51 protein-coding genes, 3 tRNA genes and 3 rRNA genes (2 of these 57 cut by a window edge) are annotated in these 57,671 nt (G+C 48.2%); 28 read left to right on the top strand and 29 right to left on the bottom strand.

From position 1 onward, the window contains the following. Nucleotides 1-1,878, bottom strand: partial view of an LPS assembly protein LptD gene (gene lptD / locus K0H59_RS16230; RefSeq protein ID WP_220053703.1) — the 5' portion only. 420 nt of this gene lie to the left of the window's left edge; the window shows 1,878 of its 2,298 coding nt (coding positions 1-1,878); its start codon is at nucleotides 1,876-1,878; its stop codon lies off the left edge, out of view. A gap of 115 nt (nucleotides 1,879-1,993) precedes the next feature. Between lptD and K0H59_RS16225 the strand changes: the two genes are divergently transcribed. From K0H59_RS16225 to K0H59_RS21300, 6 genes are all read left to right on the top strand, one after another. After that, complete coding sequence (locus tag K0H59_RS16225; protein ID WP_220053702.1) at nucleotides 1,994-3,085, top strand: aminoglycoside phosphotransferase family protein; 1,092 nt, start codon at nucleotides 1,994-1,996, stop codon at nucleotides 3,083-3,085. Beyond that, the gene (gene murU, locus K0H59_RS16220) at nucleotides 3,082-3,747 is read left to right on the top strand and encodes an N-acetylmuramate alpha-1-phosphate uridylyltransferase MurU (protein WP_220053701.1); all 666 of its coding nucleotides are present in this window, start codon (nucleotides 3,082-3,084) and stop codon (nucleotides 3,745-3,747) included. The genes K0H59_RS16225 and murU overlap by 4 nt, the downstream gene beginning before the upstream one ends. Nucleotides 3,748-3,845: 98 nt before the next feature. After that, nucleotides 3,846-4,634: a co-chaperone DjlA gene (gene djlA, locus K0H59_RS16215; protein ID WP_088210361.1), complete on the top strand. Its 789-nt coding sequence runs from the start codon at nucleotides 3,846-3,848 to the stop codon at nucleotides 4,632-4,634. A 55-nt stretch (nucleotides 4,635-4,689) separates the two neighbouring features. After that, nucleotides 4,690-5,334 carry an outer membrane beta-barrel protein gene (locus K0H59_RS16210; RefSeq protein ID WP_088210362.1) on the top strand — a complete coding sequence of 215 codons (645 nt, stop codon included), beginning with the start codon at nucleotides 4,690-4,692 and terminating at the stop codon, nucleotides 5,332-5,334. A 46-nt stretch (nucleotides 5,335-5,380) separates the two neighbouring features. Next, nucleotides 5,381-6,334: a D-2-hydroxyacid dehydrogenase gene (locus K0H59_RS16205; protein ID WP_088210363.1), complete on the top strand. Its 954-nt coding sequence runs from the start codon at nucleotides 5,381-5,383 to the stop codon at nucleotides 6,332-6,334. Nucleotides 6,335-7,427: 1,093 nt separating this feature from the next. After that, nucleotides 7,428-7,556, top strand: coding sequence for a hypothetical protein (locus tag K0H59_RS21300; RefSeq protein ID WP_254915675.1), 129 nt, complete (start codon nucleotides 7,428-7,430; stop codon nucleotides 7,554-7,556). Between the two features lie 244 nt (nucleotides 7,557-7,800). Here K0H59_RS21300 and K0H59_RS16200 read toward each other — a convergent pair whose 3' ends face one another. From K0H59_RS16200 to purT, 5 genes are all read right to left on the bottom strand, one after another. Next, nucleotides 7,801-8,778, bottom strand: a complete 978-nt coding sequence (locus K0H59_RS16200) for a transposase (RefSeq protein ID WP_088210364.1) — start codon at nucleotides 8,776-8,778, stop codon at nucleotides 7,801-7,803. Between the two features lie 114 nt (nucleotides 8,779-8,892). Continuing rightward, nucleotides 8,893-9,303, bottom strand: coding sequence for a hypothetical protein (locus K0H59_RS16195; RefSeq protein ID WP_088210365.1), 411 nt, complete (start codon nucleotides 9,301-9,303; stop codon nucleotides 8,893-8,895). A gap of 144 nt (nucleotides 9,304-9,447) precedes the next feature. Further along, entirely contained in the window at nucleotides 9,448-11,745 is a 2,298-nt protein-coding gene (locus K0H59_RS16190) for a hypothetical protein (protein ID WP_220053700.1), read from the bottom strand. Further along, a complete protein-coding gene (locus K0H59_RS16185) occupies nucleotides 11,735-13,213 on the bottom strand; it encodes a DUF3142 domain-containing protein (protein ID WP_220053699.1) in 1,479 nt (492 codons plus the stop codon). The genes K0H59_RS16190 and K0H59_RS16185 overlap by 11 nt, the downstream gene beginning before the upstream one ends. Nucleotides 13,214-13,448: 235 nt before the next feature. Continuing rightward, nucleotides 13,449-14,624 carry a formate-dependent phosphoribosylglycinamide formyltransferase gene (gene purT, locus K0H59_RS16180; protein ID WP_220053698.1) on the bottom strand — a complete coding sequence of 392 codons (1,176 nt, stop codon included), beginning with the start codon at nucleotides 14,622-14,624 and terminating at the stop codon, nucleotides 13,449-13,451. Nucleotides 14,625-14,841: 217 nt separating this feature from the next. Here purT and K0H59_RS16175 point away from each other — a divergent pair, with 217 nt between their 5' ends. The 5 genes from K0H59_RS16175 (at nucleotide 14,842) to K0H59_RS16155 (ending at nucleotide 19,095) form a co-directional block, all read left to right on the top strand. Beyond that, nucleotides 14,842-16,329 carry an AAA family ATPase gene (locus K0H59_RS16175; protein ID WP_220053697.1) on the top strand — a complete coding sequence of 496 codons (1,488 nt, stop codon included), beginning with the start codon at nucleotides 14,842-14,844 and terminating at the stop codon, nucleotides 16,327-16,329. After that, nucleotides 16,316-16,513 (top strand): hypothetical protein, encoded by a 198-nt coding sequence (locus K0H59_RS16170; protein ID WP_220053696.1) that lies wholly within the window; start codon nucleotides 16,316-16,318, stop codon nucleotides 16,511-16,513. The genes K0H59_RS16175 and K0H59_RS16170 overlap by 14 nt, the downstream gene beginning before the upstream one ends. A 46-nt stretch (nucleotides 16,514-16,559) precedes the next feature. Beyond that, nucleotides 16,560-17,015, top strand: coding sequence for a hypothetical protein (locus tag K0H59_RS16165; RefSeq protein WP_220053695.1), 456 nt, complete (start codon nucleotides 16,560-16,562; stop codon nucleotides 17,013-17,015). A 516-nt stretch (nucleotides 17,016-17,531) separates the two neighbouring features. Continuing rightward, entirely contained in the window at nucleotides 17,532-17,948 is a 417-nt protein-coding gene (locus K0H59_RS16160; protein ID WP_220053694.1) for a DUF3302 domain-containing protein, read from the top strand. 1 nt (nucleotide 17,949) lies between these two features. Next, complete coding sequence (locus K0H59_RS16155) at nucleotides 17,950-19,095, top strand: HlyD family secretion protein (RefSeq protein WP_220053693.1); 1,146 nt, start codon at nucleotides 17,950-17,952, stop codon at nucleotides 19,093-19,095. Nucleotides 19,096-19,218: 123 nt separating this feature from the next. Here K0H59_RS16155 and K0H59_RS16150 read toward each other — a convergent pair whose 3' ends face one another. From K0H59_RS16150 to cysP, 4 genes are all read right to left on the bottom strand, one after another. Beyond that, nucleotides 19,219-20,349: a sulfate/molybdate ABC transporter ATP-binding protein gene (locus tag K0H59_RS16150; protein ID WP_220053692.1), complete on the bottom strand. Its 1,131-nt coding sequence runs from the start codon at nucleotides 20,347-20,349 to the stop codon at nucleotides 19,219-19,221. Continuing rightward, the gene (gene cysW, locus K0H59_RS16145) at nucleotides 20,346-21,215 is read right to left on the bottom strand and encodes a sulfate ABC transporter permease subunit CysW (RefSeq protein WP_220053691.1); all 870 of its coding nucleotides are present in this window, start codon (nucleotides 21,213-21,215) and stop codon (nucleotides 20,346-20,348) included. Before cysW ends, K0H59_RS16150 begins: the two co-directional genes overlap by 4 nt. 9 nt (nucleotides 21,216-21,224) lie before the next feature. Next, the gene (cysT, locus tag K0H59_RS16140; protein WP_088210373.1) at nucleotides 21,225-22,070 is read right to left on the bottom strand and encodes a sulfate/thiosulfate ABC transporter permease CysT; all 846 of its coding nucleotides are present in this window, start codon (nucleotides 22,068-22,070) and stop codon (nucleotides 21,225-21,227) included. A 183-nt stretch (nucleotides 22,071-22,253) separates the two neighbouring features. Next, nucleotides 22,254-23,261, bottom strand: coding sequence for a thiosulfate ABC transporter substrate-binding protein CysP (gene cysP, locus K0H59_RS16135; RefSeq protein WP_011718011.1), 1,008 nt, complete (start codon nucleotides 23,259-23,261; stop codon nucleotides 22,254-22,256). 208 nt (nucleotides 23,262-23,469) lie between these two features. On the opposite strand from cysP, the gene cysM reads away from it, so the two are divergent. Further along, a complete protein-coding gene (gene cysM, locus K0H59_RS16130) occupies nucleotides 23,470-24,348 on the top strand; it encodes a cysteine synthase CysM (RefSeq protein WP_220053690.1) in 879 nt (292 codons plus the stop codon). Nucleotides 24,349-24,510: 162 nt separating this feature from the next. Here the strand turns inward: cysM and K0H59_RS16125 are convergent, their stop codons facing one another. Beyond that, nucleotides 24,511-25,047, bottom strand: coding sequence for a DUF4136 domain-containing protein (locus tag K0H59_RS16125; RefSeq protein ID WP_220053689.1), 537 nt, complete (start codon nucleotides 25,045-25,047; stop codon nucleotides 24,511-24,513). Nucleotides 25,048-25,204: 157 nt separating this feature from the next. Between K0H59_RS16125 and K0H59_RS16120 the strand changes: the two genes are divergently transcribed. Then, the gene (locus tag K0H59_RS16120; protein ID WP_220053688.1) at nucleotides 25,205-25,513 is read left to right on the top strand and encodes a DUF1289 domain-containing protein; all 309 of its coding nucleotides are present in this window, start codon (nucleotides 25,205-25,207) and stop codon (nucleotides 25,511-25,513) included. A 28-nt stretch (nucleotides 25,514-25,541) separates the two neighbouring features. Here K0H59_RS16120 and K0H59_RS16115 read toward each other — a convergent pair whose 3' ends face one another. The 6 genes from K0H59_RS16115 to K0H59_RS16090 all read right to left on the bottom strand — a co-directional run bounded on the left by K0H59_RS16115 (nucleotide 25,542) and on the right by K0H59_RS16090 (nucleotide 29,624). Continuing rightward, nucleotides 25,542-26,810: an ATP-binding protein gene (locus K0H59_RS16115; RefSeq protein WP_220053687.1), complete on the bottom strand. Its 1,269-nt coding sequence runs from the start codon at nucleotides 26,808-26,810 to the stop codon at nucleotides 25,542-25,544. Between the two features lie 8 nt (nucleotides 26,811-26,818). Next, on the bottom strand, nucleotides 26,819-27,532 hold the full coding sequence (locus K0H59_RS16110; protein ID WP_011718006.1) for a winged helix-turn-helix domain-containing protein: 714 nt from the start codon (nucleotides 27,530-27,532) through the stop codon (nucleotides 26,819-26,821). Then, nucleotides 27,532-27,924 carry a DUF3019 domain-containing protein gene (locus K0H59_RS16105; protein ID WP_176370355.1) on the bottom strand — a complete coding sequence of 131 codons (393 nt, stop codon included), beginning with the start codon at nucleotides 27,922-27,924 and terminating at the stop codon, nucleotides 27,532-27,534. The genes K0H59_RS16110 and K0H59_RS16105 overlap by 1 nt, the downstream gene beginning before the upstream one ends. 26 nt (nucleotides 27,925-27,950) lie before the next feature. Next, nucleotides 27,951-28,814 (bottom strand): MipA/OmpV family protein, encoded by an 864-nt coding sequence (locus tag K0H59_RS16100; RefSeq protein WP_220053686.1) that lies wholly within the window; start codon nucleotides 28,812-28,814, stop codon nucleotides 27,951-27,953. A 349-nt stretch (nucleotides 28,815-29,163) separates the two neighbouring features. Continuing rightward, entirely contained in the window at nucleotides 29,164-29,400 is a 237-nt protein-coding gene (locus K0H59_RS16095; protein WP_011718003.1) for a hypothetical protein, read from the bottom strand. A 50-nt stretch (nucleotides 29,401-29,450) separates the two neighbouring features. Beyond that, on the bottom strand, nucleotides 29,451-29,624 hold the full coding sequence (locus K0H59_RS16090; RefSeq protein ID WP_220053685.1) for a hypothetical protein: 174 nt from the start codon (nucleotides 29,622-29,624) through the stop codon (nucleotides 29,451-29,453). Nucleotides 29,625-30,126: 502 nt separating this feature from the next. Between K0H59_RS16090 and K0H59_RS16085 the strand changes: the two genes are divergently transcribed. After that, on the top strand, nucleotides 30,127-30,696 hold the full coding sequence (locus K0H59_RS16085) for an acetate uptake transporter (protein ID WP_011718002.1): 570 nt from the start codon (nucleotides 30,127-30,129) through the stop codon (nucleotides 30,694-30,696). 81 nt (nucleotides 30,697-30,777) lie between these two features. On the opposite strand, the gene K0H59_RS16080 is transcribed toward K0H59_RS16085, so the two are convergent. The 3 genes from K0H59_RS16080 to K0H59_RS16070 form a co-directional block, all read right to left on the bottom strand. Next, nucleotides 30,778-31,248, bottom strand: a complete 471-nt coding sequence (locus K0H59_RS16080; protein ID WP_011718001.1) for a YcxB family protein — start codon at nucleotides 31,246-31,248, stop codon at nucleotides 30,778-30,780. Nucleotides 31,249-31,391: 143 nt separating this feature from the next. After that, nucleotides 31,392-31,808 (bottom strand): VOC family protein, encoded by a 417-nt coding sequence (locus K0H59_RS16075; protein WP_220053684.1) that lies wholly within the window; start codon nucleotides 31,806-31,808, stop codon nucleotides 31,392-31,394. A 50-nt stretch (nucleotides 31,809-31,858) separates the two neighbouring features. Further along, nucleotides 31,859-32,473: an NADPH-dependent FMN reductase gene (locus tag K0H59_RS16070; protein WP_220053683.1), complete on the bottom strand. Its 615-nt coding sequence runs from the start codon at nucleotides 32,471-32,473 to the stop codon at nucleotides 31,859-31,861. A 146-nt stretch (nucleotides 32,474-32,619) separates the two neighbouring features. On the opposite strand from K0H59_RS16070, the gene K0H59_RS16065 reads away from it, so the two are divergent. Then, nucleotides 32,620-33,240, top strand: coding sequence for a metalloregulator ArsR/SmtB family transcription factor (locus K0H59_RS16065; protein WP_088210380.1), 621 nt, complete (start codon nucleotides 32,620-32,622; stop codon nucleotides 33,238-33,240). 14 nt (nucleotides 33,241-33,254) lie between these two features. Continuing rightward, nucleotides 33,255-33,980, top strand: a complete 726-nt coding sequence (locus tag K0H59_RS16060) for a pseudouridine synthase (RefSeq protein WP_220053682.1) — start codon at nucleotides 33,255-33,257, stop codon at nucleotides 33,978-33,980. A gap of 97 nt (nucleotides 33,981-34,077) precedes the next feature. On the opposite strand, the gene hmpA is transcribed toward K0H59_RS16060, so the two are convergent. From hmpA to K0H59_RS16030, 6 genes are all read right to left on the bottom strand, one after another. Then, nucleotides 34,078-35,271 carry an NO-inducible flavohemoprotein gene (gene hmpA / locus K0H59_RS16055; RefSeq protein WP_220053681.1) on the bottom strand — a complete coding sequence of 398 codons (1,194 nt, stop codon included), beginning with the start codon at nucleotides 35,269-35,271 and terminating at the stop codon, nucleotides 34,078-34,080. Between the two features lie 166 nt (nucleotides 35,272-35,437). Then, nucleotides 35,438-37,063, bottom strand: a complete 1,626-nt coding sequence (locus K0H59_RS16050; RefSeq protein WP_220053680.1) for a methyl-accepting chemotaxis protein — start codon at nucleotides 37,061-37,063, stop codon at nucleotides 35,438-35,440. Between the two features lie 163 nt (nucleotides 37,064-37,226). Further along, nucleotides 37,227-37,313, bottom strand: a tRNA-Leu gene (locus K0H59_RS16045). 44 nt (nucleotides 37,314-37,357) lie between these two features. After that, nucleotides 37,358-37,444, bottom strand: a tRNA-Leu gene (locus K0H59_RS16040). Between the two features lie 55 nt (nucleotides 37,445-37,499). Beyond that, nucleotides 37,500-37,575: transfer RNA gene (locus K0H59_RS16035), tRNA-Phe, on the bottom strand. Between the two features lie 219 nt (nucleotides 37,576-37,794). Next, the gene (locus K0H59_RS16030; protein WP_088210383.1) at nucleotides 37,795-38,556 is read right to left on the bottom strand and encodes an outer membrane protein assembly factor BamD; all 762 of its coding nucleotides are present in this window, start codon (nucleotides 38,554-38,556) and stop codon (nucleotides 37,795-37,797) included. A gap of 122 nt (nucleotides 38,557-38,678) precedes the next feature. On the opposite strand from K0H59_RS16030, the gene rluD reads away from it, so the two are divergent. The 3 genes from rluD (at nucleotide 38,679) to clpB (ending at nucleotide 43,133) form a co-directional block, all read left to right on the top strand. Then, the gene (gene rluD / locus K0H59_RS16025; RefSeq protein WP_011623739.1) at nucleotides 38,679-39,650 is read left to right on the top strand and encodes a 23S rRNA pseudouridine(1911/1915/1917) synthase RluD; all 972 of its coding nucleotides are present in this window, start codon (nucleotides 38,679-38,681) and stop codon (nucleotides 39,648-39,650) included. A 3-nt stretch (nucleotides 39,651-39,653) separates the two neighbouring features. Beyond that, a complete protein-coding gene (gene pgeF, locus K0H59_RS16020; protein ID WP_220053679.1) occupies nucleotides 39,654-40,442 on the top strand; it encodes a peptidoglycan editing factor PgeF in 789 nt (262 codons plus the stop codon). Nucleotides 40,443-40,559: 117 nt separating this feature from the next. Further along, entirely contained in the window at nucleotides 40,560-43,133 is a 2,574-nt protein-coding gene (gene clpB, locus K0H59_RS16015; RefSeq protein WP_088210385.1) for an ATP-dependent chaperone ClpB, read from the top strand. A 183-nt stretch (nucleotides 43,134-43,316) separates the two neighbouring features. Here the strand turns inward: clpB and K0H59_RS16010 are convergent, their stop codons facing one another. Continuing rightward, nucleotides 43,317-43,781 carry a DUF4124 domain-containing protein gene (locus tag K0H59_RS16010; RefSeq protein ID WP_088210386.1) on the bottom strand — a complete coding sequence of 155 codons (465 nt, stop codon included), beginning with the start codon at nucleotides 43,779-43,781 and terminating at the stop codon, nucleotides 43,317-43,319. 91 nt (nucleotides 43,782-43,872) lie between these two features. Between K0H59_RS16010 and pssA the strand changes: the two genes are divergently transcribed. From pssA to K0H59_RS15975, 7 genes are all read left to right on the top strand, one after another. Beyond that, nucleotides 43,873-44,691: a CDP-diacylglycerol--serine O-phosphatidyltransferase gene (pssA, locus tag K0H59_RS16005; RefSeq protein WP_088210387.1), complete on the top strand. Its 819-nt coding sequence runs from the start codon at nucleotides 43,873-43,875 to the stop codon at nucleotides 44,689-44,691. A gap of 703 nt (nucleotides 44,692-45,394) precedes the next feature. Further along, nucleotides 45,395-46,937 (top strand): 16S ribosomal RNA (locus K0H59_RS16000). Nucleotides 46,938-47,246: 309 nt separating this feature from the next. Then, a 23S ribosomal RNA gene (locus K0H59_RS15995) occupies nucleotides 47,247-50,139 on the top strand. A 130-nt stretch (nucleotides 50,140-50,269) separates the two neighbouring features. Beyond that, nucleotides 50,270-50,385: ribosomal RNA gene (rrf, locus tag K0H59_RS15990) — 5S ribosomal RNA — on the top strand. Together the 16S, 23S and 5S rRNA genes form the textbook arrangement of a ribosomal RNA operon. Nucleotides 50,386-51,022: 637 nt before the next feature. Then, complete coding sequence (locus K0H59_RS15985) at nucleotides 51,023-51,235, top strand: OadG family protein (RefSeq protein WP_374897028.1); 213 nt, start codon at nucleotides 51,023-51,025, stop codon at nucleotides 51,233-51,235. An 11-nt stretch (nucleotides 51,236-51,246) separates the two neighbouring features. Further along, nucleotides 51,247-53,082 (top strand): sodium-extruding oxaloacetate decarboxylase subunit alpha, encoded by a 1,836-nt coding sequence (gene oadA / locus K0H59_RS15980; protein WP_220053677.1) that lies wholly within the window; start codon nucleotides 51,247-51,249, stop codon nucleotides 53,080-53,082. A gap of 8 nt (nucleotides 53,083-53,090) precedes the next feature. Continuing rightward, nucleotides 53,091-54,221 carry a sodium ion-translocating decarboxylase subunit beta gene (locus K0H59_RS15975; protein ID WP_220053676.1) on the top strand — a complete coding sequence of 377 codons (1,131 nt, stop codon included), beginning with the start codon at nucleotides 53,091-53,093 and terminating at the stop codon, nucleotides 54,219-54,221. A gap of 49 nt (nucleotides 54,222-54,270) precedes the next feature. On the opposite strand, the gene K0H59_RS15970 is transcribed toward K0H59_RS15975, so the two are convergent. Both K0H59_RS15970 and K0H59_RS15965 read right to left on the bottom strand, forming a co-directional pair. Further along, complete coding sequence (locus K0H59_RS15970) at nucleotides 54,271-54,438, bottom strand: hypothetical protein (RefSeq protein ID WP_011623730.1); 168 nt, start codon at nucleotides 54,436-54,438, stop codon at nucleotides 54,271-54,273. A gap of 161 nt (nucleotides 54,439-54,599) precedes the next feature. After that, nucleotides 54,600-55,853: a dicarboxylate/amino acid:cation symporter gene (locus tag K0H59_RS15965; RefSeq protein ID WP_220053675.1), complete on the bottom strand. Its 1,254-nt coding sequence runs from the start codon at nucleotides 55,851-55,853 to the stop codon at nucleotides 54,600-54,602. A 286-nt stretch (nucleotides 55,854-56,139) separates the two neighbouring features. On the opposite strand from K0H59_RS15965, the gene K0H59_RS15960 reads away from it, so the two are divergent. Together K0H59_RS15960 and K0H59_RS15955 are read left to right on the top strand one after the other, a co-directional pair. Beyond that, nucleotides 56,140-56,565, top strand: a complete 426-nt coding sequence (locus K0H59_RS15960; RefSeq protein WP_220053674.1) for a YqaA family protein — start codon at nucleotides 56,140-56,142, stop codon at nucleotides 56,563-56,565. A 141-nt stretch (nucleotides 56,566-56,706) separates the two neighbouring features. Further along, nucleotides 56,707-57,671 carry the 5' end (the start) of a pitrilysin family protein gene (locus K0H59_RS15955; RefSeq protein ID WP_220053673.1) on the top strand. It continues 1,885 nt past the right edge of the window, so only the first 965 of its 2,850 coding nucleotides appear in the window; the start codon lies at nucleotides 56,707-56,709; its stop codon lies off the right edge, out of view.

Genomic DNA, 57,671 nt, shown 5'->3' with positions numbered 1-57,671 from the left:
TTCGGGACGGAAGTCTAAGGTGACTTCGGTCTTCTTGTTATCGCTCGAGTTGGTGTCGTATTGAATCGCGGCACCTAAATACCAGTCATGGCTTAAGCGGGTATCTAACTCGGCGGCCAAGACTGAAGTTGATTGATTTTGCTCGAAGAGGTTATCTTCGTAACCCAGCTTACTGTCCTGCAGATAGAGGATCTGACCTAGGCTGAACTTAGTCGCCTCTTGGTTGTGATCGTCGAAGAAACGCGTGGTTACACCGAGCGTGACTTGGTTAGCATCGGCGATGCGGTCAAGGCCTGAGAAGCGGCGGTCACGGAACAGACCGAAGTAGTCGTCCTGCAACTGGGCGGTATCGTAAATGCCGATGCCACGCTGATCTTCATAACCTACGTACAGATACTGGAACTGAGGTTCGAGCGTCTGGCGGTAGTTTTGATCGAACAGTTCGGTAAAACGCTCGAAGTTGATCTGACCATTGATCCGCACCTGTGGAATGGTGCGACTCACAGTATCGTCTAAACCATCGAATCCACTGTTGTTTTTTTCTTGCCAATAGTTGGTTTGCATCAGTTTGACTTGGCTGGTCAACGAACCCGAAGGGCCGTGAATCGGCAGCGTCAGGCTAGGTGCCATATGCAAACGGGTGGCGGTATTCATGTCGCTATCTTGATGGGCGAAATTGGTCAGCTCTGAATTGAAGCCAAAGTCCAAGTTGTTCCAAAAGTCGGCGGCGCGGTAATTAAAGTTCACCTGTGGCATCACTTGATAAGGCTTTTCGTCCTCACCCAGCACTTTAATATCTTGCACACGGGTGCTGATATCCCAATCTCGTTCGAAGTAGCTGACTTCACCAATCCGCGATAATTGGTTATCGGTGGCGCGGTTAACATCAGACTTTAAGTCGTTGAAATAGTTGTTATCAGACACTTCGGTAAAGTTGGCGAGTACCCGCCAGTTTTTATCGATGGCGCCTTGGTGTTGCCAGTTATAGAGGTAACGATTTGGGCTGCCGCTGATCATCTGGTCGTTGCCCAAATACTCTAAATTCAAGCGGCCATTTTGGGCCTCACCCGCGAGATAACGAAACTCTGTCTTGGTGAATAGACCACGGCTAGACATATAGTTAGGTGTAAAGGTGAGGTCATATTCCGGCGCGATATTCCAATAATAGGGCGCGGAAACTTCAAAACCGTTGGTGGTGCTGGTGCTAAAGCTTGGGTAGAGGAAACCGGTTTTACGTTTATCGGAAACTGGCACCGTCATATAAGGAATATAGAACACCGGAATATCGGCGACTCTCAGCTTAGCATTCCAAATCTCGCCCCATTCTTCTTCGCTGTTAATCTTGATTTTTTCTGCTTCGAGCAGCCAAGAAACATTGTCTGGCGGACAAGTGGTGAAGTTAGTGTTGGTTAAGATCAGGTTGTTGTTCATGGTGATTTGCAGCTTTTCGGCATCGCCGTGAACCTGCTGACCATGTAGCCAATACTGGGCACCCTTTAGGGTCGCGCGGTTGCTGCGCATTTGTGCCTGCAGCGAATCGGCGGTAACGGTAAAAATACTGTCTTGGAAAACGAGGTTGCCATTGGCATCGAATTGCTCGGTCGCTTGGTCGAGAATCGCTTCATCGGCGGCAATGTGTCTGTCGCCCTGACTGAAGACCACATCACCGGTAAAAATGGCTTGTTTGCCCATTTCGGCGTTGGAGCGGTCCGACACGATACGAATTTTCTCTTGATCGGCGGCGCTCAGGCCGGGTTGAGATACGATACGAGGTACTGGCGGTTCAATGACGCATTGTGACGCTGAGGCTGTGGGAGATTCGTCTGCCAGGACAACTTGCGGTAACAGGCTCAAGGCCAGAAAGTAACGGATCTGCATCTTAGGTCAATAATAATGATTTCTTTGTCTGGACAAGTATCGACGGGGAAAGTTGCAAACTACAAGTGCAACGCAGCAAATAAATCTCTCAATTTCTTAGCTGTTTCCAAATTATATGCCAGCTATAATAAAGCAATTTTTCTATAAGAGCCATGAAATGACCTTATCCGACTCGAGATTTATTTCCCTTAATCAGTGGCTGAACCGTTATTTTTCCTATGATGTGACCCCGATTCTGATTTCCGGTGACGCCAGTTTTAGGCGCTATTTTCGGGTCACGGACCGCGATGCGAGCTACATTGTTGCCGATTCGCCACCCGCCTTAGTGCCTATCGCGCCTTTTATCGCCCTCGCCAATGCCTATGCGGCGGCGGGACTGACAGTTCCAAAAGTCATCGTCTCCGATGCCGAGCAAGGCTTTATGCTACTGAGCGATCTTGGGGATACTCAGTTGTTGTCTGTGCTGACCGAGGCAAATGTCGCGGACTACTATCGCCGCGCCTTGGCATTGTTACCTCAGGTAGCCTCAGTGGTTGAAAGCCTTGACCCTGTTACTGGCAGCACGCAGCCATTGCCTTTATATGATGAGGCATTTGTGCGCCGCGAGTTGGGGATCTTTACCGAGTGGCTATTAGAGAGACATTTACAGCTCGAACTAAGCCATGAGGAACGCTCTCTGGTTGAAAAGAGCTTTGACCTCTTGGTAGACAATGCCCTCGCGCAACCTAAGGTGGGAATGCACCGCGATTACCACAGCCGTAACTTGATGCTCAAAGAGGGCGAGTTGTGCGTGATTGATTTCCAAGATGCGGTGCTCGGGCCTGTGACCTACGATGCCGTGTCATTACTGCGGGATTGCTATGTGCGTTGGCCGCAAACCATGGTGCAGGAATTAATGCGGCAGCATTATCAGCAAGTGCTTGAGTTAGGGCAAATCCCCACACAAACATCCTTTACCCAGTATCAAACTTGGTTTGATTTAATGGGGCTGCAGCGCCATATCAAGGCCGCAGGGATTTTTGCGCGTTTGCACTATCGGGATAACAAGCCCGCCTATATGGCCGATATCCCGTTAACCTTGTCGTACATTGTCGATATCGCCAGCCTTTATCCTGCGCTCACACCATTTTCCGCTTGGGTGCAATCGCGCGTTGTACCAGCGTTTGCGGCTAAGGGAAAAGAGACTCAGCAGGGAGACAAGCAATGAAGGCCATGATCCTAGCGGCAGGCAGGGGAGAGCGTTTACGCCCCTTGACCGACACGCTGCCCAAACCCTTAGTGCCCGTCTTAGGTAAACCGCTGATTGTGTACCATATCGAGAAGTTGGCCGCGGCAGGGATTGTCGATATCGTGATAAATCATGCTTGGCTTGGGCATAAGCTGGTCGAAACCTTAGGGGATGGTCACGCCTTTGGGGTCAAGATCCAATATAGCGCCGAAGCATCGGCCCTCGAAACCGGTGGCGGAATTAAACAAGCCTTGCCTTTGCTAACTGACGACTCGGATGCGCCGTTTTTAGTGCTCAATGGCGATGTGTTTATCGATGCCTTGCCGACGATTGCTCCCTTAGCGGATACTGCTCTGGCGCATTTATGGTTGGTGCCGAATCCCGAGCAACATCCTAACGGTGACTTTGCCTTGGAGCAGGGCCTTGTACGTGAGCAGGGCGAGCAAAAATACACTTTCTCTGGCATGGGTTTATATCGCCCATCATTATTTGACGGCACGCCGGATGGTGCCTTTGCCCTTGGGCCATTGCTGCGGGCTAAAATGGCCGATGGCCTGATCACTGGAGCACGCTTTAATGGACTCTGGTGCGATGTCGGGACGATTGCGCGTCTGCAAGCATTAGAGTCTGCGCTGGCGTAATGGTAAGGCATATCGCCTAACGTTTAGCGCCTTGAGTGAAAAGTTTCACTCACTATGTCGATTGAGTGACTGAATAAATTATCAAATTGGGAATTAAGATGCGCCTTTGGGGTAAGTTTTTTGGATTTGTTATCGGGTTTATGTTTGGCCGTATTTTCGGTGCGTTACTGGGTTTATGGCTTGGGCATCTCTACGACAAACGCGTCGGTGGTGGCGCCAGTTTTAGCCAGATTTTAGGTCAGGCTAAAAACCGACAGGGGATATTCTTTAACACTACCTTCGCCGTAATGGGCCATGTGGCCAAGGCATCGGGTCGTGTGACTGAGACCGATATTCGTATCGCGACTATGTTGATGGATCAGATGCGCTTAACGGGTGAAGCCCGTAAAGAGGCGCAGCAGGCGTTCCGTGAGGGTAAAGAGCCGGGTTTTGACCTGCGCAGCAGTCTGCAAGCCTTTCGCGCCGTGACCCAAGGTCGCCAAGAACTGGTGCAAATGTTTATCGAGATCCAAATTCAAACCGCTTTATCGGACGGTGAGCTCGATCCCGCTGAGCATGCAATTCTGATGACGGTGGCCCAAGAGTTAGGGTATGGTCGTGGGCAACTCGATGAATTACTTAAACGTTGGCAAGCGGAATACCGTTTCCACCAGACTTCTAATGGTAATAAAACCTCGATTACCGACGCCTATAATTTGCTTGGCATTAATGCTGAGGCGACGGATCAAGAGGTGAAGCGGGCTTATCGCAAGTTGATGAATGAACATCATCCCGATAAGTTAATCGCTAAGGGGTTACCACCCGAGATGATGGAAATTGCCAATCGTAAAGCGCAGGACATCCAAGCTGCGTACGACAGGGTGAAATCGGAGCGCGGCATGCGCTAACGCTTCGGTTAACGTTGTCGACGCAAGGAATAATAACGACAGATAAGGGATTAAGATGAAATACGTTAACCGATTAACTGTGATAGCAGGTTTGTTACCTCTAACCCTCGCATTACCAACCTATGCCGAACCCGAGCTGTTTGTCGCCCCCTACGGTGGTTACAGCTTTGGTGGTAGCTCGTTCGATATCAATGAACTCGATGCGAACAAGGCTGAAACCGATCATAAGCAAAGTGTGGGTATCGAAGAGGCGAGCCATTACGGCATCATGTTAGGGATTGGCACTAACGATCCCGGCAATATTTACCTGCTCTACAGTCGCCAATCCTCCGAGCTGAAAAGCGGCGGTCTGTTTACCCCTGACTTAGTCGCCTCCTTAGATGTTGACTATATCCACCTTGGCGGCACCTTATTCTTCCCCAGTGGTGATTTTCAGCCCTACATTACCGCCAGTGCCGGGGTGACTCGGATGATGCCCGATGATTGGTCAACGGAAACCCGTTTCTCCATGGGCATTGGTGGCGGTGCTGAATACCGCATGACGCAAAACTTCGCGCTGTTTGCGGACTTGCGTGGCTACGCCACTTTTATCGACAGTGACAGCTCACTTTTTTGTAATGAAGACCAATGTCTATGGCATGTGACATCGGATGTGATGTGGCAAGTGCAAGCCAATCTTGGAGTCAAACTCAGTTTTTAATTCCCCTGCTTTATGGGCAAGGCGCAAACGCAGTTAAGAGGTAAAGATGAAAATAGTCGTACTCGATGGTGAAACCTTAAATCCTGGGGATTTAACCTGGCAAGCGGTCAGCGAGTTAGGGGAGTTTAGCTGTTTTGCCCGCACGCCCTCGGCCGAGATTATCCCCCGCGCTCAGGATGCCGAAATTGTGTTCACCAACAAGACCCCCCTCGATACCAATACCTTAGCCCAACTGCCAAAGCTTAAATATATCGGTGTGCTCGCCACCGGCACTAACGTGGTGGATCTCGCCGCCGCAAAAGAGTTAGGCATAGTGGTCACCAACGTACCCGCATATGGCCCCGATGCCGTTGCGCAAATGGTGTTTGCCCATATTTTGCATCACACGCAAGCCGTTGCGGCGCACCATCAAGCCGTTGCCGCAGGGCAGTGGAGCAATTGTAGTGACTTTTGTTTTACCTTAATGCCGCTGCAATCCCTTAAAGATAAAACCTTAGGCTTGATTGGTTACGGGGATATTGGCCAGCAGGTCGCTAAACTCGCCTTAGCCTTCGGCATGAAGGTATTAGTGAATACCCGCACCGAACCCCGTGATTTACCCCAAGGCGTGAGTTGGACATCCCGCGATACGGTATTCAAGGAGTCCGATATTCTCTCGCTCCATTGTCCTCTCACTCCTGAAACGACCAAGCTAATTAACACTCAAACCCTCGAATTGATGAAGCCGCAGGCGCTACTGATCAACACCGCGCGCGGCGGCTTAATTGATGAGGCAGCTCTAGCGGCGGCATTAGCGCAGGGCAAAGTCTTTGCTGGCGTTGATGTTCTCTCAACCGAACCACCGAGTGCGGATAATCCGCTACTCACTGCGCCCAATATCAGTATCAGCCCACACAATGCTTGGGCAACCAAAGAAGCACGACAGAACCTGCTAAATATCGCGACGGCAAATCTCAGCGCCTATTTAGCTGGTGACAAAGTTAATTGGGTAAATCCCTAAGGTTTGTGGGTTAGAACGTTTCTTTTGATAAGAGATAATGCGTTTATTCCAAAGTCACACCGTTGTGTGCTGAAGAGTGTAATACATGGGGTGGATAGTGCCGTTAACGGCATAAAATTGGGGGGAGACGATATTTAAGTGCTAAGTTATAGGTGAGCCATGGTATTCGCTCTCCGACGCGCAGCGAGTCCATCCTTGGATGCTCGACCGCCCCGTCCGTGGGGCGGACGGTCGTCTCGCTAATCACCATGGCTCACCTATTTGGCATCAGCGTAGCCTGTAAGTTTTAAAGAAACACACAGCATGTTTGGGGACATTTTCGAGTTAAAACCTTAACTCTAACGAGTCTGTTTTAGATAAAAATATCTATGGAGATAACGCCCGCCACAAACGCAAGCAATTTGTTGCGAGTCGAGCCGCAAAGCGGCGTTTTGATGGCGTTTGTTATGCATTTTTCAATAGCCTTTCTGCCAGCGCTTTGGGTAAACACCTTTAAAAGAGATATTTATAAACTCGTCTTTACTAATGAGTCCATTTTGGTACTTAATTCCGTAGTAAATGAAAGCCGATAAAACACAAAATATGTACAAACAGAGAATAAGCGTTAAGAGGCAGCTTGCGAACATAAAAACAACTATCGTTTGATCATATTGCCGGATAGGGACATCAGTGGCTATACCAAAGAACGATGAAATATATTGGAAAAGGTAAAACGCTAGTACTCCACCAAGTATGCAACCGAAACCGCCAACTCTCGCTGATTCAGCGTAGAACTGAGGTTGTAAGTTTAACTGACTTTTAATTGCCCGAATCACTATGTGATTACCTCAAAATGCATAACGCCGCATTAAGGGGGGAACAACGCATTCCCCCAAACCTAAACCATTGTGCCGTAACCACTAAGGCTTATTCAAACCCAAAATACCAAGCGTTGTGAATCCCTCTTAAATGCTTTGTTATGTGCGTAATCAACAACCTTGTTTCTGTTGTAACTTGTGATTAAATGCAACTTTTTGCTTATTTGTGCTTTTAGAATACGACCCGTTTTAATACTTTAGTTTTGGTTTCATTCAACTTCGTTCAAGGAGACAAAATGGGTATCAAAACTGGTCCTAAAAGAACAAACCAAGATGGAACACCTGATAAACGACAACGTGTTACCGAGGAAAATAAGAAAAAACATCCAAAGTTAAAAGAGCACAAACACGAAAAAGGCGATTAACGCAATCAAAATGAGTAAATCTGGCCACCCATTTTAAATCAACAACATAATGCACTTTCGGTTTACCTACAACTTGTAACAGTTAATGTTGTTTAAAAAAGAACCATCAAAGTCGCAGGGACAACATCTGAGGCAATAAATTGCGCTAATTCCTTTAAAAATAGAGCATTTCAGACGAGATAACTCATCCCTTAGTGCTTGGGATGTGTTCTGGATGGGGCTTTTGAAATGATATAAGTAGTTTTCAGTTGCTGTAAAAGTGCTGGCAGCATTTAGCAAAATGCCGTCGTCGCTTTTCTAAGTGTTCGCAATAATCGGTTAGTGCTTGCAATGTGCCTACAGGACCATGAAATAGCTTGCCAAACTCGGTGGTCAGCTTGAGCCAATTGTCATGGGGGATATTTAATCTGTTCAGTATCTTGGTACTACTTTCACTGATGTATCCACGTTTATCATTGCGAATAATTCGGCCCGTATCATCTACCAATTTAAGGTAGTCCGTTAATGAAAACGCAATGCCATTGGGTTGGTTGTCGCACTCGTTACCAATAAAAGGCAGGAGATTGCTTGGCTGCTTACCTTTTAATGCGGCCCGAATACGTAGTTGAATACTGGTATGGTCGGATTGTTCTGGTGTATCAGCAAATTGCGCTCGAATCGGATTCAAATCAACATAGGCCATACAGGCTAACACCGCAGCTTCATCGAGTAGGGCTTGCGATTTGAACCGCCCTTCCCAGAACCTGCCTGTGCAGTTATCTTCTTGATTTGCTTGCCTTGCAATCGGTTCGTTGAGGCAGCGCATAAACCAGCTAATGTCGCATAATCGACTGCGATAAAGAGCGATTGAGTGCTTTAATCTGCTCACCTCATGGGCTTCAACTAACTCACCTTTCACGAATTTTTGCGTTAATTCATCGCCTTTAAACAACTTATGCCACTGCTCAAGCACTTGGCGGTCTGTCCAACGATTGGCCGTCTCGATATCGACTCGCAGCACCACATGCAGATGATTAGACATCACGGCAAAGGCTGCGATATCAATAGCAAAAACAGCTTCAAGTTCAAACAATAATGACTCTACCCAAGCGCGGCGATGGTCGTAGTTTTTACCCGAATAGGTATCATCACCACATAAAAATGCCCGCCGAACAACGCGGCTACAGCAATGATAATAAGGTGTGTCTTCAAGACTTATCTGAGTTCTACGAGGGCGCGGCATACAAACCTCCTTGTTCAATGCTTAACCAAAGCATAGTCGGAGGTTAGCTACTGCGCTATTGAGGTTGGGTGTCCGGTTTTGTTCATCTTCTACCTTCTTCAGAAGGTGGATTCTTTACTTTTGTAAACGTTCATCATGCAACCATTTAGTGACTTTCGTAACCGTACCAGCAGAAAGTCCAATTACCCCAGTTAAATCAGCATTATACACCCCTTTAACTTGAACGTATTCGCCTTTGAGAGCCCGAAGTGATTTCTTTTGAGTTTCTGATAGTTCAAGCTCGACCGCATAAACTGACATTCGGCGTTCATATTTCTCATAATCTAGGTAGAGTCGATATGTATCTTCAAATTCATCATATACACCGCTAACAACTATTATTTTCTTGTTAAAATCATCAGGGTTGGCTATTAAATGTATTATTGAGACTATACAGACAGTCGGCTCGTCTGACGAACAAATCCGTGCATAGCTGTTTGAACTCAAAAGAAGTAACAGTATTGTAATGTATATTAGATTCTTCATTGTTTTCGTTGTAATTGGTCAATTTGTTGTGTATTCGGAGCCATCATAGAGACTAACAACAAAATTTTAGTTTTATGCCCAAACTACCTGAATCCAGCCTCTTCGGGTTGTTTGGGCATATTTAACTTTTCATCTCAGTTGATTTTAGCTTTGATGGTTTTTTGCTCGGCGAGATCGTCTGCGTAGACCAATAAATCCGATCAAGGCTGCAGTGATAACCAGTGAGCCATAGGCCACGGGCTTTTTCAGTTTGTGGTAAATCGCATTCCACTTGGCGATTTGGTTGGCTTTTTCCCGTTCGACGGCGCGGTCAAAATCTGGGGTTTCACATTGCGTACCAAAATTCTCCGCCCAAGGCACAAAGGGACCATTGGCGACGTATTTTTTATAGTAGCGGCGGGCGAGTTCATCATCGCGATATAACACCCAACCTGTGGCTTGGCACAATAGCGCCGCATAGGCTTGGCTGTTGTGGGGCACGAGATCGGCGGCCTTGCTTGCTAGCTCGGCGGCTTGGTAACGATAGTGGAAGCGTTTATCGGGGATCGCTTGGCTGGCACTAATGCGTTGCTGCTCTTTATCGCTGAGCTTATCCGCAGCGTACCAATCCCTTAGGTCGAACATCCCAGCGTAAATCGAATAATCCGGCGCTAATTCAAAGCCTAAGATTTCCATCCCTTGATGACGCGCGAGTTCGGCAGCCGCCCAATAGGCGCGGGCGCTCTCAATGCCCTTGCTATTCTTGGCAGTGGTCAGCGCCTTGCCATACTCCAGCACGTTGGCGTTGAGTGTGGGATTACTGAAATAAACAGGCGCCTCGGCAATGGCACCTTCACGCAGTAAGCGACGACCCAGTAAGTAACGCAGGCGATTGTTGATTGGCTCGACACTATCGTACCAATCACTGTCCTTGGGATACTCGAAAGTCATTACCGGCACATGCTTGTCGATAAACAGCTTAAGCTCGGCGGTGGTGAGCACGCGCTCGGCCACATAGGCGATATCCTGCCAATACTCATCGCCACTGGCGAGTAATTGGCCTAGAGCATCGACATATTCACCACGTTCGAGGGATAGCACGCCCTGCTCGGCGCGAATACGGCAATAGGTGGCTTGCTGGGCATCGGCGTCGATGGCCTGTTGTTGAGTATCCTTAGCATTTAAGTGCTCAGTACCTGAAGTCGCATCGGTTGGAAAATGATGCACTGCTTGGGCATAGGCCTTAGCCGCTTGGGCTTGATCACCCTTTTGCAGCATAAGCTTCGCCGTGAGCCACCAAGTCAAGCCGCTCGGTTTGGCGAGTGCCAGCATGCGCTCGGCGCTGGCATAGTCACCCAATTGATAGTAAATCGCCGCTAACTTATCACCCTGGCTCAGTACTACACCATCGGTTGGGAATACAGTGAGGATTTCGGCAACCTTTTGGCCCATCTCCATCAGTTGTCCGTCGAAGGCGAAATCATTAGCACTGCTCTGCCAGTAGGCAATGAGTAACTGTTGCACACTCGGCTGCTGTAATAATGGTTTTAGCTCATTGATATTTTTAGACATTAAGCTGCGACTTAACATCAGCAGCGAATCATAGCCACTACTGTCTCCCTGCACCGACTGGGTGGCATAGAGTTCAATAACCTTATCTAAGGTGGCGGGATTTAAGGCTACATCTATTTTAGGCGGCTCATATTCCCCACGAGTGACTTCAATTTGAGCTTGGCCTTGATGCAGCAGAATATAAGCCTGCTCGCCAAGGCCAGCCAAACTCAAGCGCAGCGGATCGGCCGCGCCTTGAGTCACCTCTGCTTGTAGCTGCTGCAAATAAGCATTGGCTTGGACAAAATGGCTATTATCACTAGCGGTTTTGCTCTTTATCAGCTCGATACGAGATAAGCTATACAGCGCCCACAGGTTACGACCCGCACGCTCACTCTCAGGTAGGGCGATGACTTTTTTAAAGTAATCGCTGGCTTTATCGTACTCTCTGGCATCAAACGCCATGGCGCCAAGGCTGTACCAAGTTAAGGCGGGCGCTAAGGTCTCTTTTAACTGCGCGGCGATTTGCTCGGCCTCTGCTAAGCTTTGCGCATCACGCAGGCTATTGACTAGCGCGAGCTGAGCCTCGGATAACTCGCTGTTTTCATAGGCGCGAGTCTGGGAAAGATAGCGACTATGCACTTCGTCCCAGAGGTATTCCTGCGCCGCAGGTTCATCTTGAAACTGCCAAGCCAGTGGTTTAGCTAAACCGCTAAGTTGCTGGCTAAAACTGGTTTGCGGTAAATAGCTTAGGTTGTACTGCCTGTCTTGGGTTAATTGCAGCGGAAAGTCTGGGCCACAGGCTAACAGTGCGGGGGAAAACAGACTTAAGCCAATCAGACTGGTTTGTTTTAATTTGGTTTTCCAGCGAGGGAGAGGATTCGCTGATAATGAATGTGGCTTATGGCGCATAAATTCCCTGTAAATGTAATGACTCACAACGTGCCCAACCGATAACTCTACGCCCGTTTGGGCTTAGCTCGACCGCTGAGATTAAATTCGGCGCAAACTGCGAGGAGGCAGGCTCTGCTGCGCGCTCCGTTGAGGTGGCTTGCGGTAACTGCCACACTAATGTTCCTTGGGTTAATTTGGCTTGATAACCGTTTTGGGCATCATACCCGCTGCACGCCTGCGCCGCTAGGGACAACTGGCCCGGCAACTTGCCCGCAATATTGCCCTTATTGACTAACACTAATTGAAATAAGCTGGTTTTCGGTGCCTCATGTTGGGCAGGCTCAGTATTGGCTTGGTTTAAGATTTCTAGCTCAATCTGCGGGGCGAGTGGTTGCTGCTTGGCGACCGCAATCAGGGTCGAGAGTGGCCAAACCCGTTTATCCCCTTCTAGGGGTAATCGAAACCAAATCATCCCCTTAAGCCTTGGGTCGGCAAAAGTGTGCAGTTTTTTAACGAAGGACTGCAACATCTGTGGATCGGCCATCAATTCCTGGCGCGCTACATGCTGCGAAGATGCTGAGTCTGCCAATGGCATTCGCATCGGCACTTCACTCTCCACTCGATAACCCGATGCTGTGCTATACACCGCTGAGCCATAGGACGGCAGGGCGATGAGGTAGGGCACCTTGGCTAACCGTGACAGCTGCTCGACCCATCGCCAGCCTTGCGCTGCATCGAACAACCCTAAACGTGGGTCGCTGACACTGTGAATTTGCAGTACCAGCTCATCGATATTGTCAAACAACGGCGGAAACTCCGGGCTGCTCAACCAAGCGGGCAATGAGGTAATGCTGAGTTTAAGTGTGTGGGGTAATTGGCTTTTTAACTCGCGTAAAAAGGCGTTATAGGCCGCGAGTTTGCTGCTGGCGCTATCGTGGTCGATTTCAATTCCCGCAAGATTGGTGCCCTTTGCCTGCCAGTCTTGAACTAGTGCGAGGATTTTTTGGAGAGCTTCGTGATTATTAAGGCGCGTTAGTTGGCCATCTAATCTTATTACCGCCACTTTAGGGCGAGGATCGGCCTGTAACCAAGCATGGTTGACCTGCACTTCAAACCAGATATCCGCGCCATTGGGTTTGGGGTGGGCTTGTAATGCCAAGATGCGCACGCCATTAAATGTGCTTTGGCTTTCGATCAAGGCGTTTTGATTGGCATCGCGCCATTGCCGCTGCCACACATACACCTCTTGACTTAATTCACGCTGGGCGGAGGTGTCTGTTTTTATGCTCAATGTATCTTGATTCGCAGGTTGACAGGCATATAGGAAAACTAAGCCAAAGGATAACGCCAGTAGCTGGGATAACCTGAGCAAAAGTGAAAGGGTGCTATGTATCGCTTGCAAGGATTTTGAGCGCTTGAGCTCAAAGTGCTTGGACTGAAAGCGCTTAGAGTGAAAGAGAGTGGAATAACGACTGCGTAAATCCATGGGATAAGAGTAAAGCCTAGCGTGGGTCATGCCAAATAGAGGGCTACTATGCCTCAAAACCATCTTGGATTGCATCAGGCTTTTGCATTAGACGCGAAATCAATTTGAGTGAATAAGGTATGGCGGTTAACTCGGCTTAAACGCCTTAATAACGCGCCCAGCAACAGGCTGGGCGCGGTGCTGATCTCGGTACTGAACACTAAGTTGTCGGTGACAAGTCGTTAAGCATTCAAGCCTAGAAAATCACTTTTACCTTAGATGCACTATCCAGCGCTTTGTTGACCGCGCTTTCGATATCTTTATCGCGGGCGAGGGCAACCCCTAACCGGCGGCGACCATCGATTTCAGGCTTAGCGAATAATCTGAGCTGAGTATTCTCTGCGGCCAAGGCGTCGGCAAGACCTTGATAGCGAATGTTTTTCGATTTTCCTTCCACCAATACAACCGCCGAGGCGCTGGGGCCATGTTGGTGGATATTTGGAATCGGCAGGCCAAGAATCGCCCTAACATGCAATGCAAACTCGGATAAATCTTGGCTAATTAAGGTGACTAAGCCGGTATCGTGCGGACGAGGTGAGACTTCAGAGAAGTAGACATCGCTCCCCTTCACAAACAGCTCGACCCCAAATAAGCCATAACCGCCGAGGGCTTCAACCACTTTGCTGGCGATTGCTTGGGATTTTGCCAGCACGTCGGCTGACATGGCTTGAGGTTGCCACGACTCGCGGTAGTCGCCGTCTTCTTGTCTGTGGCCAATTGGTGCGCAGAAGTGGATGCCATTGACTGCGCTAATGGTCAGCAGGGTAATTTCGTAATCGAATGGGATAAAGCCTTCGACAATCACACGGCCACCGCCCGCGCGGCCGCCTTCTTGGGCGTATTGCCAGGCTTTGGCGCTTTGGGATACATCACGGATAACACTCTGGCCCTTGCCCGATGAACTCATCACGGGTTTGACCACGCAGGGCACGCCAATCTTGCCAATGGCTTGATTAAATTCGGCTTCAGTGTCGCAGAAGAAATAGGGCGAGGTTGGAAGGCCTAAGGTTTCGGCGGCGAGGCGACGAATGCCTTCTCTGTCCATGGTCAGCTGAGTCGCGCGTGCGGTCGGCACGACATTAAGGCCTTCAGCTTCCATCTCGACCAAGGTTTGGGTGGCGATGGCTTCAATTTCGGGGATCACTAAGTGGGGCTTTTCTAGCTCGATAATGGCGCGAAGCGCTTTAGCGTCGAGCATATTGATCACATGGGAGCGATGGGCAATTTGCATGGCAGGGGCATTGGGGTAACGATCGACGCCAATCACTTCAACACCTAAGCGTTGGAGTTCGATGGCGACTTCTTTACCTAGCTCACCGCAGCCAAGCAACATGGCGCGTCGAGCGCCCTCTGTGTAGGGAGTTCCTATCATGGTGTGGGTACCTTTTTATATTGGGATAATTGACGCCTTGGGACGTTCTTGGGCCATAGTCTACCCCGATTGGCGCTAAAGCATGAGACTGAAATTAACAACTGTGTTTTCGATCAAGCTATTTAAGAGCGATTAGTGTTTGGGCGTGGTAAAAATCCTGTTTGTGGCGGTGTTTTATGTTAACTTTTCGTTTCATAACGGATTATGGAAACCTAAGATGCAAGACATTCGCGATTTAACCGCTGTACTACGTTCTAAAACGCCCATCGTAGTGATTGAAACCTATGAAGAATACCGTGTTGTAGACATGCTTAAGCGGGTGGCGAATGTGCTCTATCAACCCTTATTTACTTGGAGCATTACCCAAGGGCTTACGCGGGTCGATAAACCCATGGCGGCGCAGAAATTTAATACTGAACCTAGCGATATCCTAGGGCAGATAAAATCGACGACCCAGCAGGGCATCTATGTGCTCTGTGATTTTCATCCCTTTGTGGTTGATGCGCCAAAGAATGTCCGTTTGCTTAAAGAAATCGCCCTCGAATACGATGCACTGCAACATACGCTGGTGCTAGTGAGTCATGCCTTTGAGATCCCGCCCGAAATTAAGCGTTATTGCGCCTATTTTCAGCTCACCCTGCCGAGTACCTCCCAGCTTGAGAACTTGATTTACCTTGAAGTGGATAAAGTGCGCGGCCAAGGCATGCCGCTCACCGTGGATGATAAAGCTGTAGTTAAACTGGCGGAAAACCTGCGCGGTGTGACCTTAGATGATGCTCGACGGTTGATCCACAAGGCCATTGTGGATGATGGCGCCATTACCCATTCGGATGTGGATCTTATCAACAAAGCCAAGTTTCAATTACTCGATCTCAACGGTGTGCTGCAATTTGAATACGACACCAGTGATTTTTCGCAGATTGCTGGATTACATAATCTCAAGAAATGGTTAAAGCAGCGCGCGCCAGCTACGCAGGCAACCACCGATGCCAAGGCTACGGTACAACCCGATGCGCCAAAGGGCGTGTTATTACTCGGAGTGCAGGGCAGCGGTAAGAGCCTTGCGGCCAAAGCAGTCGCGGGCGTATGGCAACGACCCTTGCTCAGGCTCGATATGGGCGCCTTATATAACAAATACATAGGCGAAACTGAAAAGAATCTGCGTAACGCCCTCGAGCTGGCTGATATGATGTCGCCCTGTATCCTTTGGATTGATGAAATAGAGAAAGGCTTAAGCGGCAGTAGCAGTGATGAGGGCACTTCGACCCGAATTCTTGGCACACTATTAACTTGGATGGCAGAGCGTAAGTCCGAGGTATTTGTTGTCGCCACTGCCAACGATATTCAAGCCCTGCCGCCTGAGCTGATGCGTAAGGGGCGAATGGATGAAATCTTCTTTGTCGATTTGCCCGACGAGGCCATACGTCAGGCGATTTTCTTAATCCATTGCCAGCGCCGTGGTATCGATGTGACTCGGCTCGACCTTGCGCAGCTATCGCGCCACAGCCAAGGGTTTTCGGGGGCTGAAATCGAGCAAGCCGTTATCGCCGCCATGTACAGCGCCCGCAGTTTAGCGCGCAGTCTTGACCAAGATATGTTGTTAGAAGAGCTGACCAAAACCAAACCTTTATCCATAGTGATGGGCGATAAGATTAATGCTCTCAGGCAATGGGCAGCGGGGCGCACAGTCAATGCCCATGAGTAGGCCGGGCTGGCTGATTGTTCTGCTGTGGTTTATGGGGGATCCAGTTCTTATCCGCCATAAAGCGACTTTAGATATTAGTGTTGGCTTGTGGTTGGAGAAAGAGTTGGAAATCACTACCGCTGGTGTTAACTTGCTGGTCGATATGGATTATTTTCCAGTTTCTAATGGCAAGTTTTTAGTGTGAGTAATATTCGCCGTTCCAGTCGTACAGCATGATAAGCAGGGATGAGATGAGTTTCGAGCAAGAGTTTACAGAAAAAGTCGGTGTCTACTTAGACAATCTCACGGATGAGTTACAGCCCGTTCTTAAGCAATTGATTGCGCATGATTACCCCCAAGAGGTGGTCACGCTGGCATTTGAAGTCTTCGTCGATGGTTTTTCATCCCAATTTCCTGTGCGGGTATTTTTTATGGATATCGATGGCAAGGTTACATACGCCTCGCCAGTTAATCCTCATTTACTCGACATAGACCATGTTTATCCCGATGAATTTGAAGAGGAATATATCGAAAAGGATGAAGATCTTGACCCTTGGCAGATTGCGACAAACGCGCTTATTGAATGGTTCTCCCAGTGCTGGATTGCCGCGGGTGGGCAACGCTTTAAATTAAACGCCAATATCGCCCCCCATGATAGCCACTATGAGTTCAATTTAGTCGAGAGTCAGTGGCAAGAACGATGCTAACTCGTTTGAAATTAAACGCTTAGTCTGTTGTCTTCTTGGGTTAATCCCCAGAGTGACTCGGGATATCGTTATCCAACCTTGGTCTGCTAGCTTTTACATCCAGTGTTACCCCTTAAAAACCTAAGCTGGCATGACTTTCCCGCAAATCTAGTGCTTACGTTACGCTCTGCTCACTCTCGCTAGCGCCTTCTCGATACAAGATTTAAAGGCCTAGACGTTTGAGCATCTCTTTCCCGCCGTTTGCTGCATTTGGCAAATAATTCACTTCTTCGTCAAGACATCTAGGCATACGCGACTTGTCGTTAGTGACAGTCTTCCTTCGATGCCATTTGTTTCATCGGAACAAACAATTGTGTTTTGGGTCAAGCTATTTAAATGGATTTGTTGCGAATTTGTTTTCATGGTGTAGAACTATATTGTGCTGCACATTGATAGGCACAGTTGGCAAAGGTCTGTTTCGGCAAGAGGATTGATTTCTAACCGAAATAAAGAGCGGGAAGGGAGTGGGAGCTGAACATGTTTTTGGATTATTTTGCCTTAGGCATTTTGTTTTTTGTCATAGTGGTGATCTTCTATGGCGTGATTGCCATTCACGATATCCCCTATGAAATTGCGAAAAAGCGCAATCATCCCCAGCAGGATGCATTGCATATCGCGGGCTGGGTCAGTTTATTTACCTTGCATGCCCTTTGGCCGTTTCTGTGGATTTGGGCGACCTTGTATCGAGAGGATAGAGGCTGGGGATTTAATACCGTGATGAAGCGCGAGCAGGCATTGGAGGATGATGTTAAAGCGCTAAGGGAAACGGTATTGGCCTTGCAGGCAAAGCTTGAACAACTGGAATCGACAGCCAAGCCTGCGGTGGTGAAGCAAGCCGAGGCAATACCCACTGAAGCCAGTGTGACCGAAACTAGCCCAAAAGCCGAGGTGTAACATGGATTTACTACTGATATTAACCTACGCCTCGATCTGCATTGTGATTTTTAAAGTGTTTAAGATCCCAATGAATAAATGGACAGTGCCGACCGCCGTATTAGGGGGCGTAGTGTTGATTGGGGCGCTGCTACTTATCATGAACTACAACCATCCCTATTCTCGTTTCGCGCGGGAATACTATGTCACTATCCCGATTACACCCGCGGTAAAAGGTTTAGTGATCTCGGTGGAGGCTAAGCCAAATACGCCGATGAAACAAGGGGATGTGCTGTTTCGAATCGACCCAGCTCCCTTCGAAGCCGTGGTAAAACGTAAAAGAGCGGCGTTGTTAGCGGCGGAGCAAGAAGTGCCACAACTTGCGGCCGCTTGGGAAGCTGCCAAGGCGAATGTGGCTAGAGTGGCTGCGGATAGGGAACGCAACAAATCGGCCTATGATCGCTATGAGCAAGGCCATCGTAAAGGTGGGGCAAATTCTCCCTTCACTGCGCTGGAATTAGACAATCGTCGCCAACTGTTTTTAGCCTCTGAGGCTCAGCTAACGGCCGCACAGGCCGAAGAGTTACGCGCACGTCTTGCCTATGAGTCCAATGTGGATGGGGTCAATTCGAAGGTTGCAGGACTACAGGGGGATCTTGAAAGCGCGCTCTATAATCTCGAGCAAACCGTCGTGCGGGCGCCCGCCGATGGAATAGTCACCCAAATGGCGCTGCGCCCAGGTGCAATGGCGGTGCCTTTACCTTTACGGCCGGTGATGAGTTTTATCCCCGATGAGCAGCGTTATTTTGCCGGCGCATTCTGGCAAAACTCCCTGCTGCGTTTGCAAGAAGGGGATGAGGCGGAAGTGGTATTAGATGCGGCGCCTGGGCAAGTGTTTAAGGGCAAAGTTGCTAAGGTTCTCCCCGCAATGGCCGAGGGGGAAATTCAGATGAATGGTACGCTGCAATCGTCTAATCAATTGTTCCAAAGTGGCCGGGTTATCGTATTAATCGATATTGAAGATGATGCGATACGCAGCCAATTCCCGGCGGGCGTTGCTGGGCAAGTGGCTGTGTATACAGAACATTTCCACCATGTGGCCGTGATGCGTAAAGTGCTGCTGCGGATGCAGGGCTGGCTAAACTATCTGTTCTTCGATGGGCACTAGTGGAGTTTTACGCTAACGACTTCGCTCGGAGCTGGTGTTAAGCTGCCAAGAGTGAATAAAAAAAGCGCTGACATGACTGTCAGCGCTTTTTTGTTATGTGCAGTAGACGAATGCTGGCTGCGATTAAATATCGAAGGCCAAGCTGCCCGGCGGGAGGAAGGGCCAGCTTTGACGCACAGGCGAGCCATCACCTTGTTCACCAAAGAAATAAGCCGTTCTTGGGGTGGCGTAGACCACACTGCCTTTTTGCAGTCCTAATTCTTGCAGATGATGGTGGGTAAAGGTGGCTTCCCACAGTTCTTCACTCTGCCAGCCGATAGGCGCCAGTTCGACACGCACTTCTGCGCCCACCGGTGTTATCGCCACTATGGTAAAGGGAATATGGGCTTGGCTGTTGGGTTTATCCGCCAGTGCTAGCTCATGGCTACGAACATAGAGCGCGCCGTTTTGTTGCAGTGGCGTTTGCTCCGGTGGTACTAAGAAGGCGTCACCATTAGTCCAACGATTTTGTTGCCAGCTCGCTTCAAACCGATTGACGTTACCTAAAAAATCAAACACAAAGCGGCTATTGGGTTGGGCGTACAACTCAATCGGAGTATTGACCTGCTCGATATTGCCGTTGCTCATCACCACCACCCTATCGGAAAGCTCTAAGGCTTCGTCTTGATCGTGGGTCACAAACACGCTAGTGAATTTCAACTCATCGTGAAGACTGCGCAACCAGCGGCGCAGTTCTTTACGCACTTTAGCATCGAGGGCGCCAAAGGGCTCGTCCAGTAATAGCACTTCGGGCTGAGTCGCTAAGGCGCGTGCCAAGGCTATACGCTGTTTTTGTCCGCCCGAGAGCTGCTCAGGGTAGCGCTGTGCTAGGTGGCCAAGTTGCACCATTTCGAGTAAATGGCTGACGCGCTTTTGGATTTCGGCCTTAGACGGGCGCTGATTTTTCGGAATGACTTCGAGCCCAAAGGCGACGTTGTCGGCAACCGTCATATGGCGGAACAGGGCGTAGTTTTGAAACACAAACCCGACTCTACGGTCGCGCACATGCACTTGGGTCACATCGCGATTACCGAAATGGATTTGGCCGCTATCTGCGCCTTCAAGGCCGGCAATAATCCGCAATAGGGTGGTTTTACCCGAGCCGGAAGGGCCGAGAAGACCTATCATCTCACCTTCTTGAATATCCAGATTGAGCGGCGAGAGCGCCTGAAATTGGCCAAATTTTTTGGAAATATTAGTTAAACGAATACTCATAATGATTGGCTCTGCTCTTGGTTGTCATTGGCGGATAAGCTGCGTTGTTGGCGCCACTCTACTAAGGCTTTTAGTAGTAAGGTACATAGGGCGATCAAGGCAAGCAGTGACGCGCTCGCGAAGGCGGCTTCGGCCTGATAATCTTCGTAAAGTAATTGCACATGCAAAGGTAATGTGTTGGTTTCACCGCGGATATTGCCAGATACTACGGCAACGGCACCAAACTCACCCACGGCTCTGGCATTGGTGAGGATCACCCCATAAATCAGCGCCCACTTGATATTTGGCAGAGTCACGCGGCGAAACAGTTGCCACCATGAGGCGCCAAGAATAACCGCGGCTTCCTCTTCCGATGCGCCCTGTTGCTGCATCAAGGGGATTAATTCTCGGGCAACAAAGGGACAGGTCACGAAAATGGTGACTAACAGAATCCCCGGCCAGGCAAACATGATCTGTAAATCGTGCTCAAATAACCAAGCCCCGAGCCAGCCACTGTTGCCGTAAAGCAGTAAATAGAGCAAGCCTGCGACCACGGGCGATACGGCAAAGGGGATATCAATCAAGGTGATAAGTAACTTACGCCCGGGAAATTCAAAGCGCGTTACGCTCCAGGCGAGCAGTACCCCAAACACTAAGTTAATCGGCACGGTCAGCGCGGCGACTATAAGGGTCAACCCAATGGCGTGGAGTGAGTCGGGTTGACTGAGATGCTCGATATAACGCTCCCAACCACCGACGAAGGCCTGCTGGAAAATACTGACTAAGGGCAGCAGCAATAACACCATGGCCAAGAAAACGGCTAGGGTGATTAGGCTCCATTTGATAAGGGGCGCTTCACCGACTCTTAACGGTTTAAATGAGTTCATGGTGGCTCCTTATCGGCCGTGAATGCGGCGTAAATAACGCGCCTGCCACAGGTTAATCAGCAGTAGCAGCAACAGCGAGGTCAGCAGCACGACGGAGGCAATGGCGCTGGCGCCGGCAAAATCAAATTCCTGTAGACGAACGAAAATCATCAGGGAGGTGATTTCACTGATGTAGGGCATATTGCCTGCGATAAAAATCACCGCGCCAAACTCACCTAGGCTGCGGGTAAAAGACAGCGCAGTACCGACCACTAAGGCAGGCCAGAGGGAAGGTAAAATCACCCGCCAAAATACGGCACCATCGGTTGCGCCTAAGGTCATGCCAGCTTCTTCTTCATCGTGGGATAACTCTTCCAATACGGGCTGAACGGTTCGCACTACGAAGGGAATGCTGGTGAAGATCATCGCAACCACAATCCCCAATGGTGTGTAGGCCACTTTGATCCCGATTTCGGCCAATAGGCTACCAATCTGGCCATTTTCTGCGTACAGAGTTGCTAGGGTGATACCCGCCACGGCTGTAGGTAAGGCAAAGGGTAAATCAACTAAGGCGTCGAGGATACGCTTACCCGGAAACTCGTAACGCACCAACACCCAGGCGAGTAACAGGCCGAAAAGGCAGTTAAACAGGGAGGCGGCCAGTGCAGATAAAATAGTGACTTTATAACTTGCCAGCACGCGGGGATCTGCAATCACGCCCCAATACTCGGCCCAGCTCATCTGGCTGGTTTGCATAATCAGGCCAGTGGTGGGAAGCAAGAGAATTAAGCTAACAAACAGTAAAGACACACCTAGGCTGATACTAAACCCCGGCAAAACCCGCTTGTGGCGTAAGCGCCCATTATTAAATATCACTGAATAACCACCCGATAAGGTTAATGGAGTTAATCCAATATTATTATGCCATTAGCACGTTATTGCTCAATCGCGATAAAGACAACTTGTGATAGCGACCTTGTCCGTTGCCGCAATATAACCACAAAACCCGGGACATTGCCCGGGTTGTGGATTTGGTGACTTAGGTACCCAAGCGGATGATCAACGTTTTAATAACTGATCCAGTTTGGCGCCATTGGCAAATTGGGTCTTCATGGCGTTGTCCCAGTTACCTATGATTTGCTCAACGGTCATTAACTCAACCGCTGGGAACTGTTTGGTAAATTCGGCAACAACCTTCTCGTTGTGAACGCGGTAGTTAAACCCGGCTAACAAACGTTGTGCTTCTTCGCTGTAAAGATAGTTTAAATACTCGGTCGCTAATTCTTGAGTGCCGTTACGCTTTGCGTTTTTCTCTACGACGGCAACGGGGAATTCCGCCAGAATCGAGGTTTTAGGCACGACAACTTGGTAATCATCGGCACCATATTGCTGACGGATATTGTTCACTTCAGATTCGAAGGTGATCAGCACATCGCCGATGCCACGCTCTACAAACGACGTGGTTGCACCACGGCCGCCCGTATCGAATACGGCAACGTTACCGAGGAACTTCTTCAAGAACTCATCTAATGAAGCCTGATTATCTTTACCATAGTTTTTCTGGGCATAACCTAAGGCTGCTAAGTAGGTGTAGCGCGCATTACCCGAGGTTTTTGGGTTCGGGAACACCAGCTTAACGTCATCTTTCGCTAAATCATTCCAGTCGCTGATTTGCTTTGGATTGCCCTTACGTACCAAAAACGCGATGGTAGAGTAGTAAGGTGAGCTTGCATTAGGCAGCAGTTGTTGCCAGTTTTCTGGGATTAACTTGCCGCGGTCATGCAGGATTTGCACATCGGTGACTTGGTTAAAGGTCACTACATCGGCGGGTAAGCCCTGCAGAATCGAGCGAGCCTGAGCGGAAGAACCCGCATGGGATTGCTTGATTTCAACGGTCTTGCCGGTTTGTTCTTGCCAATGTTTAGCAAAAACAGGGTTATAGGCATTAAATAATTCCCGCGCGATATCGTATGAGGAATTTAATAGTGTCTGATCGGCGGCTGCCACATTGAGGGAGGTTCCCAGTAATAGGGTTCCCAGCAGGGCTTTAGTCAATTTTACTGGCATTTTGTACTCCTTAATCTGGCAACTGTGTCAGTGTATAGGAATAGAGTAATAGAAGATTTTATTTATAAAAAGCCACACAAATAGAACTTTTTTGAATAACTATGAGCGATTAATTGTATGCCGTTGATGATATTCACGTGTTTGTTGCGTCCAAGCATCTTAAAATACTCGAATACTGAGTCGCTTTTATCAAATAAAGGATAACCGAGTGTCTGACTTTCCGACTATTGAAGCCTGTATTGGGCAAACTCCGCTGGTGCGTTTGCAGCGGCTTGATTGTGGTAGCTCAACGGTATTGTTAAAGCTGGAGGGGAATAACCCGGCTGGCTCGGTAAAGGATCGAGCGGCGCTGAATATGATTATTCAGGCGGAGCTTCGCCAAGAGATAGCCCCCGGGGATACCCTGATTGAAGCCACCAGTGGCAATACGGGCATAGCCTTAGCCATGGCTGCGGCGATTAAAGGCTACAAGATGATCCTGATCATGCCGTCGAATTCGACCCAGGAGCGTAAGGATGCCATGCAGGCCTATGGCGCCGAGTTGCTGCTGGTGGACAATATGGAAGCCGCGCGGGATTTAGCCTTAGATCTTCAGGCACAAGGCAAAGGTAAGGTGCTGGATCAGTTCAATAATCAAGATAATGCTAACGCCCATTTTCAGACCACTGGTCCCGAAATTTGGCAGCAGAGCCAAGGTAAGATCACTCACTTTGTCTCTAGCATGGGTACCACAGGCACTATCATGGGCGTGTCGAAATACCTAAAGAGCCGCAATCCCGATATCACTATTGTCGGGCTACAACCCGCCGATGGCAGTTCGATCCCGGGGATCCGCCGCTGGCCGCAGGAATATCTACCGGGTATTTTCGATGCTACCCGTGTCGATGCGGTGATGGATATTGAGGAGCAAGATGCGAAAGCCATGGCGAGAACCTTGGCCCGTGAAGAAGGTATTTGTGCTGGCGTGAGTTCTGGCGGTGCTGTGTTTGCGGCGCTCGAGATTGCGAGGCAGAATCCGGGTTCCGTTGTGGTCGCAATTGTGTGCGATAGGGGCGACCGTTATCTATCATCTGGGTTATTTTCTTAATTCTAACTTAGATAGAAATTTGTCTTTTCTTCGGCAATAAAAATGGGCGTTTATCGCCCATTTTTATTGGCTATTGTATAAGCCACGGTGATTTAAACCATTGTGGTTTAAATCATCAAGGGCTAACCGCCATCAGAGCAATCAGCGCCGTTTTAATCAGGCTTATGGCTGCGGTGGAAACTGCGCCAAAATCCGGCTAACGGCTTTGGCTGTGTCTTGAGCTTTTTTATCGCCGCCGCCATCAAAATCGAAACTATCGGTGCCGCGCCAAATCAGCTTATTGGTTTTAGTGTCGATAATATCAATTTGAATAGTTTGGATTTTTGCCGTGTCACTGCCAAGCGGCACGCCGACGCTCGTACCTACGCCAATGCCGCCAGAGCGGCCAAAACTGCCCGTGCCTAAACCTATGGATAAGCCTGAGTCTTTGGGTTTGTCTTGAGTTAGTAAACCATAGGCGACTTTAAAATCGGGGGAAGAGGCATTTTCAGTAAAGCCCTTTTGGCTTAATTGCTGGGTGATTTCGGTTTGAATGCGCTGGGCGCTGAGTGGGTCGTCGCTGGGCTGGGGAGCGAGCTGGGTAAAGCTTTGTAATGCCTTAAAGTCGTAATTGAGATCGTAATCATTTTTCGGCTTACTGCTGCAGGCGCTGACTAAGACCAAGGCGACAAACAGACTGGCGATATTTTTGTATCCCATGATGGCACTCCAAGTTGTACAAACTCTGTTCAATGTGCCTTGATTAACAGTAAGACTGCAAGTAATTTAGTGAAAAGTGTTTAATTTTTGTCTTGTTTTACTTGTGTCTCTAAGGTCACGTATTTTAGATGCTTAATTGGTAGAGTCGCTCAACATCATGGAACAGTTAGCCTTTTTCGAAATACCTAGTCCCTGCATCGGTGTGTGCCAAACCGATGCCCGCGGCTATTGCAAAGGTTGCCTGCGTAATCGTGAGGAGCGATTCAATTGGTTGCACTTCACTGATGCCCAAAAGCACGATGTGATCCGTTTATGCCACCAACGTAAGCGTCGGCGGCAGTTGGCTTTATATAAAGCCCGTCAGCAAGCACTTGAGCAGGAGAGGGCGGCGCTTAATCCACAACTCGATTTTGCGCCGCAAGACGCCGCTGAGTTAGATCTTGGGGATTTTGACCTCGAGGAGTAATCTGACTTTGAGAGCGCCAGTAAAACGCTTAAATTTCCCGTTTCTTTGGCCAGCTTAAGGTAAAGCGCGTTTGAGTGGGATTGCTGCTGACGCTTACTTCGCCCTGATGACGTTGCATAATTCGTTTGATAATCGCCAGACCTAAGCCATGACCCTTGTTACCATTTTGCACCGATTGGCTGCGATAAAAGGGCTCGAACACCATAGGTAAATCCACCTCGGGAATAGGCTCCCCATCATTACTAACACTTAAAGTCACCCTTTGCGGGGTTTGGCTGACTTCAATCAATATTTGCTGGCGAGCAAAACGCTGGGCGTTGGTCAGCAGGTTTTGTAGTGCGCGTTCAATCAGAGCGGGTTCGCCGACCAAGGGGAGAGTTGTCATCTCCGCCTGTAAGCTGATGGGGGTATCACTTAAGCTGCTCAAGCGTTTGATGCTCTGGTTAACTAAGCTAAGCAGATCGTATTCGTCTAAAGGCGTGCCTTCGCGCTGAGCCTCAAGACTGGCGTAAGTCAGCAGTTCCTGCAGCAGGTTTTCCATTTCCTTAATGTCGAGCTGCATCTCATTGAGAAAATCCTGACGCTTTTGCTCGTCAGAATCGGGCTGGCAGTACATCGGCATTAGGGCGAGGGCGAATTTCAGCCGTGCGAGTGGGGTGCGGATCTCGTGGGAAACCGCATTGGATAAATGTTTTTGGTTTTCGATTAACGCACTGATATGGCGCGCCATTTCATTAAAGGTGTTCGCTAAGGGTTTAACCTGCGAGCGGTTTGAGAGGCTAATGCGTGTATCCCATTTGGCTTCGCCAAAATCCTTGGTGGCCTTACGTAAGATGCTTAAATCCCGCGACAGCGGGCCGACCCAAATCAGCGCAACTAACGCCAGTGAGAGATAGAAAAACAGCGTAAACAGATTTCGCAATGAGGCTCTTGGGTCTATCTCTATGGGGCCCGCCATCAACACTTGCTCGCCAACCTGAATAAACTGGAATTGCTCGCCCTCGCTGGTTGTGGTGGTGACCACATGGTTGAGCGTGAGCTGTTGATCCTTGGCTAGCGCGATTTGATCTGGGCTGAGCAGATTAAGGGGCAACTGATCATGGCTGGGCAGCGCCTCAAGATAGGCGTTACGATTCTCCTCTGGTAGCTGTGTTAGCAACTGGGCTAACGCAACCAGAGGAGCATCTAACGCATTATTTTCATCCACATTTTTCTGCCACAGGCTGTCCAGTGTCCAGCCTATGCCCAGAAAACTGAGGCTCAGCAGTAAATATAAGCTGATAAAGAGACGTTTCACGGCAGCTCTTAGTTGTTCCAAGCCTCAGGGGCGAAGAGATAACCCTGTCCCCAGACGGTTTTAATTCTGAAGGGGGTCTCGATATTGTCGTTGAGCTTTTTACGCAGCCTTGAAATACGCACATCTATCTTTCTGTCTTTACCATCAAAATCAATATTAAGCAGTAATTGATAGATGTACTGACGGCTCAGCACTTGTCCCGCCTGTGAAGCCAGTAACCAGAGGAGTTCAAATTCATGGCTGGTGAGATCGACTTCTTTGTTGTCGAGGCGGATAGCATGGGTATGGGGATCGATACTCAGTTTACCAAAGGTCAGGCAGTGGGATTCGGCTTGCGGCGGTTGGTTTTGGCGGCGCAATAGGTTGTTGATACGGGCAACCAGGAGTGCTGGGTCGACGGGTTTCACCACATAGTCGTCGGCACCGAGTTCTAAGCCTTTGATCTGATCTTCGCTCGACCCTAGGGCACTCATCAGCAGGATCGGGCCAGCAAAGTAATCGGGCAGCTTTTCACACAGGCTAAGGCCATCTAGACCAGGCAACATAATGTCTAGCAGTATGATATCGGGCTTGTAGTTGATTAAGCGGGTTAAGACTGTGTCACCGCGGCGCTCGACTTCAACGTGCATACCGTGTGATTTCAAGTAATCTACGATTAAATTCGCAAGACGGACATCATCTTCAACCAATAACACTCTGTGGGGTGATTGTGGATTCGTCATTAAAATAAACTCCAAGGGTTACGGTAACGTCTGCGCACCTGAGGCTGCGAGGTTGACGTAATTTTTAATTTGGCTCCAGCCAGTGTTTGATTGGTGTCCTTACTCACTAAGATAAATTGAATATCGTTTAACGTACTGACATTCAACGTTATTGCATGCTGTTCCAGTGATTCGCTGCACCATTTAGGATAGGCATTATTATCGGACAAGATACAGACTAGCTCGTCGTTGGCTAGTTGCCACTGTAACTCTACGCGGATCTCACAGGCTTGGCTTTCATCCCCAGTGATACAGATTTCGGGGGTGAGTTTTAAGGTTGACTCTTCATTTGATGCTGCAAGAGCATAACTGGGCCCCATCAAGCTAACGCTTAGGCCTAACACGCACAGCATCCTGATATGAAGGGGAGTCACTAGTGTCAGAACCTATATGCCGCGCCAATAAAATATGTGCTGCTATAGTCTTGATCGAGCAAGGGGCTGGCGGCAATTTCGTCTGCAAGTTGTGTGTAGCGGAACGCAAAAAGCATATCCCAGTTATCAGTTAAGATATAACGGGCTGTCATTTCTATCCCTTTATTCCAACCTGCATCGGCATGGTAATGTTGGCTCCAATAATCATTTTCACTCGGGCGAACACCATAGTAATAGTCGACCACATTGGTACTCTTCCAATCGAATACGAGTGACATATCCATCACCCAACGCGTTAAATGCCAGCCATAGGTCCATTTGATTTGCGCTTCGGACCCTTGGTGTACATTAAACATATCATGGGTATAGGCCAATCTCACTACACCTAACGGGCTATAAATAAAGGCTTCAGCGCCGCCGAGCATAGTAAAGTTGCGCGATTCTAAGGAGTTAAATACGGGGTCTGGCTCACTGCTCAGGGCGGTATTGGTTGAGAGCAGTCTGGCCTCTTCCTGTGAACTGCGTTTTAGGAAGATATTGGACGGATCCCAACGGTAAAAGTAGGCCCTATCTAAGCTATAACTGGTGACTAAGTTTAAGCTGAAGTACTTCTGCTCGGTTAAACTGTAGCCCAAGTTGCCATTATCAAAAAACCAATGCTCACCATAGTAAGCTACGGAGGGAATAAAGAAGACTGGGATATCATCAAAATCTCGCAATGGATTGGTCTTCTGTCCCCAGCCGATCGCCACCCCTAAATCCCAGTTACGCATTTCAATACATTCATCTTTAGTGACGCACGGCTCCTTCGCCATTCCTATTGAAGGCAGGCTAAGTGCGGCGAGTAAGATAAATAGAATTCGATACATGATTTTGCGTTCGGGTTTAATGTCTGTCAATAATGGGCAACAGATTAGCATTTTATGCTTAATTCCACAGTGCTTTCACCTTTAGGGATGCAAAATGATACAGATATCATATAAATAGCTGATATGTAGATTACGCAATCACTTGAAAGACAAAATAAAAGCAAAAAATACCTTTGTTTAGGTTTTTTAAGCTTGGTGATTTTTAGTTGCTATTTTGTAGTGTTTTGTGAGGTGAAAGTTTGCCAAATCTGTTTGTCTGCACAATAAAAATGCCATTCAGAATGTGAATGGCATAAGGACAAGGCGCTAAAACCCGAAAGAGCTTATAGGCTAAAGGAAGTAAAAACGATCAGTTAAGCTCTTTTACGGTTTGATAACCCATTTCTGTTAGCTGGTCATTCACGCAGTCGAGCACATATTGTTTAAGCTCGGCATTTTCGACCTGATCTTCAGAGGCCATTTGTTGGCACACTTCTGTCAGTTGAGCGATATCATTTGCAGGGGCGGGAGGAAGTGTCGATTCGTCGGCAAAGGTTGCGAAACTCATAAGTGCCGATAGTGTGATAACAGCTGATAAGGTTTTCATTTTATTTCCTTTAGTTATTGATAGTTAACAACAGCCTAACTGGTTTCCCATCATGCCGCTGCGTCAACAGATAGCAATCTATCACTGCTATTATTTTTTAGATATAAATAATTTTTCGCTAATTTGGTGAGCCATTTTTGCCAGCCAAAGTCGCTTATTTTATGGGCAGCTTTATCGAGGGTTGAGGCCTGTTTTGCAAAGATGAACCCTCCATACAATGCCACTCAATCGCATCCTCTCTTACGCCAAGCTGAGCTCTTCCCTCTAAGACTCTCTAAAAGGGCTTAAGTTTCCTTGCCCCGCGCGCCTAAATGTTATCAATTTGTCTAAAACTAGACTTATCTCATCTTTGATGGCGTTATGGGATGAAGTTAATGTTTTTTAGGCTTTAGCCCTATGTGGGCTAACGTTATTTTTAGGTGGGGAAATGGGAAGTTTGAAGTCGAGCAAAATTAACCGATAAATCAGATGTGGCGCACTCTTTATGTCGATGTTTTGTAGTTGTTTGAATCTTATTGGATTAATTTTTAAACTTTAGGTCTAATTGAATTTTATATTTATTATGATTATGATTTTTAATGATAAATTTATGTTTTTGTCTAGTATTGATATTTTGGTTGTGATCTCTTTATTAGTTATCTAGAATTCGCCGCTTTTTATAAAATAATAAGTACCTAGAGTGTATCTAGGTGCTGAGATTAACTTATTTATTTTTGGGGACTTCCTGTGTCGACGAAACTGGCGAATCCTGCTCCATTAGGTTTAATGGGCTTTGGTATGACGACTATCCTGCTGAACATTCACAATGCGGGCTATTTTCCGATTGATGCAATGATCTTAGCGATGGGCATTTTCTATGGCGGACTCGGCCAAATCATTGTCGGCATTATGTGTTTTATGCGGGGTGATACCTTTGGGACAACCGCATTTACCTCCTACGGTTTATTTTGGCTAACCTTAGTCGGGCTGATTTTAATGCCTAATGCTGGGATTGCGGCGAGCCCAACCCACTTTATGGGATGGTATTTAACCCTGTGGGGGATCTTTACTGCTTTTATGTTCGTCGGTTCGCTACGCTACCCAAGAGCGAAACAGTTTGTGTTTGCCTCGCTCACGATTTTGTTCTTCCTGTTGGCGGCAAGAGATTTCACCGGTAGCGCCTTGATCGGCACTATTGCGGGTTTTGAAGGGATTATCTGTGGCGCGAGTGCGATTTACTTTGCGATGGCGCAAGTGCTTAACAATGAATATGGCCGCACGATTTTGCCGATTGGTGAGTTAAAAGCAAAGGCTTAAGCGTCATTATTGATGTTGAGTATTTAACAAAAAGGCTGAATGATTCAGCCTTTTTGCTTTTTAACGCCTGTGACGTTTAGGTTAGATTTTCGCCTTAATAAACGCGCTACAGGCCTCATCTAAACTGCGATTGGAAATATAACTAGTGCCAGTTTTATGGGTGATCAGAAACCCCTTTTCCGTTGGTACAATACGGTAAATATCCGTCCAAAGGATTTGGCTTTTAACGTATTGTGATTGGGTGCTAATCCCTTGTTCATCCACGATAAGCGTGACTTCATTATTGGCGGCCTTACTCATCATCTGCCGCATCAACCACCAGGCTTTGTTGTATTTCACATTCAAGGCTTCAATCACCCCAAGTCCGACAAAGAAATAGGCCAAATAGAGGCTGACATCCGCAAAAATCAGTGCAATACCAATGAGTCCAAACCCCATGGCCTTATAGTAAGGTTTGAGCGTGGGATCGGGTTTAACTGACTGGGTATAACACTCGTCAAAATGCGCTTTATCTAAGATATAAGTAGTGGAATAACAATAAGGTGTTGTCATCGAGTTATCTAATATTGGAGAGCCTGATTGTGCGCTAGTTTAGCGGTTTAGCCTGTCAAAGTAACGATTTTTAGGGTGGTTCTAAGGAGTGGATAAGGCGAGGAATACTGAATTTATGTATCCCGTCGCCTTAGGATTAGCGCTTAATAACGATTGCGCTCGTTGGGCAGATCGCTGAGATATTCCACAAACTCGACCTCAAAGCCATGGGCATCGAAGAAGTAAATATTGCGCCGGAAAGGATCTTCCATGCCATCTTTAGCTATCGGAAAACCGGCTTGGGTTAGTCTGGCAATCACGGCATCTAAATCACTTACCACAAAGGCAAAATGGGCTAAGCCTATTTGATGACCCGTTAAGTCGCGGTTTTCGCCCTCACCATTATCGCTAAAGGCAATGTACTGATAATCATCGCCAAAGTGGATCCAATTGCGTGCTTTGCCGTACCAAGTCCCTTTATCTCCGCCACGGACACGCCAATGGGGGAAGGCGGCTTGATAAAAAGTGAGTGCTTTGGGGATGTCGTCAACGACTAGGTTGATATGTTCTAAATGGATCATAATGCGTTCCTTGTAATGATTTTAGTCAGAGTGATAAACATCCAAGCTGCTTACATACCGTAGCAGTATTCCTGCTGCTTGGGGTAGGGTTGATGAACATGGCGTTGGCGTATCGGCGCTAAGGCTTGGGCGTATTGATGCAACATAAACAGGCTGTATTGCATTCTTTCCCTGAGGTCGATATCCCGCGTACCTTGGGGCGTAGCGTTGAGTACATTCTCGACATTACGGATGATCAAATGGTCGGGAATCGGCACTAATTTATTGTTTTTGAGTGCATTCATTTTGACTTCTACAATGGGGTAGGCACCGCTAATGCCGCTGCAAACTGAAATCAACAACACCGGCTTATGGGCGGTTTCCTGACGGCTACACATCAACAGGAAGTTTTTAAGCAGTGGCGATGCCATTCCACCCCATTCAGGTGTGATCAAAACGAGGGCATCCGCAGCATCTACTCTTTGCTCAATCTCAGGCCAATGTTCGCCCTTGTTGTCTTCTTCACCGTCCCAGAATGGCAGATTGAACTGGCAAAGCTCTAAGTGATGGATAGCGTCGTAACCGACACTATGAGGTGATAAAAAACTGGTTTCGGCTATGTATCTCGCGACTTTAGCGCTTTGTGAGTGAGCTCTTTGGCTAGTGCTGATGATGAGTAAGTTCATTATGTAAACCTATTTGTTTATAAATTATTTGTAAGGTAATTACTTTATTTAATCTTGTAAAGGATAAAATAAATAAAAAACTTTATTTATTCTGTTAAAAGGTAGGCGATTGAGGGATAATCCGAGGCGAAGAGCGGAGAGTGCATATGAAAACCACTGATAAGATTATTCAATTACTCAAGCTGCATGGTCCTTTAACGGCAAAGACCCTGGCGGAAGAACTGGCCCTGACCACTATGGGGGTTCGGCAGCATTTGCAGGCCTTAGAGGATGCAGGTGATGTCGATATTGAAGATAGAGTCGAAGGCCGTGGACGCCCAACCCGATATTGGGGACTTACGGAGCAGAGTCGGACTCACTTTGCCGATCGCCACAGTGAGCTTAGTTTGCAATTGATTGATTCCGTTAAAATGATATTTGGCGATCAAGGTTTGGATAAACTGATTGAGCATAGGGAGCAAAACGCTATGCAGCAGTATCGCAGCGCGATGCAAGGCATGACGGATATTGCCAGTCGTTTAACTAAACTAGTGGAGCTGCGTACCCTCGAAGGCTATATGGCGACGCAGGAACAAGCGGGTGGCGTTTTCTGGTTGCTTGAGAATCACTGTCCAATTTGCAGCGCTGCAACTAAGTGCCAAAACTTTTGCCGCTCCGAACTGCAACAGTTCCAGCAATTATTTGCCGATATCGCTACTGTAAGCCGTGAAGAGCATATCATCGACGGCGCCCGTCGCTGCGCCTATCGCATTGCGCCTTTATCTTAGCGCTGGGTGGGGTTATGCAATCAAAACGTGGTCGTCTCGACAGATACCTTGCTGTTAAGCTACAAATTCACCGTAAAGCCGTGCGAGAACTCTTGCTGGCGGAGCGAGTGTATGTGGATGGCGCGCCTGCAAAAGCGCTCGATCTGCTGGTGGATGAATTTTCCCATATTGTGTTTGATGGACAAGTCTTACAGGCTAATAAACCCGTTTATCTAATGCTACACAAGCCCGTAGGCGTAGTGAGTGCCACCAAAGACACAGAGCACCGCACAGTGATTGATTTACTCGACTGCGATGCTCGCCATGAGCTGCATATTGCAGGGCGGTTAGATTTAAACTCCTCGGGTTTATTGCTGCTGACCAATGATAGCCGTTGGTCCGAGGCACTCATGTCGCCCGATCAAAAGGTGGATAAAGTGTATCGGGTGACTTTAGCGAATCCTTTGAGTGAGGAATATATCGCGGCATTCGCCCAGGGGATGTATTTTGGCTTTGAAGATATCACCACGCAGCCAGCAAAGCTGACTATCCTCGACACTCATATTGCTGAAGTCACGTTAAGGGAAGGAAAGTATCATCAAATCAAGCGGATGTTTGGTCGTTTCCGTAATCCTGTGGTGGGATTGCATCGGCTTTCTATCGGTGAGATTACCTTGGATGATGGCTTAAAGCCGGGCGAGAGTCGTATGTTAACGGCACAGGAGGTGGCTTCTGTCTATCTTGCTGGGAAGTCTGCCTAACTCAGCGTTTATGGAACAAGCACAAAGCCACCTTGCCTTGCGGGAAGATGGCTTTGTGCTTCGTTATCTATCGATGATTGATAATGACGTTGCAGCCTTAGAGCTCGGCATGAGGGCCAAAGACTTCATAGTGCATTTGCTCGCTAGGTACACCGAAGGCGAGTAATTGCTGTTTGATCGAAGCCATAAAGCCAATCGGACCACAGAAATAGTAGTGTGCGTTGGCCACGATTTTATCGGCGACGGAGGTTAAGTCCATTGTGCCTTCAAAATCATAATCTTGGCCTAACACATCAGCCTTTGTCGGCTCTCTGTACCATACATGGCTGGCAAGATTCGCATGTTGGCCGAGTTTATTTTTGATGGCCGATTTAAATCCGTGTACTCCACCGTGTTCGCAGGCATGTAACCAAGTCACTGTACTTGGATGTCTAAGCTTTAAGAGTTGATTTAACATGCTCTTCATCGGCGTTTGCCCAACTCCAGCTGAAATCAATACGACAGGTGTTTCAGCTTGAACCGCTAAAGTGAAATCGCCAGCAGGTGGCATCACTGAAAGTGTGTCACCGACTTGCAGTACATCGTGCAGTAGATTTGATACTTGGCCATTAAGCTCACGCTTTACCGTGATCCGATAGCTTTGACCATTTGGAGCATCCGAGAGCGAATATTGGCGAATTTCATCGAAGGCAAGCTTAGGATGTTGCGCCTTAATGCTTAAGTATTGTCCTGGAACAAAGTCTTTTACCGCTTTGCCATCCACGGGCGTTAATACAAAGGAGGCTATTTCTAAGGACTCGGCTTTTTTCTCACTAATGATAAATTCACGCACTCCCGACCAGCCGCCATCCTGCTGAGCACTTTCTTGATAAATTTGCGCTTCACGATTGATAAAGATATTGGCTAAAACTCCATAGGCATCGGCCCATGCTGTTAATACTTCTTCTGTGACGGCTTCTCCACCCAGCTCTTTGAGTGTCGCCAATAGGTGGCTACCGACAATCGCATATTGTTCTGGTTGGATTAAAAATCCTGTGTGTTTGTGGGCGATACGCTCAACAGCCGAACCGAGTGCACCTAAGTTATCAATGTTTTTGGCATAGGCCGCAACAGCGTTAAACAGCGCGACGGGCTGACCGCCTGAGTGCTGATGTGCCAAGTTAAATACATCTTTTAACTCAGGATTATGTTTAAACATCCGTTCGTAAAAATGTTGAGTGAGTGCGGGACCAGCAGATTCGAGTAGGGGAATGGTGCTTTTAATCACTTGGATGGTACGGCTATCCAACATAATGAATCCTTAACATGCTTTATTTATGAATGTTATTTTAGTTTAAAGATACATTTGATTTGGATCAATAAAAATCACACCTAAAACTGTTAGGTGTGATTTTTGTGAAGATAGGTATTGAGTAATGAAGTCGTAGGCACAGTGAACCTGTGCCTACGAAGAAGTGTTACAGCCTAAATGCACTCACCTGATTACGCATACTATTGGCAAGTTTTGTGAGATTAAGTACGGATTCACTCAACTCTAAGGCTGAGTTAGTGGAGTGTTCGGCAATATCACTGATGGCGATAATGCTGCGGTTGATGCTCTCGGCTACACTGCTTTGTTCCTCGGCAGCCGTGGCGATATGAGTATTTAACTCGGTGATATTGTCGACGGAGGCGACAATCTCTTTTAATGCTTGGCCAGCTTGATTCGCCTTATCGTTGGCATCATCCACTTGATTGATACCAACCTCCATCGCATTCACCGCTTCTTTTACGCCTTGTTGTAGAGTGGCGATCATCGCTTCAATCTCTTGAGTCGATTTTTGGGTGCGCTGCGCCAATGTCCTGACTTCATCGGCGACCACCGCAAAACCTCGACCTTGCTCTCCGGCGCGGGCGGCTTCAATCGCCGCATTTAGTGCCAGTAGATTGGTTTGTTCGGCAATACTTTTGATCACATCCAATACCCGACCGATGTTTTGGCTTTCATTGGATAAAAAGCCAATCACTTGCGCCGTTTTCTGAATTTGCTCCGAAAGTTGCGACATGCTGGTGATGGATTGCATCACAATATGATTACCGTTGGCGGCATAACTATCCGCATCCTTGGCAGAATCTGCAGCCGCTGCGGCGCTTTGAGCCACTTCGGCAACAGTTGCCGTCATTTCATTCATGGCCGTTGCCGTTTGTTCGGTTTCCGCCTGTTGCTGCTGCATGCGTTTATTGGTTGCTTGGGTAAAACTACTTAGTTCAGTGGCTGAACTATTGACCGTATTTGCGGCTTCGGCAATTGAGTGCAAAATGCCCCGCAGATGTTCAATCACTTGGGTCAGGCTAGTGGAGATCTGCCCGAGTTCATCGTCGTTGAAAGTTTTAAACTTAACGGTGAGATCAGAGTCTTGTCGTATCGTCTTAAGATTTTCAACAATATCACGGATCGGATTCATCACGCTGCGATTCACCCAGAGCCCAATCACTATGCTTATCAGCATGGCGATACCCGCAAGGGTGATAAAAATAGAAATAGAGGATTGGTAAATACCGTTTACGGCATCTTTCTCCTGACCGGCGATCTCAATTTGCAGATCAATCAGCTCGGAGACTTTACCGCTGATGGGATCGATGGCGTTATACAGAGGTAATATTTTGTCGTTCAGTTGATGCACCACATCGCCATTTAATCCCCGAAGATACGTGATTAACTGCTCTATTTGTTCATTGGCGGGAGTAAATAAACGCTCAGCTTGCTGCGCGAGTTTCGATTCTTCCTTGGTAAGCTCAGTGGATAGATATTTCTGCCAGCGTTGATTGACTGTGGATTTAGCACTTTCAAGGGCATTGATGGCCTGAGAAGCCGTAAAGCCGCCGGCATTAGCCTTGTTCACCGCATCAATCACATCCACGGCATATTTATCGGCAATCACTTTGAGATCATCAAGGGGGACGACTCGGTCGTTATAGATGCGTTCGACACCATATTCGATTTTTCCCATCATATTGATGGCGATAAAACCGATAGTCAGTAGCATTAGGAGTGGCACGAGAATGCCAATAAACATTTTTTGTTTTATTTGTAGACCATTCATATGGATTTCCTCGGTGAAACAAGGGAGTCCTTTAGGCAGAGCTCGAGCTGTCCCTATGATGAGTCTGTATGAATAGTTATAGCAAATTTAAGGAAGGTGATAAGTTACTTAAGGAAATTTAATCGCAGATACAAAAAAACCTCGCTAAGCGAGGTTTAAATGTTGGTACAGATGAGAGGACTTGAACCTCCACGCCCGCAAGGGCACTAGCACCTGAAGCTAGCGTGTCTACCAATTCCACCACATCTGCATTGATATCCGACATTGTGTCGAATTTTAATTTGAATCGCAATTTGGTACAGGTGAGAGGACTTGAACCTCCACGCCCGCAAGGGCACTAGCACCTGAAGCTAGCGTGTCTACCAATTCCACCACACCTGCACTGTACTTTATTGCGATTCTTTAACACTGATCGCTAAGGCAACCAATTTAAAGATGGTGCCCGAACCCGGAATCGAACCAGGGACACGAGGATTTTCAATCCTCTGCTCTACCGACTGAGCTATTCGGGCGACGGGCGCAATTTAAAGGCTTTTCGGCTTTTGAGTCAACTGATTTTTACGAAATAATGCAAAAAGTAGTGCGGTTGGATAAGTTTTACACGAATAGCGTATTTATTGACTCTTGCCCATATGAAAAGGAACTTGGCGCGCTGCAGAACCTAAAAGGGAAGGGGCATCAAACGGTGAACTTAAGATAAAAAAATGCCCCTTATAAAGGGGCATTTACGCTTAGTTCGATAAGATTTCGTTGTTTGGGAAGTTAGCTTGCATTACCATGAGCACGTTTTGCTTCAGTTGGTTCTGACCTAACTCGCCATAAGCTTCTGCCATAATCTCCAGTGCACGTTCCGTTGAAGGAGTGCCGGGATATGTTTCCAACACAGATTGAGCACGAACGGCCGCAGCACTCCAAGCGTTCATTTTGAGATAATACTCAGCAACTTGAATGGAATACTTTGCTAAACGGTTTTTCAGCGACAGCATGCGTTTTTGCGCATCGGCAGCATATTTGCTGTTGGGATAGGTTTTGATTAAACGATCAAAATCCTTAAAGGCATCTTGGGCATTTTTAGGATCGCGGTCGGTTCTATCGATATTCAACATATCGTGGAACAGATAGCTGTCAGCCTGCATATTGACGAGTCCACGCATATAGTAGACATAGTCGATATTGGGATGGGTTGGGTTTAAACGGATGAATCTGTCAATGTTGGCAATGCCAGAGGCAACATCGTCCATTTTGTAATAGGCATAAATCAGATCTAATTGAACCTGAGTTTTATGTGGTCCGAAGGGAAAGCGTGAGTCTAACGCTTCCAATGAACGGACGGCTTTAGAGTAATTGCCAAGTTCCATGGAGGTTCTTGCCTGAGAATAGAGCACATCAGGTGAGGTTTTGGCGGCAATATCGTTATCTTCAGGACTGCTGCTACAGGCTGATAACGCTAGCGAAAATAGGACTAAGGTTAAGCCTTTGGAGAATTTATACATACTTGAATTCAATTCTTTATAAGTTGTAGTTAAGAATTTTTCCATTTCACGATAAAATAGAAAGCATTCGATTGTAACAGATAGCACACATTTTTTGACCCCAAAATGGGGATACGGTTCCTATGACACAAGAGATTAATCTAAAAAGCGAGATTTCGGCAACACAAACTGGCCTGAGATTGGATCAAGCACTGGCTGAGTTGTTCCCAGATTACTCGCGCACGCGCATCAAGGAATGGATCCTATCTGATGCAGTCTATGTTGATGGCGTGATGGTGAATAAGCCGCGCGAAAAGGTATTCGAGCTGCAGCGCATTGAAATTAATGCCACGCTCGAAGAAGAAGTACATGCGGCCGCGCAAGCCATTGAGCTGGATATTGTCTATGAAGACGATGATATCTTAGTCATCAATAAACAAGCGGGACTAGTGGTTCACCCCGGTGCGGGCAATGCCGATGGCACTTTGATGAACGCCCTGCTGCATCACTGCCCTAATATTGAGCACGTGCCACGTGCAGGTATTGTGCATCGTCTGGATAAAGACACCACAGGTTTGATGGTGGTGGCCAAAACGGTTGAAGCCCAAACCCATTTAGTGGCTGCGTTGCAAGCCCGTGAAATCACCCGTGAGTATGAGGCGATTGTCCTCGGCACTATGACTGCGGGCGGTACAGTCGATGAACCTATTGGTCGTCATCCGACAAAACGTACCCATATGGCGGTGCATCATTCGGGTAAACCTGCGGTGACTCACTACCGTGTCGCGGAAAAATTCCGTAATCACACCCGTTTAAGATTGCGTTTAGAATCGGGCCGTACTCACCAAATCCGCGTGCATATGGCATATATTGGCCATGTGTTGGTGGGTGACCCAGTTTATGGCGGCCGTCCAAAACCACCCAAGGCTGCAAGTCCTGAGTTTTTCGAGATCCTGAAAAACTTTAAACGCCAAGCATTGCATGCGGTGCGTCTGGAGTTAGCGCATCCTGTGACTTGTGAAATCATGAGCTGGACCGCGCCTATTCCAGAAGACATGGTGATTCTGACCAAAGCGCTGCGTCAAGATACCTTAGAACACCCAGTCGAGTACTAAGCTATGCTGCTTCACGATTGGCCTGTACCGGATAATGTGGCAATTGCGATGACTGACCGCCACGGCGGTGTGAGTCTCGCCCCCTACGACAGCCTGAACTTAGGGCTGCATGTGGGGGATGCGCCGCAGCAGGTATTGGCTAATCGTGGCATTTTGGCGAAACAGTTAGGGCTTGCGACTGAGCCAGTGTGGTTGGAGCAAGTCCATGGCACTCAGGTGGTTGATTTAGCCGATATCGCCCCAATTAATCTTGCCCAAGAAGCTCAATCAGAGAGTGTGGACGCGCAAGATACGCCACCTTTGGTGGCCGATGCCAGTTATAGCAATCTCGCAGGGCGGGTTTGTGTGGTGATGACCGCCGACTGTTTGCCAGTACTTTTATGTAACGAGCAAGGTACAGAAGTCGCCGCTGCCCATGCTGGCTGGCGCGGACTCTGTGATGGGGTGATTGAGGCGAGTGTGGCAAAATTTGCCTCTAAGCCGAGTGAGCTGATTGCCTATCTAGGGCCAGCCATTGGGCCCAAGACCTTTGAGATTGGCGCCGAGGTGCGTGCAGCCTTTATGGCAACAGATCCTAACGCCGCAAACTGCTTTGTCGCTCAATGTCAGTCAACTAAGCCGGACAAGTACCTCGCCGATATTATCGGATTAGCTAAATTGCGCTTAAAGAAACTGGGCATTAAGCAGGTCTACAGCGCCGATATTTGCACTGTCTCTAGCCCAGATTATTTCTCTTATCGCCGCGATAAAGTCACTGGCCGCATGGCTTCATTGATCTGGCTTAAGTCTTAGGTATATTCCCCTACAATTTGTATTAATTTCCCGCCGTCTTGCTTGAAATCGGTTAAATAGCCCCCATCTTTTAACTAACAAAATGTTATACCTCATTTGTGAGTTTTAGGAGGCTGTATGCGACTCGATCGTATGACCAATAAATTTCAGCTTGCCATCTCAGATGCCCAGTCGCTCGCGCTCGGGCGTGATCATCAGTTTATCGAACCGTTACATTTGATGATGGCGCTGCTGAATCAGGATTCTGGTTCTATCCATCCTTTATTAACCCAAGCTGGCATTCGGGTGAGTGCGCTGCGCTCGCTCTTGAGCCAAGAGCTTGAACGTCTGCCACAAGTCGAAGGCACTGGCGGCGATGTGCAATTATCCCAAGGTTTAATTCGCTTATTAAACCTGTGCGACAAGTTGGCGCAAAAGCGCAAAGACAAATATATATCCAGTGAGTTGTTTGTCTTAGCTGCACTCGAAGGCAGCGATGCCTTAGCACAATGCTTAAAGAAATCCGGCGCCACCAAAGAGCTGCTGGAGCAAACCATTGAGCAAGTGCGCGGTGGTCAGAATGTGGATGATCCTAACGCGGAAGACCAACGCCAAGCGCTGAAAAAGTTTACTGTCGATCTCACCGAGCGTGCCGAGCAGGGCAAACTCGACCCTGTGATTGGCCGTGACGATGAGATCCGCCGCACCATTCAAGTGCTGCAACGTCGTAGTAAAAACAACCCTGTGTTGATTGGTGAGCCTGGTGTGGGTAAAACCGCGATTGTTGAAGGTCTCGCTCAGCGTATTGTGAACGGTGAAGTGCCTGAAGGAATTAAAAATAAACGCGTTTTATCCTTAGACATGGGCGCACTGATTGCGGGTGCTAAATACCGTGGTGAGTTTGAAGAGCGTTTAAAAGCTGTGCTTAACGAGCTGGCGCAGGAAGAAGGCCAAGTGATCCTCTTTATCGACGAGTTGCACACTATGGTGGGCGCGGGTAAAGGCGATGGCGCCATGGATGCGGGCAATATGCTAAAGCCTGCGCTGGCCCGTGGCGATCTTCACTGTGTGGGCGCGACCACTCTCGATGAATATCGTCAATATATTGAAAAGGATGCCGCCCTTGAGCGCCGCTTCCAAAAAGTACTAGTGGATGAGCCTAGCGTTGAAGATACCATCGCGATTTTGCGTGGTCTCAAAGAGCGTTACGAGCTGCATCACCATGTGGAAATTACCGATCCGGCGATTGTCGCGGCGGCCACTATGTCGCACCGTTATGTGTCGGACCGTAAATTACCCGATAAAGCGATCGACTTGATTGACGAGGCGGCATCGAGTATCCGTATGCAGATGGACTCTAAGCCCGAATCCCTCGACAGATTGGAGCGCCGTGCTATCCAGTTGAAACTGGAAGAGCAGGCATTAGCCAAAGAAAACGATGAGGCGAGCCGCCGTCGACTCGACCATTTACGCGTCGAGTTACATGAGGTTGAGGCTAAGGCGTCGGAGCTTAATGAAATCTGGCGCACCGAAAAAGCGGCGCTAGCGGGGACTCAGCATATTAAAGCTGACCTCGAACAAGCTCGGATGGATTTAGAAGTGGCACGCCGCGCGGGCGATCTAACCCGTATGTCCGAGCTGCAATATGGCCGTATTCCAGAGCTTGAAAAGCAACTGGACTTAGCATCGCAAGCCGAAATGCAGGACATGACGCTGCTACGCAATAAAGTCACTGACTTAGAAATCGCCGAAGTGCTATCAAAGGCGACGGGGATTCCGGTTTCTAAGATGCTTGAAGGCGAGCGTGAAAAGCTACTGCAAATGGAAGTGGCACTGCATGAGCGGGTGATTGGCCAAAACGAAGCCGTGGATGCGGTCGCCAATGCGATTCGCCGTAGCCGCGCAGGGCTTGCCGATCCGAATCGTCCTATTGGTTCGTTCCTGTTCTTAGGACCAACCGGTGTGGGTAAAACTGAGCTGTGTAAGTCATTGGCTAAGTTCCTCTTCGATACGGAATCGGCCTTAGTGCGCATCGACATGTCTGAGTTTATGGAGAAACACGCTGTTTCACGCTTAGTTGGGGCGCCTCCTGGCTATGTCGGCTATGAAGAGGGCGGCTACTTAACTGAAGCGGTGCGCCGTAAACCTTATTCGGTGATATTGCTCGATGAGGTGGAAAAGGCTCACCCAGACGTGTTCAACATTTTGCTGCAGGTGTTGGATGATGGCCGCTTAACCGATGGCCAAGGTCGAACCGTCGACTTTAGAAATACGGTGATCATCATGACCTCAAACTTAGGATCTGACATTATCCAAGAAGGATTTGGTCACCTAAGTTATAGCGAAATGAAGAGCGCGGTGATGAATGTGGTCACCCATAGCTTTAGACCCGAGTTCTTAAACCGGATCGACGAGTCTGTGGTATTCCATCCCTTGGATGCGGAAAATATCAAGCATATTGCTTCTATCCAAATTGCTTCATTGCGTAAGCGTTTGGCAGAGAAAGACTATACGCTGGAGATCACCGACGAGGCATTATCGTTAATCGCCGAAATTGGTTTCGACCCAGTTTATGGCGCAAGACCGCTGAAACGTGCCTTGCAGCAAGAGATGGAAAACCCATTAGCGCAAAAATTACTGCGTGGCGATTTACTGCCCGGCAAACCTATCAAGGTCAGTTGCGCAGGTGGTGAGTTGGTATTCGAGCAATAATTTGCACGGATGGTTACCGTGCTAAATGCTGCTTAACCTAAACAAAAAACCGAAGTCTTAGACTTCGGTTTTTTTATATCTATATGCTACTGATAAAGTGTTCGCTAACCACTAAAAGAGTGGCTAGCAATAGCGTGGCGTTGCTATTAAGGCTTCAGTCGATCCTATAACAAACGCAGAACGCTATTTCTTATCGCAAAACAGTTTTATCCGCTGCTGATTCTCGCTAATTGCCGCTTGGCGTTCTTCTTCTGTCATCGCGACAGGTTCTTTATTACCGTCTGCTTGACGGGTAAGTTTGGTATGAGTCGTTAACACATCTAAATTATGTTTAGCATTTTCACAAATCGCTTCGGCTTGCTTAGCGTCTTTCTCTTTAATTAACGCCGCCGACTTTTCGGACTCGGACATTTCAGGGGGGGCATCTTTTTTAACGGGAGCGATATAGCCAATCTTACCTGGCTCGATATCTTCGCTATAAAGTTGCTGCGTTTTAGATTGCTCCTGCTCCGGTGGTTGTTGACTGTAATGGGTGACACCATTCTCATCAACCCAAGTGTAAATCACCCCAGCTAATACGGGCTGAGTGAGCAGCATTAAGCATGCAATCCGCAGAAACATTGCGCTAACCTTGGCTTTTCTTAACATAAAAATCATCCCTAAGGGTCACCATCGACATGATAGTAAAATATGCTATCTTGAAGCCTACTTCCATTTCAGCTCATAGCTTTATAAGTGTATGCAAAATTCTTCGAATCAAACAGTAAAGAATAAAGGTATCTATTTACTGCCAAATTTATTCACCACTGCAGGCTTGTTTTCCGGTTTCTATGCTGTGATTGCCTCTATGAATGCTAACTTTGAAGCGGCGGCGATTGCGATTTTTGTGGCCATGATTTGCGATGGCTTAGACGGCAGAGTGGCAAGGTTAACGAATACGCAAAGTGACTTTGGTGCCGAATATGACAGCATGGCGGACATGGTGTCCTTTGGTATGGCGCCTGCGTTGCTCGCCTATAATTGGGCGCTTGCGGATTTAGGTAAGGTTGGTTGGCTTGCAGCATTTATCTATTGTGCGGGCGCTGCATTAAGGCTTGCTCGTTTTAATACTCAGGTAGGCGTGGCAGATAAACGTTATTTTCAAGGCTTAGCGAGTCCTGCGGCTGCGGCAGTTATTGCAGGTAGCATTTGGCTTGGCAATCAATATAGCCTTGATGGTAAGAATATCAGTTGGATAGCCGGATTGATTACGGCTATTACAGGATTATTAATGGTGAGTAATTTCCGTTATCACTCATTTAAGGAAATTGACTGGCGCGGCAAAGTGAATTTCATTGCTATCTTATTTGTGGTTGGCGTGTTTGTGGTGGTGTCGGTGCAACCAGCATTAATTCTCTGTATTGGTTTTTACCTCTACGCCATCTCTGGGCCAGTGATCACTATTCGTACCGTGAGAAAACTAAAAGTGGCACACATTGTGGGCGATGGAGAGCATGAAAAGGAACAGGAGGCGGGTGAGGGCCCCAAGAGTTCGACAAATTCTGCGGATAAGCCTTAGGCTGACAGTTCCTACATTCACAAGCTTGCATTCCATGAGTTAGTTCTACGGTTCAAGAGTCGCTATTCGTTACTCTTGAACCGTTTTCCTCATCCGACATATATACATCTATATATGCAAAAGTTTTAAAGCGTCCTTTCTTAAGGCTATTCAGTCTATAGAATTCCCTGCACACCCATGCCGCGTATGCCAAACTTATCAACCCGAGTGACAAAGATTGCAGCATATTTATCCGATATTCGCTGTTTTGCTGGTTATTTGCTCACTTAACGTAATTTGTTAAAAAAGCCCTTGCGCAAAAAGTTCTGCTGCCTATAATGCGCATCCACTGACACGGCAGACAGCGAAAGCGAACGCGGTATCAGTTCGAATCGGATGCAAAATGTGCAGTTGATTCGAAAGCCTCAAGAAGTTTGCAAAAACGCCTTGACGCGACACGGGAGATGCGTAGAATACGCAGCCCTGACCCGCTGAGCGGTAACGCGAAAGCTGAGGTCAAATGCTCTTTAACAATCTAAACAAGAAATCTGTGTGGACACTCACAGGTGTTGAGTTAATCGAAATTACTCTGCCGTTTGGCGAGTAATCAAAATTTAAATCAATGAATGAGTGTTCATAGCAATATGTACAGTTTGTTTTGACTTTCGGGTTGAAACGACAAATCAGAATTCATTGAGCCGAACCTTAGGGTTCACAAAACTTTTAATTGAAGAGTTTGATCATGGCTCAGATTGAACGCTGGCGGCAGGCCTAACACATGCAAGTCGAGCGGCAGCACAAGGGAGTTTACTCCTGAGGTGGCGAGCGGCGGACGGGTGAGTAATGCCTAGGGATCTGCCCAGTCGTGGGGGATAACAGTTGGAAACGACTGCTAATACCGCATACGCCCTACGGGGGAAAGGAGGGGACCTTCGGGCCTTCCGCGATTGGATGAACCTAGGTGGGATTAGCTAGTTGGTGAGGTAATGGCTCACCAAGGCGACGATCCCTAGCTGTTCTGAGAGGATGATCAGCCACACTGGGACTGAGACACGGCCCAGACTCCTACGGGAGGCAGCAGTGGGGAATATTGCACAATGGGGGAAACCCTGATGCAGCCATGCCGCGTGTGTGAAGAAGGCCTTCGGGTTGTAAAGCACTTTCAGTAGGGAGGAAAGGTTGTAAGTTAATACCTTGCAGCTGTGACGTTACCTACAGAAGAAGGACCGGCTAACTCCGTGCCAGCAGCCGCGGTAATACGGAGGGTCCAAGCGTTAATCGGAATTACTGGGCGTAAAGCGTGCGCAGGCGGTTTGTTAAGCGAGATGTGAAAGCCCCGGGCTCAACCTGGGAATTGCATTTCGAACTGGCAAACTAGAGTCTTGTAGAGGGGGGTAGAATTCCAGGTGTAGCGGTGAAATGCGTAGAGATCTGGAGGAATACCGGTGGCGAAGGCGGCCCCCTGGACAAAGACTGACGCTCAGGCACGAAAGCGTGGGGAGCAAACAGGATTAGATACCCTGGTAGTCCACGCCGTAAACGATGTCTACTCGGAGTTTGGTGTCTTGAACACTGGGCTCTCAAGCTAACGCATTAAGTAGACCGCCTGGGGAGTACGGCCGCAAGGTTAAAACTCAAATGAATTGACGGGGGCCCGCACAAGCGGTGGAGCATGTGGTTTAATTCGATGCAACGCGAAGAACCTTACCTACTCTTGACATCCAGAGAATTCGCTAGAGATAGCTTAGTGCCTTCGGGAACTCTGAGACAGGTGCTGCATGGCTGTCGTCAGCTCGTGTTGTGAAATGTTGGGTTAAGTCCCGCAACGAGCGCAACCCCTATCCTTATTTGCCAGCGCGTAATGGCGGGAACTCTAGGGAGACTGCCGGTGATAAACCGGAGGAAGGTGGGGACGACGTCAAGTCATCATGGCCCTTACGAGTAGGGCTACACACGTGCTACAATGGCGAGTACAGAGGGTTGCAAAGCCGCGAGGTGGAGCTAATCTCACAAAGCTCGTCGTAGTCCGGATTGGAGTCTGCAACTCGACTCCATGAAGTCGGAATCGCTAGTAATCGTGGATCAGAATGCCACGGTGAATACGTTCCCGGGCCTTGTACACACCGCCCGTCACACCATGGGAGTGGGCTGCAAAAGAAGTGGGTAGCTTAACCTTCGGGAGGGCGCTCACCACTTTGTGGTTCATGACTGGGGTGAAGTCGTAACAAGGTAGCCCTAGGGGAACCTGGGGCTGGATCACCTCCTTACCTATACGACTAACTCGATGTTTGTTGAGTGTTCACACAGATGGCTTGTTGAACTTCTCGAAAGAGGAGGGAGAGCGAAATGCACCGCTTGCCGGTAAGCATTGTTCTTTAACAATTTGGAAAGCTGATAGTAATTAATGCAATGATGTCTGTCGTTGTGTTAATACGAAAAAATTGAGTTCTTAAAACACTTTTTAAGTGTCTTGAATATTCAAGTCTAAGGCGAGTCCATTTCCTTGGTCGGAAATGAGACAAGTAAAACCAGCTGGTCGCAACGACCTAGGTGAGTGAAACTCATTTGGGTTGTATGGTTAAGCGACTAAGCGTATACGGTGGATGCCTTGGCAGTCAGAGGCGATGAAGGACGTAGTAACTTGCGAAAAGCGTTGGCGAGCTAGTAACAAGCATTTGAGCTAACGATGTCCGAATGGGGGAACCCAGCAGCATAAGCTGTTATCGTAACGTGAATACATAGCGTTGCGAGGCAAACGAGGGGAACTGAAACATCTAAGTACCCTTAGGAAAAGAAATCAACCGAGATTCCCCTAGTAGCGGCGAGCGAACGGGGATTAGCCCTTAAGTCAGAGGGGTGTTAGTGGAATGGTCTGGAAAGTCCAGCGGCACAGGGTGATAGCCCCGTACACGAAAACTAACCTTTGATGAAAACGAGTAAGGCGGGACACGTGATATCCTGTTTGAATATGGGGGGACCATCCTCCAAGGCTAAATACTCCTGACTGACCGATAGTGAACCAGTACCGTGAGGGAAAGGCGAAAAGAACCCCTGTGAGGGGAGTGAAATAGAACCTGAAACCGTATACGTACAAGCAGTGGGAGCGGTTCTTGAGACCGTGACTGCGTACCTTTTGTATAATGGGTCAGCGACTTACGTTTTGTAGCGAGGTTAAGCGAATAGCGGAGCCGTAGGGAAACCGAGTGTTAACTGCGCGTTTAGTTGCAAGGCGTAGACCCGAAACCCGGTGATCTAGCCATGGGCAGGTTGAAGGTTGAGTAACATCAACTGGAGGACCGAACCGACTAATGTTGAAAAATTAGCGGATGACTTGTGGCTGGGGGTGAAAGGCCAATCAAACCGGGAGATATCTGGTTCTCCTCGAAAGCTATTTAGGTAGCGCCTCGGACGAACACCTTTGGGGGTAGAGCACTGTTAAGGCTAGGGGGTCATCCCGACTTACCAACCCTTTGCAAACTCCGAATACCAAAGAGTGCTATCCGGGAGACAGACGGCGGGTGCTAACGTCCGTCGTCAAAAGGGAAACAACCCAGACCGTCAGCTAAGGTCCCAAAGTGTATGTTAAGTGGGAAACGATGTGGGAAGGCTTAGACAGCTAGGATGTTGGCTTAGAAGCAGCCATCATTTAAAGAAAGCGTAATAGCTCACTAGTCGAGTCGGCCTGCGCGGAAGATGTAACGGGGCTAAACATACCACCGAAGCTACGGGTGCAATCCTTTAGGGTTGCGCGGTAGAGGAGCGTTCTGTAAGCCGTTGAAGGTGAAGGGGTAACCCACGCTGGAGGTATCAGAAGTGCGAATGCTGACATGAGTAACGATAAAGGGGGTGAAAAACCCCCTCGCCGAAAGACCAAGGGTTCCTGTCCAACGTTAATCGGGGCAGGGTGAGTCGACCCCTAAGGCGAGGCCGAAAGGCGTAGTCGATGGGAAACAGATTAATATTTCTGTACTTCCGCTAACTGCGATGGAGAGACGGAGAAGGCTAGGCTAGCGCGGCGTTGGTAGTCCGCGTTTAAGGTGGTAGGTGGGTGACTTAGGCAAATCCGGGTCACTATACACTGAGAGCTGATGACGAGTCCCCAAGGGGATGAAGTAGTTGATGCCATGCTTCCAGGAAAATCTTCTAAGCTTCAGGTTAGCGGGAATCGTACCCCAAACCGACACAGGTGGTCGGGTAGAGAATACCAAGGCGCTTGAGAGAACTCGGCTGAAGGAACTAGGCAAAATGGTACCGTAACTTCGGGAGAAGGTACGCTGCTGTTGGTGATGGGACTTGCTCCCTAAGCTGACGGCAGTCGCAGATACCAGGTGGCTGCAACTGTTTATCAAAAACACAGCACTGTGCAAAATCGCAAGATGACGTATACGGTGTGACGCCTGCCCGGTGCCGGAAGGTTAATTGATTGGGTTATCGCAAGAGAAGCTCATGATCGAAGCCCCGGTAAACGGCGGCCGTAACTATAACGGTCCTAAGGTAGCGAAATTCCTTGTCGGGTAAGTTCCGACCTGCACGAATGGCGTAATGATGGCCACGCTGTCTCCAGCCGAGACTCAGTGAAGTTGAAATTGCGGTGAAGATGCCGTATACCCGCGGCTAGACGGAAAGACCCCGTGAACCTTTACTATAGCTTGGCACTGAACATTGACCCTACATGTGTAGGATAGGTGGGAGACTTTGAAGTTGGAACGCTAGTTCTGATGGAGTCGTCCTTGAAATACCACCCTTGTAGTGTTGATGTTCTAACTTGGGCCCCTAATCGGGGTTAAGGACAGTGCCTGGTGGGTAGTTTGACTGGGGCGGTCTCCTCCCAAAGAGTAACGGAGGAGCACGAAGGTTGGCTAAGTACGGTCGGACATCGTACGGTTAGTGCAATGGCATAAGCCAGCTTAACTGCGAGACAGACACGTCGAGCAGGTACGAAAGTAGGTCATAGTGATCCGGTGGTTCTGAATGGAAGGGCCATCGCTCAACGGATAAAAGGTACTCCGGGGATAACAGGCTGATACCGCCCAAGAGTTCATATCGACGGCGGTGTTTGGCACCTCGATGTCGGCTCATCACATCCTGGGGCTGAAGTCGGTCCCAAGGGTATGGCTGTTCGCCATTTAAAGTGGTACGCGAGCTGGGTTCAGAACGTCGTGAGACAGTTCGGTCCCTATCTGCCGTGGGCGTTGGATGATTGAGGGGAGTTGCTCCTAGTACGAGAGGACCGGAGTGAACGAACCGCTGGTGTTCGGGTTGTCATGCCAATGGCATTGCCCGGTAGCTATGTTCGGAATCGATAACCGCTGAAAGCATCTAAGCGGGAAGCGAGCCCCAAGATGAGTCATCCCTTGGACTATAAGTCCACTAAAGAGCCGTTCGAGACTAGGACGTTGATAGGTCAGGTGTGTAAGCGTTGTGAGGCGTTGAGCTAACTGATACTAATGACTCGAGAGGCTTAACCATACAACCCAGATGGGTTTTGCTAAGAGTACTTAGCTTGAATACAAACACTTAAGAAGTGCAACTCAAACCAGCTTTCCGAATTTAATTTACTGCCTGCATGAGATAAGACTGGTAGTAAATAACAAATTTGCTTGGTGACAATAGCATTGTGGTCCCACCTGATCCCATCCCGAACTCAGAAGTGAAACGCAATCGCGCCGATGGTAGTGTGGGGTCTCCCCATGTGAGAGTAGGTCATCGCCAAGCGCCTAATTAAACAATAAAGCCAGCTGAATAAGCTGGCTTTTTTGTTTTTGGCGTTTGCCATTTCAACATTCCATTCCTCAAAATACTTCTCTAATTACTGATTTCTTTAATTACCGCCTCACATGCAATGTTAATAGAGAACGACTTATTACTCCGTTTTCTGTATTCTCTAACCTTTAGCATCATTCCTTTAAATGGCTTCTTAGTCCAAATACTGTAGCGTACCATATTGAGGTTCCTGTGATTTTTGTTCTTATAGGACTAATCGTTAAATTCAAAGCTCGTACTTTTTGTATGCTCGTTTAAGGGAGATTTTGAGCCTTATTGTCAGCCCGTTTGCTTTTAGTTGTATCTTGGCTCGTATCTTTATCCCGTCCTCACTCCTCAACAAAAATCTCTGCTTTACTGTTTCATTAACGAATATTCATTTTATCGCTCGTTCACTAAGGATCCCTCAGACACTTGTTGCTGATCTTATGTGAATTGGTCTTACCAATTTACATTCAGCGATTGAGTTTGCTATCAATGGAGATGTTGTGTAGTTGTAAATTTAATACTTGATGTGGGTTGAGAAGCTGGAGGAGGTACTGACGTGAAAGGGGAGCTAACACAACAGCTTTTAGATGCTGTTGGCATCATGTTATTGGGCATGGGGCTGGTCTATTTATTTTTAAGTGTATTGATATTAGGTGTACATCTGGTTGCTAAGTGGTGCCGTGAAGAGCCCAAAGTAGCTGAGCTGTTAAAGGTGAATGATGCTAGCTCAACCGGAGCTGCAAACATCTTAGATCCTAAATTGGTGGCTGCGATCAGCTTAGCCGTCCAGCAGTATCGTTCTCAGGCTAAATAATGGAGCGCCATATGAACCGGGTAAATTCGATTGTGGCGTCTAAGCCATTACAGTTGACCGATGTCGTCTTGAGGGATGCACATCAATCTATTTTAGCGACTCGCTTACGCATCGATGACATGCTTCCGATTGCACCTCTGCTTGATAAAGTTGGATTTTGGTCGCTCGAGTCTTGGGGCGGAGCGACCTTCGATGCCTGTATCCGTTATTTGGGTGAGGACCCTTGGGATAGGATCCGCGAACTGAAAAAGTTAATGCCCAATACACCTCAGCAAATGTTACTGCGCGGACAAAATCTATTAGGTTATCGCCATTATGCCGATGATTTAGTGACACGTTTTGTCGAACGTGCCCATGCCAATGGTGTCGATGTGTTCCGTATCTTTGATGCGATGAATGATGTGCGTAACCTTGAGATGGCGGTAAAGGCGGTGCGTGATGTCGGTGGGCACGCGCAGGGCACAATTTCCTATACGACGAGCCCTGTTCATACGGTTAATACATGGGTCGATATGGCAAAGCGTCTCGAGGACATGGGCTGCCATTCGCTGTGCATTAAAGATATGGCGGGCCTACTCAAGCCGATGGAAGCCTTTGAGCTTATCAGTCGGTTAAAATCACAAACTCAACTTATGCTTTCATTGCACTGCCACGCCACCACTGGCTTGAGTACTGCGACTTATCAAAAGGCGATAGAGGCGGGAATCGATGTGCTCGATACCGCGATTTCTTCCATGAGCCAAACCTATGGTCATACGGCAACTGAAACTGTGGTTGCCATGGTGGCGGAGACTGAGCGTGAAACTCATTATGAGCTTGCCTTACTTGAAGATATTGCCGCTTATTTCCGTGAGGTGCGGAAAAAGTACGTCAAGTTTGAAGGAGCATTAAAGGGCATTGATTCGCGCATTCTTCGTGCTCAAGTGCCCGGTGGCATGTTGACGAATATGGAGAGTCAGCTCAAAGAACAAGGCGCGGCCGATAAGCTCGATGCTGTGCTGGAGGAGATCCCTAGGGTACGTCAGGATTTAGGTTTTCTGCCTTTGGTTACCCCAACCTCGCAAATTGTTGGCTCACAGGCGGTTATCAACGTACTGATGGGGCAAAGATATCAATCGTTGACGAAAGAGACTGAAGGCGTGTTAAGGGGCGAATATGGCGCCACTCCAGCCCCGGTTAATCCCGAGTTGCAGGCCAGAGTGCTAAACGGCGCGGCGGCGATAACCTGCCGTCCTGCGGATTTACTCGCACCAGAGTTGGACAAACTGCGTGCGGAGTTATTATCAAAGGCGCAGGAGCAGGGTATTAGTCTCGTCTCTGAGAGTAATGAAAAGTCTCTGGACGATGATTTACTCATCTACGCGCTCTTCCCGCAGATTGGCTTACAGTTTTTAAAGCACCGTCACGATCCAACCGCCTTTGAGCCAAAACCTGAACTTGCGCCAGTATCACCTGCTACGCCGCGAGAGGCCGAAACCTATACCGTCACGGTTGAGGGGCAAACTTATGTGGTTGAAGTCGCCGAGGGTGGCGAAATCAGTCAAATCCAAGCTCAAGGGCAAGCAGCACAGCAGCTTGGTCAAGCTAATCCTTCTCAGTCGAGTGCTGCGTCAGTACCTCAAACCAGTGAAGTGAAACTTAAGATGAGTGCGCCCCTATCGGGCAATATCTTCAAAGTGCATGTTGGCATTGGTGACAAGGTGTGCGCCGGCGATGTCGTTATCATCCTAGAGGCCATGAAAATGGAAACCGAAATCCGCGCGCAGGGGGATGGCATTATTACTCATCTCTTTGTGAAAGAAGGGGATTCGGTTGCAGTGGGTTCTCAATTATTGGCCTTAGCCTAGGAGTCGTTATGGATGGTTTACTGGCTTTCTGGGCCGAAACGGGCATAGCCCATTTTACTGCAGGGCAAGCCTTGATGATGGCTGTAGGCGCCTTGCTGTTATACCTTGCGATAATGCGTGGCTTTGAGCCTCTACTGCTGTTACCCATTGGTTTTGGCGCCGTACTGGCAAATATTCCCAACGCGGGTTTCACCGATGAGGGCGGTATGCTGTATTACGCCTACCATGTTGGGATTGAAACCGGGGTGTTTCCACTGCTGATCTTTATGGGGGTCGGAGCACTGACAGATTTTAGTGCGCTGATTGCCAATCCAAAGACCTTGCTACTCGGCGCAGCGGCGCAGTTTGGGATTTTCGCAACCCTAATTGGGGCGATAGCGCTGAATCTGGTGCCAGGCTTTGAATTTACCATGCAGGACGCCGCAGCCATTGCCATTATCGGTGGCGCGGATGGACCAACGGCGATTTTCCTTGCCTCTAAGCTTGCACCTGAGTTACTGGGAGCGATTGCTGTGGCGGCCTATTCCTATATGGCGCTGGTGCCAATTATCCAGCCGCCGATCATGCGCTTACTCACGACTCAAGCCGAGCGTGAGATAAAGATGGAGCAGCTCAGGGAGGTGAGTAAGAAGGAGAAGATCATTTTCCCGCTGATGGTATTGGGCTTAACGATTTTATTCTTACCCGCAGCGACCCCTCTGGTTGGCATGTTTTGCCTTGGCAATCTAATGCGTGAGTCGGGTGTGGTAGATAGATTATCGAAAACGGCGCAAAACGAGCTGATTAATATCGTCACCATTTTCTTAGGTTTGGCCGTCGGTTCTAAACTTTCTGCGGAGCAATTCTTGCGCGTCGAAACCTTAGGGATCTTGGTTCTGGGCGCGTTGGCGTTCGGGATTGGTACCGCTGCTGGGGTGTTGATGGCAAAACTGATGTGCAAATTAACTGGCGGTAAGGTTAACCCGTTAATTGGCGCGGCGGGCGTATCGGCAGTGCCAATGGCGGCAAGGGTGGTGAATAAGGTGGGGTTAGAGGCTAATCACCATAACTTTTTGCTGATGCACGCCATGGGGCCAAACGTTGCTGGGGTATTAGGCTCTGCGGTGGCGGCGGGGATTTTACTGGCTGTGCTTGGCTAAGCTGCGAATTTGGAGGCTAGAGCAAAGCCTATTGTGAACCAATAGGCTTTTAAGCCGTTAACCACAGGAGCAGCATAAGCAGCAAAATCACCGTGCCGCTGATGGCTATTATGTAGATGAAGCCACGTTTTCCTTGCGCCAGCGGTAAACCATTGGCTTTTAAAAACAGTATCCACAGCAAGCAAAGGATAAGCGGGAATAAAAACAGTTTAGTCATGTTTCATTCTACTTTTAGTCAATAAGTGAAGAGTTTAACAGCTTGTTTAGCCGAAAGTCATGGATGTTTTATTCGCAATAAGTGAAATACGGATAATAAAAAAGACCGCATCTATGCGGTCTTTTTTATTGGATAAATCTTTAATGATTTATCGTGAGAGATTAATTATCGGCAATCGCAGCCGTTTGAGCCTCATTGCTGTAGAACTGCTCAACATCAAGCTCATTCTCAGATTTACCAATCACCACGGCGGTCATCATATCGCCTGTGACGTTGGTCGCGGTGCGGATCATATCGATAATACGGTCGATGGCGGCAATAAAGGCGATACCTTCTAGGGGCAAACCAATCACACCTAAAGTAACGGTTAACATCACCATAGCGCTGCCTGGCACGCCTGCTGTACCGACTGAGGCCACAGTGGCTGTAACGGCAATCATCACATAATCTAAAGTGTCGAGTGGAATACCGTAAATTTGAGCGATAAAAATCGCGGCAATTGCAGGGTAAATACCACCACAGCCATCCATGTTCATGGTGGCGCCGAGCGGCATAACGAAGGCGCTATAACGCTTTGAAACACCCATGGTTTCAACCGCTCTGGTACTGGCGGGCAGAGTGCCGAAACTTGAAGAGGTACTAAAAGCCACTAATTGCGCAGGCATGGCCTTACGGAAAAATTGCACAGGGCTTAAGCCCGCGGCAAATTTAACCAGTCCGCCGTAGACAAAAATCATATGGATAAGGGCGGCAATATAGATGGCGGCAATAAATTTACCTAGAGGTAATAGGGTTGATAAACCATATTCACCGACCACCCAAGCCATTAAACCAAATACGCCAATTGGGGTGAGTTTGAGCACCATGCGTGTCAGTTGGAACATGACTTCTGCTCCCGCTTCGATGGTGCGTTTTAGTGGTTCGGCTTTCTCGCCAACCTTGTTGATGGCGATCCCGACTAATGCGGCAAATACAATGATCTGCAGTACTTTTCCATCCGCCAGTGAGGCAAAGGGATTGACTGGGATCATATCGAGCAGCACCTGCGCAAAGCCTGGAATATTGCGCTCACGCACTTCCGTGGTGGCCAGTTGCATTGTGCCGCCCATATCGATAAGCGACCCAACGGCTAAACCAATCAGTGAAGCAACAGTGCCAGTCAGCATAAACATGCCTAAGGTCTTAAGACTTAAGCGTTTGAGATTCGTTTGAGAGCCGAGCGAGGTGATACTGACCACAATCGCACAGAAGACCAGTGGTGCAACCAGCATCTTAATGGCGCTGATAAACAAATCACCAAGCGGTTTAAGTACAGTGGCGGTTTCGCCTAAAAGTACGCCAACGAGCGCACCTAAAATAAAGCCAGCGAGGACTTTTTGCCAAAAAGGAATGCGGCTAATGGTTTGAAGGATCATGCGTTTTCCAAAAATATATCATTACAAGCCCATGGACCTGAGATGCTAGTATGAGTATCCACTTGAAGTGAGTGAACTTATACCAAGCGACGAGTCAGGTACAGGACATTTTTGCCATTAAAGGCATTGTATCGGCTGTGATAGGGTTATAACAAACCGATTTTCTTATAACTTATTGTGATAAATGAGTTTGTTGTGAAATGGTTAGTCGCTACATCCTTTTAACGCTGTGGTAGTTCACTGTTTGATAGCGTGAAAGAGCTGTAATTTCATAGAGTAAGCTTTTATGTCTGAATTAAGCATGATGTTTTCTGGGGCTTTTTTAGCCGCGACCTTGTTACCGGGAGGATCAGAAGTTTTACTGATTGCGTTGCTGAATAAAGCGCCGCAAGCTTGGGCCGCATTAGTGGTGGTGGCCAGTGTGGGCAATACCTTAGGGGCTATGACAAGTTTTTATCTAGGGCGCATTGGCCGGTTTGCAAAGTCCCCCGAGGCCCTAAGTGAGGGAAAGCATGCCAAAGCCTTAGCTCTTATTGAGCGTTACGGTGTTTGGTCGTTATTGTTGTCGTGGGCGCCAGTGATTGGCGATCTATTATGTTTATTGGCGGGGTGGTTAAAGCTTCGGGCGTTCCCCGCATTAGTGATGATTTTGATCGGCAAAACCCTGCGTTACCTTATTGTGGCGGCCGCCACATTGCATTGGTTTAGTTAGTTTTTACACTCGTTGTTCGGTTAAAGGATGATAAGGCTGCAAAGGAAGTCCTTGTATTACTTGGAACTTTGAAGGGCTTAATGAGTCAGAACACATTATTGATACCGAGCATTCTACAGGGGCTAACTTTTTAGCCTATTGATGTATAAGGGGAATACTTTGAAAAAATGGATATTAGCGGTCGCGATTTCCGCCGCACTTGCAGGTTGTGCCAGCCAAACCTCAACTCAATTACCCGCGGGCGTAAAGTTAATTGAAAATGTGCAACTGAAGGACTCTGAAGTCGGTATTCCCTTTAAAAAATATCAGCTTGCCAATGGGCTAACGGTTATTTTGCATCAAGATCATTCCGATCCCTTAGTGCATGTCGATGTGACTTATCACGTCGGCTCGGCCAGAGAACTTGCAGGCCGTTCAGGCTTCGCCCATTTATTCGAACATATGATGTTCCAGGGCTCTGAGCACGTCGCCGATGAGCAACATTTTGAGGTGGTGACCGAGGCGGGAGGCACGCTGAATGGCTCAACCAATACCGATAGAACCAACTACTTTGAGACAGTCCCTAGCAACCAGCTCGAAAAAATGCTCTGGCTCGAGTCTGACCGTATGGGCTTTTTGTTGCCGGCGCTAACCAGCGAAAAGTTTGAAGTACAGCGCGAGACAGTGAAAAATGAGCGTGCTCAACGCATTGATAATCAACCCTATGGCCGAATGAGCGAGCGCTTTAACCAGGCGATGTTCCCAGTCGGTCATCCCTATTCTTGGCCTGTGATCGGTTGGCCAGAGGATCTTAACCGCGCCACAGTGGATGATGTGAAACACTTTTTCCAGCGCTGGTACGGCCCGAATAACGCTACGCTAACGATTGGCGGCGATTTTGATGAGCTGCAAGCCTTAGCCTGGGTAAACAAATACTTTGGCGAAATCCCCCGTGGCCCCGAGGTTCAGCCAGAGCCTAAGACCTTAGTTACGCTCGATAAGACGCGTTATATCTCGATGGAAGATAACGTGCATCTACCGCTGATCCGCATCGGCTTTCCGACTGTGTATGCCAGCCATCCCGATGAAGCCGCGCTGGATTTATTAGCCAATATCCTCGGTGGCGG

The organism is Shewanella sp. FJAT-51649, from assembly GCF_019457435.1.
GTDB classification, from domain to species: Bacteria; Pseudomonadota; Gammaproteobacteria; order Enterobacterales; family Shewanellaceae; genus Shewanella; species Shewanella mangrovisoli.
Note: the sequence above shows the minus strand (reverse complement) of the source record. Positions and strands in the feature narration are given on the sequence as shown.

Bases quoted from the DNA above. Each gene is read 5' to 3' on its own strand.
- K0H59_RS16105 (WP_176370355.1), bottom strand. From the start codon at position 27,924: ATGCTGTGCGTGTTAGGCCTAAGCGTTAGCTTGATGGGGCCCAGTTAT.
- K0H59_RS16120 (WP_220053688.1), top strand. From the start codon at position 25,205: ATGGAACAGTTAGCCTTTTTCGAAATACCTAGTCCCTGCATCGGTGTG.
- clpB (WP_088210385.1), top strand. From the start codon at position 40,560: ATGCGACTCGATCGTATGACCAATAAATTTCAGCTTGCCATCTCAGAT.
- K0H59_RS16050 (WP_220053680.1), bottom strand. From the start codon at position 37,063: ATGAATGGTCTACAAATAAAACAAAAAATGTTTATTGGCATTCTCGTG.
- K0H59_RS16125 (WP_220053689.1), bottom strand. From the start codon at position 25,047: ATGGGATACAAAAATATCGCCAGTCTGTTTGTCGCCTTGGTCTTAGTC.
- cysP (WP_011718011.1), bottom strand. From the start codon at position 23,261: ATGCCAGTAAAATTGACTAAAGCCCTGCTGGGAACCCTATTACTGGGA.
- K0H59_RS16080 (WP_011718001.1), bottom strand. From the start codon at position 31,248: ATGACAACACCTTATTGTTATTCCACTACTTATATCTTAGATAAAGCG.
- K0H59_RS16190 (WP_220053700.1), bottom strand. From the start codon at position 11,745: ATGCGCCATAAGCCACATTCATTATCAGCGAATCCTCTCCCTCGCTGG.
- K0H59_RS15975 (WP_220053676.1), top strand. From the start codon at position 53,091: ATGGATGGTTTACTGGCTTTCTGGGCCGAAACGGGCATAGCCCATTTT.
- K0H59_RS15970 (WP_011623730.1), bottom strand. From the start codon at position 54,438: ATGACTAAACTGTTTTTATTCCCGCTTATCCTTTGCTTGCTGTGGATA.
- pgeF (WP_220053679.1), top strand. From the start codon at position 39,654: ATGCTGCTTCACGATTGGCCTGTACCGGATAATGTGGCAATTGCGATG.
- K0H59_RS16010 (WP_088210386.1), bottom strand. From the start codon at position 43,781: ATGTTAAGAAAAGCCAAGGTTAGCGCAATGTTTCTGCGGATTGCATGC.
- K0H59_RS16185 (WP_220053699.1), bottom strand. From the start codon at position 13,213: ATGGATTTACGCAGTCGTTATTCCACTCTCTTTCACTCTAAGCGCTTT.
- K0H59_RS16225 (WP_220053702.1), top strand. From the start codon at position 1,994: ATGCCAGCTATAATAAAGCAATTTTTCTATAAGAGCCATGAAATGACC.
- K0H59_RS16155 (WP_220053693.1), top strand. From the start codon at position 17,950: ATGGATTTACTACTGATATTAACCTACGCCTCGATCTGCATTGTGATT.
- K0H59_RS16160 (WP_220053694.1), top strand. From the start codon at position 17,532: ATGTTTTTGGATTATTTTGCCTTAGGCATTTTGTTTTTTGTCATAGTG.
- K0H59_RS16100 (WP_220053686.1), bottom strand. From the start codon at position 28,814: ATGTATCGAATTCTATTTATCTTACTCGCCGCACTTAGCCTGCCTTCA.
- rluD (WP_011623739.1), top strand. From the start codon at position 38,679: ATGACACAAGAGATTAATCTAAAAAGCGAGATTTCGGCAACACAAACT.
- murU (WP_220053701.1), top strand. From the start codon at position 3,082: ATGAAGGCCATGATCCTAGCGGCAGGCAGGGGAGAGCGTTTACGCCCC.
- K0H59_RS15965 (WP_220053675.1), bottom strand. From the start codon at position 55,853: ATGATCCTTCAAACCATTAGCCGCATTCCTTTTTGGCAAAAAGTCCTC.
- K0H59_RS16060 (WP_220053682.1), top strand. From the start codon at position 33,255: ATGCAATCAAAACGTGGTCGTCTCGACAGATACCTTGCTGTTAAGCTA.
- K0H59_RS16110 (WP_011718006.1), bottom strand. From the start codon at position 27,532: ATGACGAATCCACAATCACCCCACAGAGTGTTATTGGTTGAAGATGAT.
- K0H59_RS15960 (WP_220053674.1), top strand. From the start codon at position 56,140: ATGTCTGAATTAAGCATGATGTTTTCTGGGGCTTTTTTAGCCGCGACC.
- K0H59_RS15985 (WP_374897028.1), top strand. From the start codon at position 51,023: ATGTTATTGGGCATGGGGCTGGTCTATTTATTTTTAAGTGTATTGATA.
- K0H59_RS16030 (WP_088210383.1), bottom strand. From the start codon at position 38,556: ATGTATAAATTCTCCAAAGGCTTAACCTTAGTCCTATTTTCGCTAGCG.
- pssA (WP_088210387.1), top strand. From the start codon at position 43,873: ATGCAAAATTCTTCGAATCAAACAGTAAAGAATAAAGGTATCTATTTA.
- K0H59_RS16095 (WP_011718003.1), bottom strand. From the start codon at position 29,400: ATGAAAACCTTATCAGCTGTTATCACACTATCGGCACTTATGAGTTTC.
- K0H59_RS16205 (WP_088210363.1), top strand. From the start codon at position 5,381: ATGAAAATAGTCGTACTCGATGGTGAAACCTTAAATCCTGGGGATTTA.
- purT (WP_220053698.1), bottom strand. From the start codon at position 14,624: ATGATAGGAACTCCCTACACAGAGGGCGCTCGACGCGCCATGTTGCTT.
- K0H59_RS16150 (WP_220053692.1), bottom strand. From the start codon at position 20,349: ATGAGTATTCGTTTAACTAATATTTCCAAAAAATTTGGCCAATTTCAG.
- K0H59_RS16175 (WP_220053697.1), top strand. From the start codon at position 14,842: ATGCAAGACATTCGCGATTTAACCGCTGTACTACGTTCTAAAACGCCC.
- K0H59_RS16075 (WP_220053684.1), bottom strand. From the start codon at position 31,808: ATGATCCATTTAGAACATATCAACCTAGTCGTTGACGACATCCCCAAA.
- djlA (WP_088210361.1), top strand. From the start codon at position 3,846: ATGCGCCTTTGGGGTAAGTTTTTTGGATTTGTTATCGGGTTTATGTTT.
- K0H59_RS16210 (WP_088210362.1), top strand. From the start codon at position 4,690: ATGAAATACGTTAACCGATTAACTGTGATAGCAGGTTTGTTACCTCTA.
- K0H59_RS21300 (WP_254915675.1), top strand. From the start codon at position 7,428: ATGGGTATCAAAACTGGTCCTAAAAGAACAAACCAAGATGGAACACCT.
- K0H59_RS16200 (WP_088210364.1), bottom strand. From the start codon at position 8,778: ATGCCGCGCCCTCGTAGAACTCAGATAAGTCTTGAAGACACACCTTAT.
- K0H59_RS16070 (WP_220053683.1), bottom strand. From the start codon at position 32,473: ATGAACTTACTCATCATCAGCACTAGCCAAAGAGCTCACTCACAAAGC.
- K0H59_RS16195 (WP_088210365.1), bottom strand. From the start codon at position 9,303: ATGAAGAATCTAATATACATTACAATACTGTTACTTCTTTTGAGTTCA.
- cysW (WP_220053691.1), bottom strand. From the start codon at position 21,215: ATGAACTCATTTAAACCGTTAAGAGTCGGTGAAGCGCCCCTTATCAAA.
- K0H59_RS16170 (WP_220053696.1), top strand. From the start codon at position 16,316: ATGCCCATGAGTAGGCCGGGCTGGCTGATTGTTCTGCTGTGGTTTATG.
- K0H59_RS16165 (WP_220053695.1), top strand. From the start codon at position 16,560: ATGAGTTTCGAGCAAGAGTTTACAGAAAAAGTCGGTGTCTACTTAGAC.
- oadA (WP_220053677.1), top strand. From the start codon at position 51,247: ATGAACCGGGTAAATTCGATTGTGGCGTCTAAGCCATTACAGTTGACC.
- hmpA (WP_220053681.1), bottom strand. From the start codon at position 35,271: ATGTTGGATAGCCGTACCATCCAAGTGATTAAAAGCACCATTCCCCTA.
- K0H59_RS16065 (WP_088210380.1), top strand. From the start codon at position 32,620: ATGAAAACCACTGATAAGATTATTCAATTACTCAAGCTGCATGGTCCT.